The following is a 56,527-nucleotide window of genomic DNA, read 5'->3' as shown; positions in this document are numbered from 1 at the left end:
AAGCAACAAGTCCCCCAATAATGATAGATATCAAATACTTTGGATATCTCGCAACATTAGAGAAAAATTCGCCCATCAGCTCCACAAATAGATTACTTTTTTAGCTAAGTTTTAACAAACATTAAACAGCATGATTACATTATATCAATTTAGGCATAGTGCTTTTTGTTTAAAAACAAGAATGGCTCTTCATGCAAAAAAACTACAATATCGAGTTGAAGAAGTAACACCTGGAATAGGCCAATTTGAAATCTTTAAATTATCAGGTCAAAAACAAGTACCTTTAATAGTCGATAGTAATGATCAAGTTATTAATGACTCTTCAACTATTTGTGAATATATAGATAAAAAAAATAAAAACAATCCACTCTTTCCGGAGGATCCAATATTATTTGCACAATGTAAACTAATTGAAGACTGGGCAGATACTACAATGGCTACAACTTGTAGAAAAGCTTTAATAAAATCTGCAATAGAAAATCCACAGCTAAGAACTGCATTACTTCCAGATGAAATACCTTCTTCAATTAAAAGTATTGTTGATAAATTACCTTTTGAAAATCTTAGTAAAATTTCTAATGTAGTTTTGTCTTCTAAAGATAATTTAGATCTCCAAAAATTACTGGAAGCTTTATCAAAATCCTTGATCAACAAGAAATATTTAGTTGGAGATAGTTTATCAATTGCAGATATTTCAATTGCTGCTCAATTATCCCTGCTTAAATTTCCAAAGTCTGCAGGACCAATTCTTTCAGGAGAGGGGAGCCAAGAATACATAAACAACCCTTATTTAGAAAATCTTTTCATTTGGAGGAACAACTTAGAAGAATATCTTTTTAGTGCTAACTCTCAATAAATTCAAACTTCAATTTATATTTATTTGTTTTTATAGCATGAATATAAGGATCACCAACTTTTGAACCATAAGAAGCAACATATTGAACTCCACAAATTGATGGTTTGATTGAATTATCAACTTCTAATATTTCTTCAGAACATTTTTGAAATTTACTAATGGTCTCTACCTGATTAATCCTTGAAGCACCTGGCCTATGTGCTGTTTGTATAACTAGCTCATCTGCGAAAAAAATATCATCATCTTGGATCTGATTTCTCCCTGTAATTCTTGAAGCGATATAAAAATCATCTTTTAAATAAGTAATTTGATTATTAATAGATTGGGGATCATTCACAATCTTGATTAAGGTTTCACCAAATATTGCTTTTCCAATAGATTCAGAATTTTTTGCACGATTACCAACAATTAAATCTGAATCATTCTTAAAGAAATTTACTTTATAAGTAACTGGCTCTTCTGAATCATTCACTTCATCTTGAGAAGTAACAAGCCAATTCCCCTCGAACCATTTAGGATAAATTAAATCCTTAGAAGTATCCGATAATTTAAAATCTGGCAAATATAATTCTGGCCATTGATTTACACGATTTTCTAAAAACTCTCGTACGTTAGAATCTACTAGAGCAAAAGAACTTTCTAAAAAAATTCCTTGAAAAATCAAGCAAAGAATTAATCCAAGAATAATTTTCATTATGTCAAATCCACTGATAAGAGCATCAGATCATTATGTATTATTAGAGCCAGATTCAAAAGAAAAAATTGTATCAAAGCAAGAAGCAATTTTATGGTTGAAGAATTGGCTTAGTAAGACAGAAACACAAACAATATATCAAAATATAGAAGATCGTGATCAGGAATTTTTTGAAGAATTATTGGAAAGCACTTATGAATTAGAAATAAAATTTGGATACGTTATCAAATGGTTTGCAGTAAGAATTGAACCAGATTAACTAATTATTTCTTTATGAATTGCATTAATTACTTTCATAGCAACTTCTTCAATATTTTCTTTTTTTACTTTAATTCTTAAATCTGCTTGAGAATACAAATTTTCTCTAGATTGAAAAATGCTCATATATAGATCATTTAGATTCTTTCCCTGAAGTAGTGGCCTATTTTCAATTTCATTTTTCAATCTTTCAATTGCTATATCTTTGTCGAGATCTATCCAAGCAATTATTCCCTGTCTTAAGATTCCCCAGTTTTCCGATTTGGTAACTATTCCTCCCCCAGTTGAGATTACTAATGAAGGAATTTTGATAGTTTCTTTAAGGCAGTTTGCTTCTAATTCACGGAAATTATCTTCTCCTTCATCATCAAAAATTTGATTGATAGATTTTTTTGCCAACTTCTCTATTAATAAATCTAAATCAATGTATTTATACTTCAATAATTCAGCCAACTTCAAACCAGTTTGTGACTTACCAGAACCCATCATTCCTATTAAAAATATGCTTCTGCCCTTAATAATATGAAGTGTTTTTTCGATAATGGATTGTTCCATAAAGACAAAAGCGTATTTAAAACCTTAAGATAGTATTATCGCAGACAGGTATGACTTCTACACAATCCAAACCATTACATGGAAAAGGACGTGAATGCGTCATAACTCGACGTGCCTGCTTTAGTTCCAGTCACCGTTATTGGCTTCCTGAGAAAAGCCCAGAAGAAAATTTATCTCTTTTTGGTAAGTGCACTATTGCACCAGGACATGGTCATAATTATGAACTTATTGTTTCAATGGGTGGAGAACTAGACTCTGATGGAATGGTACTTAATCTCTCTGATGTAAAACACTCTATTAAAGATAAGGTTACTGGACAATTAGATTTTCGTTTTTTAAATGATGTCTGGCCTGAATTTAATGTTAACAATCAAGAGGGTATACTTCCCACAACTGAAGCTTTAGTAAAGGTCATTTGGAGTCGTCTAAAGGATGATTTACCTCTTACAAGTCTAAGACTTTATGAAAACCCAAATTTATGGGCAGATTATTTTGGAAAAAACATGGAAGCATTTTTAACAGTACAAACTCATTTTGCAGCCGCTCATAGACTTGCAAAAGAAGAGATATCCTTTGATGAAAATAAAAAAATCTATGGGAAATGTGCCAGAGTTAATGGACATGGTCATAACTATCTTGTCGATATAACTGTAAAAGGAGAAATTGATAAAAGAACAGGAATGGTTTGCGACTTATCTGCCCTCCAAAAGATAATCAACGATTTAGTTGTTGAACAACTAGATCATACTTTTCTTAATAAAGACATAGAATTTTTCCATAATTGTGTTCCAACTGCTGAAAATATAGCTTTATATATTTCTGATATTCTTAAAAAACCAATACATCAACTTGGTGCAAGATTACACAAAATAAGGCTTCAAGAGAGCCCAAATAATGCTGCAGAAATTTATGTTGATCAAAAGTTAACAAATTCATTGAAGTTGAAATTTGAAAATAGTTTAGTCACGCAAACTTGAGTATCCCAAGAGTAATAATTGTTATAGCATCAAGTCTTGATGGGAGAATTGCATTTCCTGAAGGTGGAGAATCGCATCTTGGAAGCGATGAAGATAAAAAAATATTAAATCACACCTTATCAATGGTTGACGCCACCATTTTTGGTTTAGGTACTTTAATAGCTCATCAATCAACTTACCTAGTTAAAAATCTCAATGATAATGACGAAGTAAATATATCAAAAAGCCAACCAATTTCTATAGTTGCTTCAAATAGCAAAAAATTTAACAGACATTGGAAATACTTTCGTCAACCAATTAGAAGATGGCTAATAAGCTCAAGTAAAGTTAATAATTCGTCAAATAATGAATTCGAGAAAGAACTCTTTTTCGAAGATTCATGGGAAAAAACTTTAATTTCACTCAAAAAACAAGGGATAAATAATTTAGCTCTTTTAGGAGGTGCAAAACTTATAAATTCATTTATAAAAGAGGATCTAATAACAGATATAAAAATTACAATAATTCCACGAATTATTGGAGGTAGATATACATGGATCCCTCCAGAACAAACAAATGCGATTTTTAATCTCGAAAGACTATGGGAAATAAAATCAATTAAAAATTTAATGAGTAATGAAATCCATATTCATTACAAAAAAATTTAAAATAGATTCAATAATAAATGAACCAGCCAATACATAAAGTTGAAGTCAAATTGTCAATTAAGGAAATCTCCAAGGAGATATGGAATGAATTAGCAAATGAAATTAATAATCCATTTTATGAATGGAATTGGATTAAAAACCTTGAGACATCAAAAAGTGTTTCAAGAGAAACTGGTTGGCAGCCACTATATTTTGTTGCTTTTAAAAATGAAGAGATCTTAGGAATTGCCCCACTTTTTTTAAAAAATCATAGCTATGGAGAATTCATTTTTGACCAATCATTTGCAAGATTGGCTCAAGAGCTGAATTTAAATTATTACCCTAAATTAATTGGAATGAGTCCTTATAGTCCTGTAAATGGATATCAATTTCTTTATAAAAAAAATAAAGACAAGAAAGAAATTACAAATTTACTTATAAACCAAATCGAAAGCTTTGCGATTACAAACAAAATTCTAAGTTGTAATTTTTTATATATTGATGAAAGCTGGGGCAACCATCTTAAATCTTTGGGATACCATGAATGGATAAATTCCAGCAGTGAATGGAGGAGTAATGGAGAAAAAACATTTGATGATTTTCTTTCTAGATTCAACTCTAATCAGAGAAAAAATATAAAAAAAGAGAGGAAATCAATTACTAAACAAGATATTAAAGTAGAAATTTTTAATGAAGATGATATCAAACAAGAAATCCTCAAAAAAATGCATAATTTTTATGAACAGCATTGTTCGAGGTGGGGAGTTTGGGGAAGTAAATATCTAACATCTACATTTTTCGAGAACCTGGTTGATAATAAAAAAAATCTTTTACTTTTTAGTGCATCAAAACATGATTCAAATGAAATTTTTGCTATGTCGATGTGCGTTAAAAATCAAAACAACTTATGGGGTAGATATTGGGGTAGTCAAGAAGAAATATCTAATTTACATTTTGAATTATGCTATTACCAGCCAATTGAATGGGCAATAAATAATAGTATCCATTTGTTTGATCCTGGAGCGGGTGGTAAACATAAAAGACGGAGGGGTTTTTTTGCAAAAAGCACAGTTAGCATGCATAAGTGGTTTGACAAAAATATGGAAAATATAATTAGTCCTTGGCTAAATGAAGTGAATAAACAAACCGAGATGGAAATTGATTTTGAAAATAAATCTATACCCTTTAAATAAAAAATTATTCAGCTTTACCAAAGATTATATTAGTAATATAGTTTGAAATTAAATTCCCAAAATGGATTCAAGTCAAAGTTTAGATGAAAAAATAAAGATTGATAATAATCTATCCAACCGATTTATAGATTTAGATCCAAACGGTTATTTTATTATCAAGGTAGATTTTGAAGAAAATAAAATAATTTTAGAGCACTTTCTAAATAATATTAATGATGACGGATATGCGCTTGACCCAGAAACAAATGAACCAATTAAATGCGACTCTCAAAATAAAAGAGTCAGTAATGAAGTTTTTAAAGGTATTAGTGCGAAACAAATTGGAATATTGATCACTGAAGAAAGAAATGACTTAATAACCAGATTCGATCATGCTCTATATTTAGGACGGGAACTGCAAAAAGCAGAAGAATGTTTATACAAAAAATCACCATATATCCAAGATTAAGAAATTAAACGAAAAAATTTAATCTTTTCATCTGATGTTAAATTAAATAAAAGTATAAAAATTAATGAACATCATTTTCTATTTTGCATTTATTGGTTTTGGTTTTGGAGCTGCTTACGCATTAGATAAGCTCTTAAGAGCGGTTAAATTAATTTAAAAAACTACAAAATTTTAATAGCCTCTCCATACAAATCATATTCATCCGCAAAAGAAATATTTGCCTCAACAAATTTACCAATATAATTTTTCAAATCAATTTTTTCTTTAACAGATAAAATTACAGTTCCGTCAATTTCAGGCGCGAAATTGTAGGACCGACCTATTAATTGGTTATTATCTGATACTTTATCTACCAAAATCTTCATTTTTGAACCAACATATCTCTGATTTTTAACTTTAGAAATATTTTGTTGAACTGAAATAACGTTATCTTTTCTTGCCTCTGCAACCTCTGCGGATACTTTATTTGGCAAATGAAAAGCTGCAGTTCCTTCCTCAGGAGAAAAAATAAACACTCCCACATGATCAAATTTGTACCTATCCAAAAATGCAAGAAGATGTTCAAAATGTTCTTTTTTTTCTCCCGGGAAACCAACAATGAGACTAGTTCTTAATACAGCAGATGGAATTTCTTCTCTAATTTTCTCCAAAATTGATTCATTCAAAGAAGCCTGCCAAGGTCTATTCATACTCTTCAACACATCTGGATGACTATGCTGAAGTGGTAAATCAAAGTAAGGCACTATATTCTTTGAATCTTTAAAAGCTCTAATAACTTCATTAGTTAAACCCGTTGGATAAGCATAATGTATCCTTATCCAAGGAATTTGAACTTTAGAAAGCTCATTCAAAAGTTTGGCTAATGATGGTTTTCCATAAATATCTTGACCATAATTAGTTGTTATTTGACTAATTAATATGATTTCTTGAATACCCTGTTTTGCAAGACTTTTGGCTTCTGAAACTATAGATTCTATTGTTCTACTTCTTTGCGGACCTCTCAACTTAGGAATAATACAAAAAGCGCAATTATAGTTGCAGCCTTCAGCAATACGAAGATAAGCAACAAATTTGTTTTTATCAACAAAACGAGGTATTTCCTCATCTGCAATGAATTCCGGTATTTTTGAAACTTCATTAACGATTTCACCTTTTTCTACTCTGTCTAAAACCTTTCCTATCTTTTGATAATCTCCTGTTCCAACCAAAGCTTTTATTTCAGGTATTTCTTTAAGAAGTTCATCTTTAAAATGCTGAGCCATACAGCCTGCAACTATTACTTCCTTTCCTTGATTGGTATATTCTAGAATTTTTCTAATAGATTCTTCTCTAGCTGTTTCAATAAAACTGCAAGTATTTACAACAACAACATTTGCATCATTTATATTGCTGTCAACTTCATAACCCTCTTTATCTAATAAGCCTTGCATATGTTCAGTATCAACAAGATTTTTCTCGCAACCAACATGACTGAATGCAATCTTAGATAGTTTTTTTTCTTTTACTTTAAGAGTATTTTGTTTCACAACTTGAAAAATAAGAATTACAAGATTTAAACAGCATTTCGGATATAACTCTCATGCCAAGATAATATTAGGATAGATAATGTAAATAACAAACTTTCATTTTGTATGGCCCTTAAGACTTTAAACAGAATTAATAAAAAGGATTTGAAATGGCCAAAAATCATAATCGCAATTCTTAGCACTATAGGCATAGTTGACACAGGTTCGATTACTTTAAAAAACTGGGGATTATTTACTTCACTTTCATGCCCAGGGATACAAAATGGTTGTGAAACAGTTTTAAATAGTCCTTGGGGTACTTTATTTGAAAACAATCAAGTTAATATACCTCTCTCATTAGCTGGATTTATAACGTATTTATCAATATTAGTTATCACAATAATACTTTCGCTTAATTTAATTTCCCCAAAAGAAAAACTAAATAAGTTTTTATGGTGGTTAGTATTTCTAATTTCATGTGCGTCAACAACATTTAGCTTTTTATTAATAAATATAATGTTTTTTAAGATTCAAGCATATTGTTTTTTTTGTATACTTTCAGCAATTTTATCGTTTTCTATCTTTATAATTTCTATGGTTGGAGCAAAGTTTGAAAGTAGAGAACCTATGATTTTTAGAGGTTTCATAGTAGCCATTAGTGTCCTATTAGGGGGCCTAATTTGGTCAACAAACGTTGACCCCTCTAATGCTGTTAATGTTGAGAACCCCACTGAAAATATGTCACCAGTAATTACCACTTCAAGCTCTCCCCAGAAAGTAAAATTTGCAGAATTTTTAAGTGAAAACAATATTGTTATGTATAGTGCATACTGGTGTCCTCATTGCCATGATCAAAAACAATTATTTGGTAAAGAAGCAGTTAGGAAATTAAAAGTAGTCGAATGTGCTAGAGATGGTAAAGATAATGAGTATGAGCTATGCCAAACGAAAGGAATAAGTGGATTTCCTTCTTGGGAAATAAATGGAGAAATTTTAAGTGGTACAAGAGACTTGAATGAATTAGTTATAAAAACAGGTTATCAAGGAGATTCTAATTTTTAATAAATCTTTTTTTTATTTTTTGATCTAACTGTTGTCTAGTATGGCATTTCCAATTTTTATCTTTAGCCGCAAAATCATCTCTATAATGGCCTCCTCTACTCTCTTCTCTAAATAGACAAGCTTTTAACAAAGTTATAGTGGTTATTTGTCTATTCTTTAAATCAAGTAAAAGATTAAGTGCCCTTCTATTGCGCTCACTAAGTTTAATTTTTTGATGAAATTTTATTTTTTCGAGAGAACTTAGTAAAGCATTTTTTTGTAATTGAGAAATATCATCTTGAATATTATGTAAAAATTTACTCATATTTGCCTTGTTTCGAGATACACCTAAATTTGACCAACATAGTTTTCTCAATTCATCAATTTTTTCAGAAATTTGAGAAATTTGATCTTCTTTTGGGTCTTGAATATCAAATTTTTGGAATGATCTATCACATTTTTCAAATTTAGAAGGGTTATTCAAAACAATTGAAGACATTTTTCTTGCAAAAACAAGACATTCCATCAATGAATTACTTGCCAATCTATTAGCACCATGCACACCAGTAGAAGCAACTTCTCCTACAGCATATAATCCTTTTCGTGTAGAAGAAGCATTTAAATCTGTTTTTACACCTCCCATCCAATAATGAGCTGCAGGAGCTACCGGAATAACCTCATTTAAAGGATTAACCCCATAATCCTGACATCGACTTAGGATAGTGGGAAATCGCTCAACAATTTTTTCTGGATCAATATACCTAAGATCTAAGCCGACATGATCTACATTATTATCATGCATATTTTTCATAATTGCTCTACTTACTTGATCTCTAGTAGCTAAATCACGATTTTTAAGATTTTTAACTGGACTTTCACCATTTTTATCAACTAAGATAGCTCCTTCTCCTCTAAGTGCCTCAGATATTAAAAAGCAAGGTGCACCATAAAATTTTAAAGCGGTTGGATGAAATTGAACAAACTCTAAATCTTCGATAGCTGCACCAGCTTTCCATGCAAGAGCAATCCCCTCTCCAGAAGATTGTGCAGGATTTGTTGTATTAGTAAATAAATGGCCACCCCCGCCTGTAGCTAAAACAACTGCTCTCGATTGAATCCAATATAAATTTGCTCCATCAAGAACCTGAACTCCTTTGCATTCTTCATTTTCTATAAGAAGTTCGGTTACTCTTACACCTCTACAGTGAAGAATATTTTTTTTATTTTCAACATGATCTTCTAAAACTTCAACTAATGCTCTTCCAGTACGATCTTTTACATGCAATACTCTTCTTCGAGAATGGGCAGCTTCTAAAGTTGTAGCTAGTTGATCAGAACTTTGATCAAAAATCATACCTAAATTCTGCAACCTTTCGACACAACCTGGAGCTTCTTTAACCAGCATTTCAACTGCTTGATAATCACATAATCCGTCCCCAGCTTTTAAAGTATCATCAGCATGAAGATCAAATGAATCATCTTGTCTAACAACAGATGCTATTCCTCCTTGTGCCCATCTACTAGAAGATATCTTGCTGGTATTTCTATTTAAAAGAAGGACTTTTAAATTTGCAGGCAATTCAAGACAAGTCATAAGACCTGCAGCTCCAGCACCTATAACGATTACATCCCAATTATTAATAGAAATAGGTTCTTGCGAAAAAGGAAGTCTAAGCATTAAACCAATCCACTAAAAGTTGGTTGCAGAATTGCTAAAACAATAAACATACCATCAACAATTAGTGTCGTTTGAATTACATAACTGGAAACCAAAAGTGCTTTGCCATTAATAGTATTAGTAGTTGCAGAATCAAAAATTTCTTTTGAAATAAACCAAAGCAAAAGTGCAACAAAAACAATAATAGATAATGATTTAATTTGAAGAAGATTCTCTGAGGTTTTTTGAAGAATTAAAGGTGCAGTTTCTGAATCTGCTGAAATTACCTCTCTCCATTCATCCATTATTCCAATTAAAAATATTGTAATGTCAGTAACTGCAGTTCCAAATAAAGAAGAGATATAAAAACTAGAGGCAATTTTCCAATTAGTACCAATTCCAATTAAAGCTAAAGGGAGAACTACCGCTTCAACAGGGATGTGAAGTATAGGAAATGGACTTAGCCATCCCCAGAACAAACATCCACCAAGCCAACTTCCTGACACACCAAGTAATAATGAACTGACTATAAACCATTTATTTGATTGTTTTTTGTATAAAACGAAAACTCCTAAGAGAATTACAAAAGTAAAACAAAGCGCACTAATTGGTTCTAATCTAACCCAAGGAGCTTGAACAAATATAGGTAAAATTACGAAAAAAGAAGACCATAATCTTAAATAAATTGGCCTTGATAAAAAAGTACTTTCATATGGTTCAACTTTTTTATGTAATTCGTAGTTAGATTTATCCTTCACTTCTAAATTTTTTGTAATTAATTCTTTCAATGAATAAAAATTTTATTAGGTTTTTAAGTAATTTAGATCGTGTTTTAAAAAACCGCGAATGCCATATTTTAATAAATTAATGGCCCTTAATTTCACTACTATATTTACTATTTTAAAAGTATTTAATACACTTTGAGACATAAATGAGTTTAGAATAAATATAAAGAAGAATATTTGGAATTTAATTGTGTGGCAAGAACTTAATTATAATCAAGATTCCGATGATCTTTTAGTTCCTAACCTTACCTATAAAGTAAGTCCTGCAGAAATTGAAAGTATTGAAGCTAATTCCATTGCTCAAGAAATAGGATTTGAATCAGGTGATTCAATTATTAGCATTAATGGGAAAAAACCAAGAGATTTAATTGATTATCAAATTCTCATTAGTGAAGAAATTTTAGACATATCAGTTCTAGATAAAAATCAAGAAATTCACAATATAAGTATTGAAAAAGATCAAGACATTAATTTAGGTATTAATTTTAAAGATGCATTATTCGATTCAATCAAGCAATGCAATAATAGATGTCCATTTTGTTTTATAGATCAACAGCCAAGCGGTAAAAGAAAAAGTCTTTATATAAAAGATGATGATTATAGATTAAGTTTCCTCTATGGTTCTTATTTAACCCTTACGAATTTAAAAAAAGAAGACTGGGAAAGAATTGCTACTCAAAAACTATCCCCACTTTTTATTTCAGTTCATGCCACTGATCCTACTACTAGAAAAAAATTATTAAAAAATAAAAAAGCTGGAGTAATTCTTGATCAAATTTCCTGGTTTGAAAAAAATTCTATTCAAATACATGCTCAAATTGTTGTTTGTCCCAATATTAATGACAGGGAGATTCTGGAGAAATCAATTTTTGAGCTTGCTGAATTCTACAAAAAAACTTCCCAAACAGTACTATCAGTTGCAATAGTTCCTGTAGGACTTACAAAATTTAGACCTGAAAATGATGGATTACAATCAATAAGCTCAGAATACGCTTTAAAAACAATTGAACAAGTAGAAAAAATACAAGCTTCATTACAGAGAAATCTTGGAACTCGTTTTTGTTGGCTAGCAGACGAATGGTATTTAATCGCTGGTAGAAATTTGCCTAGTTACAAAACCTACGAAAATATGCCACAAGAATCTAATGGAGTTGGCTCAATTAGAAGCTTTTTAAAAAATATAAATGAGAAGACTAAAAAATTACCCAAAAAAATAAAAAAGCCAAAAAAAGTTAGTTGGATTGTTGGTAAGTTAGTTTATGAAGCGCTAACTCCTTCAGTTAAAAAATTGAACTTAATTGAAGGATTAAAAATTAATCTATATGGTTTACCAAGTATTTATTGGGGACAAGAGCAAGTCGTTACTGGACTCCTAACTGGTGAAGATCTAATTTCAGGTCTACAAAATAAGGATTTAGGAGAAGCTATCTACATACCATCAATAATGTTAAAAGTTAATACTGATTTATTTTTAGATGATAAAAATATCAAAGAAGTAGAAAATCAATTGGGTACTCGTATTCACGTTCTTGATGATTCTAATGATATTATAGATACTCTGATTGGAAAATCTAATAAAACTAATACTTCAAAAAATGCTTAGAAAAGTAATAAGCCCGTTCCTAATTTTGCCTTTTGCACTAAATATCAACCCCTCAAATGTAATTGCGAGAGAAACCAAAAACAATATAGATAAAGTTTTAGAAGAAAAATCAAATAAGCCTTTTATTAGTTATAAAGAAATAGATCTAATTGTCTTAGATAATCAAGAGTTAAAATCACTTGAAAATTTAGTGACTTCTGCAAAATTTAATCTCTCAAGTCAGATTGCTCAAAAATATCCATCTTTGGATTTTCAAGCGAATGGATTACCGAAATATACATCAGGTAAAACATATAACAGTAATTCAGAAACTTTAAAAACATCACAATTTACAGCTAATCCTTCTCTCACTATTAAATGGGACTTAATCGACCCTGTTAGAGGATCGGAAATTGAAATTGCCAATGATAATTACAAAATTGCAGAAAATAATTATGAGATTAAAAAGAAAGATTTAATTCAAGAAGCAAGAAAAAGGTATCACAAATACCAGAAATCATATCAGGATATTCAAAATAAAAAATTTGCACTTGATTTGTCATTTACAAGTTTAGATAACGCTAAGGCAAAGTTAGATTCAGGAGTCGGTACAAAATTTGAAGTTCTTGAGGCAGAAGCTCAATTATCTCGAGATAAACAATCTCTTAATGAAAAGAAAATTGAACATGAAATCAATAAAATTTCCCTCAAAGAGGTTCTTAACTTAGAGGGAGATTTTGAAATTAGTAATGAGCAAAATATAATAGGTTTTTGGAATCATAAATTGAATAAAAACATTAATACAGGCTTAGATCAAAATCTTTCCTTAAAAAACATTCTTCTACAAGAATCTATTAAAAAGAGTCAAGCAAAAAGTTTTTTATCTCAAAATAAGCCAAATATTTATATTAGCAACACACTCTCTAGCACATTTTCTAGGGGTGACTCATTATCTACTAATATTGACTCTGAAAAAACTGGATCTGACTATACAAATACAATAAGTCTCAATTTCGCATGGAGTATATTTAATGGAGGACAGAATAAGAAATCTTATAATTCAAAAATAGCAGATGCAAAATCTGAAAAATATGCCTTTAAAAATCTGAAAAATGTTTTAACTACAAATATTAGTAAAGCCTATTTAAATCTGAAATTGAATGAAGAAAAAATAATTTCATCTCTAAAAGAAATTGAATCTAGTAAAGAGTCTGTAAGGCTTTCTAGACTTAGATATGATGTTGGTATATCAACTCTAAAGGATGTTCTTGTCAGACAAACTGAATTGAGTAACGCGAAATCAAAAAATATTAATGCTCTTTATAATTACAATCTGAATTTAGATGAATTAGAAAGATTAACTTTTCTAGAAATAAGTAATACTTGTTTAGAAAATAATAAAATTAAAAATAATACATCTATTTGCAATATATAAAGATGAATCCATCAAATTTAACTAATAAGCAATTAGGTGAATTAGATTCTTTATTTGAATTAGTTAGTCAGCGCCAGATAAAAGATTTTGGCAATATTAGTGCCAGCAATAAAGCAGACGGATCATTATTAACAAGTTGTGATTTGTGGAGTGACCAAACAATCGTAGATGGGCTAGCTTCAATAGCTCCAGGTGAAGGCGTCCTTAGTGAAGAAGGGCAAAAGTTAATTCCAAACTCAAAGGCTTATTGGGTGGTTGATCCACTAGATGGGACAACAAATTTTGCTGCGGGCATTCCTTACTGGTCTATATCAGTGGCAAGGTTTGTTGATGGCAAACCACAATCTTCTTTTTTAATAATTCCTACATTGAAAAAAAAGTTTGTATCAATTAAAGGTAAAGGGGTTTGGTTAAATAACCAGAAAATAGATCCCAAACAAAATAATCATCAAAGTGAATGTATTTCTTTGTGTAGTAGATCTATAAAAATTTTACAAAAAAAACCAAATTCAGTATTTCCTGGAAAAATCAGACTCTTAGGTGTATCGAGTTTAAATCTAACGAGTGTAGCAATGGGACAAACTTTCGGAGCCATAGAATCAACTCCCAAGATATGGGATATTGCAGCGGCCTGGCTGCTATTAGAAGAACTAAATTGCTCTATAGAGTGGTTAGAAACAAATCCTTTGAATTTAGTTTCAGGAGGAGACTTGAGTGATGTTAATTTTCCATTAATTGCTTGTAGATCTATGGAAAAAGTTGAAATTTTAAAGCCATGGGGGAATTTATTATTGGAAAAATAGTTGCATCATAAATAAATAATTGCTTGAAAAATTTCTTAATCAGATACAATAAAAATTAGTAAATAAATAAAATATTTGAAGAAAATTAATATGCAGAGAAGCTCAACATGGATTCTGAAAAGTTTATGGGGAGCCTGTGAGCGATGGAGCAAATCTGATTGTGTTGATTTAAGCGCTGCATTTGCATACTACACACTTCAATCATTTTTTCCTATTCTTCTGATTTCTCTTTCCATAGCTTCATGGTTCCTAGGAAAACAAGAAGGATTAGATCAACAAATAATTTCTATTGCAGCTCAACTTTTACCTCCTTCAGTAGTTGAGTTAGTAGAAACAACATTATTTAATTTGATAGATCAAGGTTTTGGGGCAGGTATTCTAGGGGCTATGTTTTTGCTTTTTACAGCAGGAAATGCATATCTATCTCTTCAAAGAGGCTCAGATAGGCTTTGGGAAGACGAAATTCCATCTAAAAAAGTTAGTGCTGCTTGGAAAGTACAAGCTTCAAAGTTTCTCAGAAATAGAATTGAAGCCTTTTTAATCGTATTCTTTATTGGTTTTTTAATGGTACTAGACCAGATTAGTGCAAATCTTAGAATGATCCCAAGTAACGTTTTAGAAAATCTTTCACAATCTAATAATCTTGTTTCTGATTTATTAGTAAAGTTGCCGCTATTACAAGTTGGTCAGTTTGCAATACCACTAATTGGATTTTCTTTAATGGCTCTTTTATTACAAGCCCTCTTACCCAGTAGGAAAGTTCCACTAAAACCACTTTTACCAGGATCTTTCCTTATTGGAATTGGTCTTACCACTTTAAACCTTGCAGTAAGTAAAAGTATTCTCTCACTTGGAGTAAGATTTCAAGCATACGGTTTTATTGGAGGTTTTCTTGTACTTACTTTGTGGGTATGGCTATTAGGAGTGATTTTATATTTTGGACAGTGTTGGAGCGTCGTTATTGCTAGTATGACGTTAGTAAATAAAAAAAGAAATTATAGATAAGAATAATCAAGATGAATTATTTTCTTAGAGCTAATAAAAATCTTCTTACCTACTCATTAATCATGCTTTTAGTTATTCCAATTTTTGGATTTAACTTTTTCATTAACTTTGTTGGAAATATCCTGCTTCTTTTGTTCTTAATTCCTTTTCTATTATTAGTTTTAGTGTTTATAGGTTTTAACTCTTACAAATCTAAAATCAATAAATGCAGTACTTGTGGGGCAATATCATTAGGTTTAAGTGAAACCTGCATGACTTGCGGTGCAGATTTAGAGAATATAAATAAGAAAAATCAATTAGATAAAAAGCCTAGTGAAAGTACTATTGAAGTGAAAGCAGAAGAAGTAAAGTAAAATACTAACCTATTCCAATTTGTCTAAGAATACTTTGTCCAGTAATTAGTTCAGTACCAAGACCAATCAAAATACCCATCATTGCCATACGGCCATTCCAAGTTTCTGCAAAATTTACAAAGCCGAATCTTGGTTGATTGTCTTTATTCATAATTAACTAGATCATCTATCAAATTATTTTAACGTTTTAAGGAAGATTTTATGAAAAATAATAAATTATTTATTTAACATGTCTTACACCATCAACAGGTCGATACTCATCTCCAGTTAATTCCTCATATACAATGGCTGGCAATCCTGTATCAAACATTGTTTGCAATGCTTCTTTTAACATGGGATTCCAACCTCCAGTACTAACTTTTCCATGTCTTACTGTCCAGTCCCAAGTCCCTTGAAGATCTCTAGGGAGTCTACCTTCTCTATCTCTTCGCGCGACTAAGTCTAAAGATTCAACTATACCAACAATAACTGGATTTTTACCGTAAGAAGGAGTAAGGCTTAGTTCAAGTCTCACTGGTTCTTCTTTGACCATTTTCAAACGAAACCTTGGCGGCAATTTGAGAGATCTTATAACCGCTGAAACAATTTTTGTTCTTAATTCCAATTTTTTTTCCTAGATGTATTTTGATTAATCAGTTGTTGAACCTTTTTCTTCTAATGTAGAGTCATTATCATTCGAAAACCTTACTGTTAATAACTCTTCTTCTGTTATATTACCTGATTTATCTAAGAGTTCTGGATGTATTGTGTACTTTTTTTGTTGAAAACTGGAAGTACTGAAACGTTTATTTTTATTATCTGATATGCCCCAGCCATTAGACATTACTTTAAAAGCTTTCCACACTAAATAAGTTAAGGCCGCAGAATATATAATCGGAAATAGGATAGTCATTGAACTTATAAATTTGTTGGTTATATGTTTAACATCATAGCCCGAAAAAAAGAAATTTAGCTATTTTAAGTCACTAAATTATTCTCTAGATTCAATTAATTCAATTACTAGTTATATTTAAATTATAATATTCTGATGGACTTAATCTCTCGGAAAACATAAGAAAATAAAATTGAAAAGATACATCCAAAAGCTATTACTAATCGTTTCATTAATTCCAGTAGGCATTACATATCCTGCAAAAGTTATATCCCAACCATTAAGCAAACCAAAAATTAATGAAGATAGTTTATTTTCAAACAAATCTTTTATAACCAAAGCTGTAGAAAGAACCGGTTCAGCTGTGGTGACAATTGATACTCAAAGATATGTTAAAAAAAGAAATTTTCCAAGAAATTCTCAACTATTTATAGACCCATATTTTGAAAGATTTTTTGGATTAGATTTGCCTAATGAAAATCGACCGAGGATAGAGCAAAACCAAGGAAGTGGATTCATATTTGCAGATGGACTTGTAATGACCAATGCTCATGTAGTGAATAGATCAGATAAGGTAATTGTTGGTTTAACCAATGGCAAAAAATTAAACGCTAAACTGATTGGTCAAGACTCTTTTACTGATTTAGCTGTGCTAAAGATTGAAGGGAAAGGGCCTTGGCCAAAAGCAAAATTGGGCGATTCTGCAAAGATTAAAGTTGGTGATTGGGCTATAGCAGTTGGAAATCCATTCGGACTGGAAAACACAGTTACTCTTGGTATTATTAGTAATTTAAATAGAAACGTAACTCAATTAGGAATATATGATAAAAAACTTGAACTGATACAAACAGACGCTGCTATTAATCCTGGCAATTCTGGAGGTCCACTGTTGAATAGAGATGGAGAAGTTATTGGTATTAATACGTTGATAAGATCAGGTCCAGGAGCGGGTTTGAGTTTCGCAATCCCAATTAATAAAGCTAAGGAAATTGCCTATCAACTTTTAAACAATGGAAAAGTAATACATCCTATGATTGGAATTAGCCTAATAGAAGAAAGTATTTCTGAGAGAATAAATAATGTCGTAAAAGTTGGATATGTAGTACCAAATAGTCCCGCTGAAAAAAGTGGAATCAAGGTAGATGATATTTTAATTAAAATAGGCAATAAAGATATTGAATCCGCATCAGACGTAATAGAACAAATTAGTAAAAATGGTATCAAAAAACAAGTAAATATATTATTGAAGCGTAAAAATAAATTTGTTAACTTAAAAGTATTACCAACTGATATTACTAATCTACAAAATAACTAAAAAATTTAATTGTCATTCCGTTTAAGTATTTCCACACATCTAGAAATACATCGACCATCCCTTATATCGCAGGAAGTAATACATTCAAAATAACTTTCAATAGGATCAGAAGTTTGAAAATGTTTTTCCTGGAAATCATAATTTTTCATTTAAATTATTAAAACTTACTTTTGTATTTTTAAGATTAAGCAAGGATAGTAAACAATGTAAAGATAAATGAGTGATCTTACTTAGCCAATTGTAAATTTCATTAAAAGTAATCAAATTTTTTGGCTTTGAGTTTTTTCTAAAAAATATTCGTAATTACCATCATATGAAAATAACTTTGAATCTTTAATTTCAATAATTCTATTTGCAACCTTTGAAATAAAATACCGATCATGAGAAATGATTAATAATGAACCTTTATAATTTTTAATTGCTAATTCTAAGTTTTCCTTAGATTGCAGATCCAAATGATTAGTTGGTTCGTCCAAAAGAAGGAAATTACTAGGATTAATAATCATGAGCGCCAATGCTAATCTTGCTTTTTCTCCCCCACTGAGTTGTTTAATATATTTAAAAACAGTTTCATTTTGAAAGCCAAAACCCCCTAAAAATGTTCTAACTTTTTTTTGGGACCATTCTGGAGACTTATTACATATTAAATCAATAACCCTTTGGTCAAGTGAAAGTGCTTCAGCCTGATTCTGTTCATAATAGCTAGTAATTATATTATGTTTACCAAGATTAATTTCTCCAATTTCAGGAGATATTTTTTTCATAATAATTTTAAGCAATGTAGATTTGCCACAGCCATTAGGTCCTAATATTGCTATTTTCTCCCCAGAAGAAATCTTTAAATTAATATCTAAAAAAAGAATTTTATCCTGGAAACTATGAGATAAATTTTTGATATTTAGAACTAATTTTCCTGAGCGAGGGCAATCTGGAAAATTAAAAACAGGACTTTTTGATTTTGCTATGGGAGCCTCAATTTTAGAAATCTTTTTTAATTGTTTTTCTCTACTCTTTGCTTGAGAACTTCTAGTTGCACTAGCTCTAAATCTATCTATATACCTCTTCTGTAACTCAATTTCTTTTTGTTGTAATTGATATGCCTTATTTTGTGATTCTTCATTCAAAGATTTCTGTTCGACAAAAAAAGAATAGTTCCCATTATATGTTTCAGATATTCCTCTATCTACAAAAATTATTTTTTTACATAATTTATCTAAGAAATATCTATCATGGCTGATTATTATAACTGCAATTTTAAGCGATGATAGATATTCTTCCAGCCAAAAAATAGTTTCTAAATCTAAATGATTGGTTGGTTCATCCAATAGAAGTAAATCAGGTTTTTGTAAGATTATTTTTCCAAGTGCAACTTTCATCTGCCAACCACCTGAGAAATTGCCAACTAATTTATCAGCATCTTCTATAGAAAAACCTAATTTTGGTAATATTTTTTCTACATCAGATTGCATTTTATAACCACCTAAAGCTTCAAATTTTGCTTGATATTTTGCGAGTTGATTTACAAATATTTCAAGTTCATCGGAATTTTTTTTTATATCCAACGATTTCATTTTATTCTCAATTTCTAAAAGTTTAATCGCAACAATTTGTATATCTTTAAAAGAACTTTCTAATTCCTGTCTCACTGAAAAATTCAAATTACAATCAAACTCTTGCTTTAAATGGGCAATTTTAGGATTTCCCTCTTTGATGATCGTTCCACTTGTTTGCTCTTCGTCTCCAATTAAAATCTTAAATTGGGTTGATTTACCTGCGCCATTAGAACCAACTAAGCCAACTTTTTCTCCTTTCTTAATCTCCCAACTAATATTTTTTAAAACAACATCTGTAGAATAAATTTTGCTTACACCTTCAAATCTAATCACTGTATTAAAAATAGAATTTACAAAATCTGTGGCTTATTTACTAAAAAATATTTTGTGGAATAAAATTAAATCATGAAAAGAATAGAACAAATTGTAGTGATTTTCATAGCTGCAGCTCTTGCAATTCCGAGTTATTGGTTTTTTTGGACTTTGGCTGGTGGAGGTGGGTACAACAAAAGAATAAAACCTATTACTAATCCAAATAATAATTATTCGAAACCTTTTCCTAAAGACCTCCTCGAGCCTTGATCAACCACATTTTAGTTGCCTCATCATCAATAGTACTCAAATATTCAATAACCTCTTCTTTGGTCACAGAAATATTTAACTCGTTGCCAATATCGCATATTTTATCTAGGGCTTTTTTGGGATTGGTTAAGGCTGTCATAAACAGACTTTGTTTCTTTTTGGAATCGTTGGCTATTAAACTATAAAGCTTTTCAGCGTTACTGGACATGTTTTTAAAATCTATTTATTAATAGATTATTACTTCAAGCTACATTTTGTTCATTATATTTATTTTTAGATAAATCATTATCCACATCTTTTATCTCTTTTGCAGAGGCATCTGCCATACTTCTTGCGTCTAAACATAAAACTTTTCGTAGTTTCGCAAAGTTAGCTGCGTGAGATTTTCTACCATCTTTTTGGGCATAATACTCAGATTGCTGAAGAATATGATGAAGATGAGTTAACAAATATGGACTAATTACAGCTGATACCAAAACGTCACTATTTTCATTATCGTGAGAATCAGAATTGACTAATCTTTTTTTCGGTTTATCAATTATAGACCTTTTAGGAGAATCAATTTTTCTTGAATTTTTCATAGGACAATAAAAAAATTAATTGATACGGACATAAATTTCCTTACTAATAATATACACAAAGATAGTATCCTTGACTAACTGTGTATACTAATAAGTAACAGTTATCAACTTTGACTCATGGCTACCCGCCAAAACTCAACTAATGGGAAGCCTAAATCTCCCAGAATTCAAGTAGTTCTTCCTGAATTAATATGTGAGCAATTAACTATTTTGGCCGATAATGAATCTAGGACAGTAAGTAATATGGCAAAAGTCTTAATACAAGAGGGTATAAAAAATTATTTCGAAAAAGAAAATAAATCACCTGTTTCAGAAAATAATTTAAATACTGATAAATTTAGAGATGAACTTGAAAAGCAAAGCGTCAGAAGATTAAAAAGAGCTCCTCAAAGGATTAGATACTATAAAAGTTCTGATTAAAAATAATTAATTTTGAGGCAATTTCTGTAAATCTACAGTTTTACCCATGACTACCAAAATATTTCCTCTTTCCAAAATATATTTTGCTGGAGGATTAACTGTTAACTCTTCAGCAGGTCCTGCAGCAAGAACATTTACTAAATAATTTTTCCTTAAATTTAAATCTCTTAAAGATCTTCCAATAAATTCTTCTGGAACAGTTATTTCATCTATACCAGTTTGATTATCTAGTTCCAATCTTTCAATTAGGTTAGGTCTTACTAGTTCTAAACCTAACCTTTCTCCTTGCATCCTAGATGGGAAAACAACTTTATCTGCACCTACTCTTTTTAACATTTTTTCGTGCAAATCACTGGTAGCTCTCGCTATTACTCTTTTCACTTTGCTACCTTCACTATCCTTAGCAATAAGAGTTGTAGTTATACTTGCTTCAATAGGTTCACTAATACCCACTACAACAGTATTCATTTCAAGAATTCCCGATTCCTTCATAGACTCTTCATCAGTACAATCTACAACTCTCGCTTCTATCGAAGGTTCTAATTGCCTTAAATCATCAATAGCTTTTTCCGAGTAATCTGCAGCCAAAACATCAGCACCATTACTAATAAGTTCTCTGCAAACTGCGGTTCCAAATCTTCCAACGCCGACAATTGCAAAAGTAGGTGCTTCATTTTCTCTCTTTTGAGACCACTGCCACCAATCAGCCATAATAAAACTCAGTCAATTCTAAACATATAGATCAGCCCTAGGATAGCCAATTCTCTTTTGTCTATCTATTCTACTCTTATAAAGAGCCTGCCAAAGTGCACTTAAAAGCAAAAGGATCCCAAGTCTGCCCACAAACATACCCACAATAAGAATAAATTGACCAAAATGATTTAATTTTGCGGTTAAACCAATATCAAAACCAACTGTTGCAAATGCAGATACGCAAGTGAACAGAATTTCTAGGAATGTGAATGATTCTTTTTTAACAAAAGTATTAGTTGTACTAAGCAACATTGCCATTAAAAGAACAAAAAGCAAAGATCCAACTGTAATTCCAACTGCCTTTAAAATAACTTTATCTGAAATTAATCTATTACTAATAATTACATCTTTCTGACCTCTTAAAGTTGATCTAGTTGCAGCCATTAAAGCAATAAATGTAGTTGTTTTTATGCCTCCACCAGTACCTCCTGTACTTGCTCCAATAAACATAAGCGTCATTAATAATAAGAGGCCCGTATCTGAGATAGAGTTCAAAGAAATCGGAAAATTTGTAAAGCCTGCAGTTCTCGCACTAACTGTTTCGAAGATAGATGATATTAACCGTTCAAACAAATTTAAATCATTAAAAAATTGACTATTTAGTAAAGATTCAGTGATAAAGAACCCTAATGATCCGAACAATATTAGAGATAAAGTTGTCCTAATAACTAGTCTGGAATGAAGACTTAATTTCTTATAAGAAAGATTTTTTTTATTACTCCAAATATCATCAATAACCCGCCAGCCCAATCCACCCATAACAATGAGAAAAACAAAAACACTATTCACCAAATAATTTGTTCTATAGTCTTGCAGACTATTTGACATTAACGAAAATCCTGCATTGTTATATGCAGAAATGCTGTGAAAAATCGAGGACCATAGTCTTTCCCAATTATTTTGAATATCTACAAATCCAAAAGAATATAAGACAATTGCGCCCAAGGATATGATAATAATCGCAGTAATGGCAATGCTTTGAAAAGTTCGACCAATTCCTCCAACTCCAAATTCATCTAAAGTCTTTCCTTTGTCTAATCTAGTTCTTAGCTTTGTCCCCTTTACAACAAACCCTTGTAAAAATGTTGTAATGGCCATTAATCCTAGACCACCTGATAAAAGCATAAAAGCTAAGAAAACTTGGCCAAAGAAATTTAAATCAACACCAATATCTATTATGGTTAAGCCAGTAACGGTTATTGCAGAAGTAGATGTAAAAAATGCTTCCCACAAACCAACCTTTGAAGATGAACATAATGGAGAGCTCAAAATTAAAGTTCCAAGGCAAATAATAAACAAGCCTGTAACAATAGTAAATTGAGGTACAGATAGCTTTTTGTAAGCATCTTTTAACTTATAAACCTTACTTGTGAATTTCACGATATTACCCGTAATTTAAAATTATCAATGCTGGCACAGTAAATGACATTATAAGTGTTAATCCAGCTCCATATTTTGCGATATCAAAAAATCTATATCTTCCAGGACCATAAACCATTAAATTTGTTTGATAACCCATTGGAGTCAAGAAAGATTGACTTGCACCGAATAAAACAAGCATTATTAAAGCTCTTGGTGAAATTTCTAAAACATTTGAGAATTCAATAGCAACAGGCAAAATCAAAGCAACCGAAGCAGCATTACTTATAAATTGCGTAAGAATAACTGTAGATACAAAAATTACAACTAGTGCAAAATAAAGAGGCATTCCGTTAAGGGCAAAGTTTAAATTAACTGCAATTACATCTGCTAATCCAGTTATCTGCATAGCTACACTAAAACACGATAAGGATCCCAGCAATAAAATCACGTCTAACCTAATTGATTTTTGTATCTCTGCAGGTCTTAAACATCCACAAGCAACCATTGCAATCACTGCCAAAAGAACTGAACCTACTAATGGAATATTAGAAACGGAAGGCAAAACCACCATTCCTATTGCAATTGCAATCGATATAGGTTTTTTTATCAAAAAAGGCAAGTCATCCTCGAATTGATCTAAAATAAGCAAATCATTACTAGCTTGTAAACCTCTTATTGAATCTAGCGGTGCTTGCAATAATAAAACATCTCCAGCCCTTAAAACAGCTTGTCCTAATCTCTCCTGAACAGTTTGTTGACCTCTTCTTAATGCTAAAACTGTTGCATTATGACGCTGCCTAAATCTTAATTCTCTCAAACTTGCACCAGCTAACGTTGAACCAGCTGGTAACAAGGCTTCAAAGGTCTTAGTACCTTCATCATCTGAGAAAACATTAGTCCCATTGAAAGATGTTTTGTTTTCTCCTAATAGAATAGTATGTTCCTGCTGCAGCCTAAATAAGTCTGCCCTTGTAACGCGGATTATTAATCTATCATCCGGTTCAATCTTTCTATCAGCCAATGGAGGAAGAATAACTTTTCCATTTCGTTGTAATTCCAGAACATCAACGTCAAATCGTCTTTGCAATCTACTATTTCTGACAGATTGTCCAACTAATTCTGAAGTAGAGGGAATAGTAACTTCGGTAAAATATATATTCATATCACCATTTTTAATAAACTCCTTATCTCTCCCTCTATCTGGCAAAAGCATGTCAGAAACGAGAATCATATAGGTTGTACCTATAAGCCATACAGGAATTCCTATTGAAGTCAAACTAAATAATTCCAAACCTCCATAACCTAATTGTTGACTAATATCACTTACGAGAAGATTTACTGAACTACCTAATAATGTCAGAGTTCCCCCGAGTAAAGTAGCGAAAGAAAGAGGTAATAAAACTTTTGATGGTGATATATTTCTTCGCGCGCACCAACTTTCAATTAAAGGTAACAAAGATGCTACCACTGGAGTATTAGGTACAATTCCAGATATTGGAGCAATCAAAAAAGCTATTAAAGAAATTAATTTCCTTGGAGTTCGAATACTTTCAGAAGAAATCAATTCTCTTACTCTGTCTAAGGCACCACTTTTAAATAATGCTGAAGAAACTGCAAATAAACCCATAAGGGTAATTAAAGAAGGGCTACCAAATCCAGCTAAAGCTTTTTCAGGAGAAAGAACCCCAGTAGATATAAATATTCCGACACATAACAAACCAGTCAATTCAGGTGCAATAGTATTTCTTATAAACAAAATTATTGACATTATTAAAACAACTACCGTTATAAACGCATCAAAATTATTACTAACTACTGCAATTAAATTCATACAAAACGTATTTAACTCAATATACCCAAAAACAATATTTCAAAAAAGTTTAATTCGAATAATCTTTTTTAAGAAACTTTTTAAAAATAGATTTTTTTTGGAATATCCATGAAGATGCAGATTTTAAGCTTTCTGTAATATCAGGCAACTTGGAAGCATATATAAGTCTTCTTGCCTCAAAAGCCAATTTCCCAGATAAAGTAACCCCAAGCCCAGAAATTGAAGCTTCGCCTATTCCTAAGCTAATCATTTCACCGTTATCTTGAAATTTAAAAGGTAAAGGATCTTTTCCTTGAATTAAAAGTTCTAAATTATTAGCAAGATGATTTCCTTCCTGCATAGCAACCTGGGCAGTTATGGGCAAATCCTCCATTCCTTCAATAACTGAAATATCTCCAATAGCAAAACAGTTTTTATGGTTTTCTATTTGCAAATTGTTATTAACTAAAATTCGTCCACATTTTTTTGTTATTTGATCAGTTTCTAAGTAAGACAAATTAGGTCTAACACCTGCTGTCCAAATAACAATATCTTTATCCAAGGAAGTTATTCCAACCTCACTAGAAATGCTTATCTTAGTTTCTGAGACTTCTTTAACTGTGGAATTCAAAAGAACATTGATTTTTCTCTTTTCTAATGCCTTCTCTGCTTGTTCTCTATTAAAAATTTTGTTTTTATTGAGGATTTCGTTTGATTTTTCTATTACATTAATTTCAAATTTGTCTGTAAATATATCTTTAATTTTGCATGCCAACTCGATGCCAGAAGGACCACCTCCAACTATGAATAACTTTTTATGCAACGCAGTATGTTGTGATTTTTTTAAAAAAGAATTTATTTTATTTAAATCATGAATATCATTAAAAAAATAACAATTTTCATCTACACCTTTTATAAAAAAACTATTTGGAATAGATCCTGTACAGATCACGAGATACTGATAACTTAATTTTAATTCGTCACTAAATTCAAGAATATTTTCTTCGAAGGAAATCTTGGTTAAACAATTTCTTAAAAAAGTTATACCCGCATCAGAAAAAATATTTTCAAATTTTGGGGCTGCTTCCCAACTTCTTATTTCTTTACTTAAAACTTCGTACATTAAAGGTTTAAATATAAAGTTAGTTTCAGAATCAACCACAAGAATCGGTATAGAAGGGTTAAGGTTCTTTAAAGTCAAAGCAAATGTCATACCTGCAAAACCTGCTCCAACTATTACTATTGGTTTTTGTATTGATTTCATTAGAGAAATATTGTTATGCGTAAATGTATTATTAAACTATACGAATAATTTTTAAATTGAGCGAAATAAATTAAACTCATAATCAAACCGAAGAATGATTGAAAAAATCCACAAAGATATTCAAACTTGCTTGAGCAAATATAATCAAGAGCTTGTAGATATGAAACCCCAAGGAATGCTTACATGGGGTTATGAAAAGTTTGATAATCAATTTGCTATTACAACAAGTTTTGGTATACAGTCATCAGTCCTTTTAGATATGGTCAGCAAATTATCTCTACAAAAAAAAATCAAAATATTTTGGATAGATACAGGTTACCTTCCTCCAGAAACATACCATTACGCTGAAAAGCTTATTGATAATTTATCCTTAGAAGTTGAAGTTCTGCAAAGTGAATTATCTCCAGCAAGAATGGAGGCCAAATACGGAAAACTTTGGGAAACAAAAAAAGAGAATGATTTAGATAAGTACCATGAATTGAGAAAGATAAAACCTTTAGAAAATGGTCTAGAAAAAAATGATATTTTCTGCTGGGCAAGCGGTGTTAGATCAAGTCAAACAGAAAATAGAAACAAAATGAAATTCATAGACGTAATTCGTCAAAGACTCTCTTTAAGACCTTTATTAAATTGGACAAATAAAGATATTTTTTATTATATGGAAGAGAATGATTTACCTGCCCATCCACTTTTTGTCAAAGGTTATTCTTCTGTAGGAGATTGGCATTCAAGTAGTCCAGATGGTATTGAAACAAAGGGCAGAGATACAAGATTTGGAGGGATTAAACAAGAATGTGGAATACACACTAATAATTAAATTGATCAAAGAACAATGGTCTCAGATATAAATTTTTTATTAGTTGGCAATAGTAGGCTTCATTGGGCAAAATATTCTAAAAATCAATCTAAATTCTTCCATACCAAAAAAAAGCAAAAAGTTCCCGAAAATATAAATCTTGATCAATTAATTTGGTCTTCTGTAGGAAAACTACCAAATTTTTTGCTTAAAAAAGAAAATGAAATAAAAACTAAAGATATTCAATTATCAAATCTTCCTGATTATTTTGGAGTTGATAGAGCTCTTGCCTGTATTGCCGCTTTAAAAATTATTGAAAACCCTTTCAAAAAAGATTTGCTAATTGCAGATTTTGGAACAATATTATCAATAACAAAATTGAATTCAAATGGATCTATTATTGGAGGTCAACTTCTTCCAGGTTTTCTAACACAATTAAAATCAATGGAACAAAATACAAACAATCTTAGAGTTCCCAAAAAGTATGATATTCCGATCAAAGATTTTTTAATTAATACAGAAGAAGCAATTTTAAAAGGGGTAATCAACTCTCTTACTGGCGTGATTAATAGTTTATTTAATCCCGAAAAGGATATTTTAATAATCTGTGGAGGAGACTCTCAATTAATCACAAAATCTCTAAAGACTCAAAAAGAAAATATTATCAATTCTCCTAATTTAGTTATGGAGGGGATGATTATTCATCACCTATCCGTAAAAAATTAGCTTAACCCAAGGTCAGCAATTATATGATCAGCCATTATTGCTGCTTTTACCTTGAAGTAGATTTTTTCGATGTTACCATCAGTATCGATCAAAAAAGTATTTCTCATCATTCCCATATATTCTTTTCCCATGAATTTCTTAAGTCCATAGCTATCGTAATCAGAAGAAACTTTAAAAGGTTCAGGATCAGTTAAAAGAATAAAAGGTAAATTAAATTTCTCTATAAACTTCTGATGAGAGGATGCATTATCTTTACTAATACCAAGCACCACTATATTATTTTTTTGAAGTAAATCCCAATTCTCTTTAAAATTGCATGCTTCTTTAGTACATCCTGGAGTATTATCTTTTGGATAAAAATATAGTATTATTCTTTTACCTTTAAAATCACTAAGAGAAACTTCTTTCTCTGAAGAATCTTTTAATTTAAATTCTGGTGCTTTGTCGCCAACCTTAAGAGCCATTGAAATTATTAAATAAGTATAGATATAAAATACCAAAAATTTGGTTTTATGAGATTAAAGGTGTGCAAGATGTCGCAACAGCTGAAGAAATTAAAACTGCAAAAAACCTAAAAAGTTCAAGATCAAAGATTTTTTTAGAAACAAGAGCTTATTTGCGACAATCACTTTCAACACTTTTTGATTTAGACCCTCTCAAAATTCCAATAAATGCTCTTCCTGGAGAACCTCCAAGTTTACCTTCAGGGATGGGAAATATCAGTTTAAGTCATTGTAAAGATGCCATTATTATAGGCTGGCATAAAAGCAAACTAGGAATTGATATTGAGAGAACAGATAGAGATTTTAACCATATAAAATTTGCAGAGAAATATTTTTTTCATACCAATAGATCAAACCATAATAATTATTTGACAAAAAATATGATATTAAATCAATGGTGTGCTGTTGAAGCGGCTATAAAATGGGATCATGGAAAATTAGCTAAAGACATTAACCATTGGCAATATTTTGAAAAGCCAAAAGAGTTAATTCATAAGAAGAAAAACATACATTTAAATTATTCACAAATTAACTTCCATAATTGGACTATCGCTTTAGCCTACAAAGAAAAAACTTCTTTTAATCCTGAGATTATTTGTTGTTCGAAAAATTTTTAGTTTTCTTTTCTTCTAAGCAGTTCTTCATATTGAGTTTTTTCCCATCCATTATTATTTGGTTCCCATATTTTTAAACCTTTTAAAAATTTGGGAAGATATTCTTGTGCGACCCAATTACCTGGATAATCATGAGGATTGACATAACTATTAGAATTATTTTTTAAATGAAGTGGAAAATCAAAAGCATTGGTAGATTTTATTATTTCAATTGCTTTGAAAATACTTTTTGTACTATTACTTTTTGGAGACACAGCTAAATATAAAGAAGCCTGCGTTAAAAAATATAATCCTTCTGGGAAACCAACTCTATCAAAAGCATCACAACAGGATTGTACAACTACTATGGCATGAGGATCAGCTATTCCAATATCTTCACTGGCAGATATAAGTAATCTTCTAAAAATAAAATTAGGATCTTCGCCAGCCTCCAGCATATTCGCAAGCCAAAATAAAGTTGCATCTGGGTCAGAACCTCTTATGGACTTGATAAAGGCACTTATTACATCGTAATGATTTTGACCATTTTTATCGTAAACAATATTTTTCTTTTGAATTGCATCCTCTGCTATTGAGAGATTAATGTTGATTTCTTGAGCATCATTTTCAGCAGTTGTTTCTATGGCCATCTCTAGCGCATTGATTAATGTTCTTGCATCGCCGCCAGAAAATTTAATTAAATGACTGATAGCATCTTGAGTTAAATAAACCTTTTTTGAATCTTTTTTTTTAGAATAGTGAGTTATGACTTTCTGTATTATTTTCTGCAAATCATTTTCTGCCAAAGGAAGTAATGTAAAAATACGAGACCTACTAACAAGCGCTTTATTAACTGCAAAGAAGGGGTTTTCAGTTGTAGCACCAATAAAAGTTATAGTTCCATTTTCTATTGAAGGTAATAAAGCATCTTGCTGAACTGATGTAAATCTATGAACCTCATCGATAAATAAAATTGTTTTTCTTTTTGAATTTATTAATCTATCTTTTGCATTAGCGATTTCATTTCTTAATTCTTTAACACTTGATAATACTGCATTTAACTTAATTAATTTTGAACGCGTATTAAAGGAAATAATTTCAATTAGAGTAGTTTTCCCAACACCAGGAGGGCCAGAAAAAATAAAATTACTAATCTTATCGTTTAATATTGCACTTCTTAACAGGGAATTCTCATTCAGGATTGGTTGTTGTCCAAAAAAATCTTCCAAATTCTTTGGTCTTAATTTATCTGCCAAAGGTGCATTATTTTCTATTTGAGAATAATTATTAAATAAATTTTCTGAATGCATATAAATAAAGTCAAAAAATTATTACTTTCAATTCTATGTAATAACTGTAGGAGTTTCCATTTGAGTAAGTTTTGAAATGTTCAATAAAGTATCTAAATCATTTATTAGAGGTTTCAAAGCGATCTGAGGATTTAACGAAAGATTCTGTTGAGGATCGAAAAATTTCTCAAAGTAAAGTCTTAATGTTGCTCCCTTAGTTCCAGTTCCCGAAAGGCGCACAATTACTCGAGAATTATCATCAAGGACCAATCTTAATCCTTGATTTTCACTTATGGAATTATCAACGGGATCTAAATATGAAAAGTTATCTGCAACTTTTACTAAATGACCGGCAAAACTATTTCCTTTTAAATCTTCGAGCATAGAAGATAGATTACCAAAGATTTGATTAGCAATATTTGAGGGAATTGCCTCATAATCATGTCTTGAATAATAATTCCTACCAAATTGTTTCCAATGATTCTGCATCAAATCACTTACGGAACATTTTTTCTCAGCTAAAACTTGTAACCAATACAAAACTGCCCATAATCCATCTTTCTCTCTCACATGATTACTTCCTGTTCCAAAACTTTCTTCTCCACATAAAGTAATTAAATTGGAATCTAAAAGATTCCCAAAAAACTTCCAGCCAGTAGGTGTTTCGAAACAAGGAATATTTAATGCTCGAGCAACATTATCAACCGCTGAGCTGGTTGGCATAGATCGTGCCACGCCTGTAATACCATCTTTGTAACCAGGTACACATGTTGTGTTAGCAGTTATAACTGCAAGGCTATCACTAGGATTTACAAAACATCCACTTCCTAAAATCATATTCCTATCTCCATCTCCATCGCATGCAGCACCAAAACTGTAAGACTTTTTATTTAATAACAAATCAGCCAAGTGGGATGCGTAAGTTAGATTAGGATCAGGATGTAAACCTCCAAAATCTTTTAACGGATTACCATTCATGACAGAATCATGTGCAAGACCCATTTTTTCAACAAAAATATTTTTTGCATATGGACCTGTAACCGCATTCATTGCATCAAAGATTAACGAGAAGTCTTTTTTTAAAAAATCACTAATTTGATCAAAATCAAAAATTTTCTCCATCAAATTTGAATAATCTTTTAATCCATCAATAATTTCTAAGGTAGTTTCACCATAAGAATAAGTTCCATATTCACTAAAGTCAGATAATTGAATTTTACAAATTTTATAACTAGTTAGTAATTGTGAAGCCTTGAAAATCTTATTAGTAATTATCTCAGGAGCTGGGCCACCATTAGAGATATTCAATTTCACTCCAAAGTCGCCATCAATCCCACCAGGGTTATGGCTTGCTGAAAGAATTATTCCACCAATAGCGTTTTCTTTTCTAATTAAATGTGATGTAGCAGGAGTAGATAACAAACCGTATTTTGGAACAATAACCTTTTGAACTTTATGAGCAATACATATTTGGACAATTTTTTCTATTGCTTCAATATTGCCATATCTGCCATCACCACCAACTACTAATGTTGAACCTTTTAAATCTTCCAATGACTGTAAGATTGCTTCAATAAAAATTTCTAAATAATGTTCTTCCTGAAACTTTAAAGTACTTTTTCTTAAACCAGAAGTGCCTGGTTTTTGATCTAGAAAAGGAGAATTGATATTAATTACATTAACTTGAGTCATATTTTTAAAAAACTTCCAAAAATCTAACTAAATTAATGAGGCATTTCGGATGTTCTTAACATAGCGATAAACCATAATGAAGAAATTAATAATGCACAAAGAATTCCATAGTTAACACCAAATTTAGAAATTGTAATTGGAACTATTAGTGGAAACGTTAATGCCCCAAACAATGGAGTAAAAGCTACAATTTTTTTCAGCATTAATTTAATTTATTAAAACCATTCAGTCTCAGCATTATCTTTTTCATTAGTATCGTCAAGTGGTGTAGTTCTATCAAATTTCATTGATATACTTTTTTCTTGCTCACCAGACACATCAACAGCTTTAATATCATATTTTTGAGTCCCATCTCTAAATGGAACTTGAATTCTAAAAGTACCATCTGCAGCAAGGGGTACATCTTCTCCACCTATTGTCAGCTTTGCAGAAGGCTCTGTAGCTCCATAAACAATTAATTCAGCATCAGCAACAAGCCAAAAAGATCTATTTTTAACAATTCCACTTCCAGAATCATTTAAACCTGATGACCATTTACCAGCACCTGAATCTGTGAGATTATCATTAGAGTTTGTTGAATTTACATTTTCCATAAATTCTTCAGAACCAACTTTTCTTCTGAGAGGAATGTTAGTTGCTGCTTGATATAACCTTTCATGCATACCATTTTGTTCTGAAGCAACAGGATTTGAAATATCAGGGATTAACTCAGAGGAAGTAGAATCCAAATTAAAAGGTACAAATTTATCAAGAATTTGCTCAGAAGGATGAGATGCAGGAACGTGACTTGTAGAAGAAAATGCCAATGACATCCAGTTAAAACCATATTTATAACCTAATTCAACTTTGTAATCTCTATCTGCAAGTGGGATTGGCAAATACCACTCAGTACTGTAACTATCAACTGCTATTTCCCTTAGTGTTCCTTGATTCAAATTGCTTCCTTCAGAACCAGATGCATCAAATAATCGTAAGCATAATTTATTAGCTCCCAAAGATTGTGCTTTTTCTCTATCCGCATCAGAAATTTGCCAAAAAACATAAGCCCAATCTGGATCTCGGGGTAGGAAAACTACATTTGTTTTAACTTCTTCATTACTGCTGAAAGAATTGGACTCAAAAGTTTCTTCAGATTTTGACTCGGGAGTTGTAACATATGTTTTTTTGGTAGATTTTTCTTGATATTTAAGTATTAAATCAACTAAAACAGCTTTTGTTTTGCGACTGTATAGCGGAACCGATAATTTACTTGCTTCTTGACGTAATTGTCTGAGGGTTAGTGAGAGTAATTGATCTTTATTAATGATCCCATCAGCCACTTTAAATTCTCCGTTTTTGTTTGGGATCAGTATGTTCTTTTTTTTTAGAAATTGTGTGCCTTTTTGCCCTGTCGTCAGGATCCTCTGACTACTAAAAAATTCTCAAAATTGATATTTCCCTTCAAAACAGTTGGTATCAAAGAAATTTATTAATTTTCAGATCTTTTTGAAATGTAAATTAATTTTCTTTTTTTTTAAATTTTATTACCTGAATTTGTTAACGACTCAACAAAAATATATTTTTTCTTCGGGATCAATTAACAAGAGATTCAGGGTTGTTCAACTAAAAGTACCAAATCATCTATCTCTAAATCCTCAATACGTTTACCTATTTTTTTTGAAAAAGTACTTAATTTTTTCGAAGTTGATTCTAACTGCTCATAAAAAAGATCACTAAATTTTTTATCATCAAATTTTTTGGATTGGTTATCACACCATTCTCTCAGGGGATTTTTATTTTGATATTCAAAACTATTGTCTACATTGATAATTTTTAAAATCTGAAGGCAATGAGCGAGTATTCTTAAATGATGTTTCTGCATTATAGGTAGATCGAGATTATCAATTTCTTGAATAGTTTCTATGTTTAGTGGGTTAGACAAGGGATCAAGATGATTAGACATTAATTTTTAGTTTTAATAAAGGAAAAAAACTCAATATTGGGGGTATCTTTCGTTAGAGTATATAAAGCTAATTGTAATAAGTTATTTTTGATAGCATGGTCAACGAAAATTTAGTTAAAGATGTAGTGAAAGAGCCTTACAAATATGGTTTCGTTACTGATATTGAAACTGAAAAAATAGAAAAGGGATTAAATGAAGATATCATAAAATTAATTTCACAGAAAAAAGAAGAGCCAAAATTCCTTCTTGATTTTAGATTAAAAGCCTTTAAAAAATGGCAAAAAATGAAAGAGCCTGATTGGGCAGCATTAGGATATAAAAAAATTGATTATCAAGATATTATTTACTACTCTGCTCCTAAGCAAAAAGAGAAAATTTCTAGCTTAGATGAAGTTGATCCCAAACTTCTTGAGACTTTTGACAAATTGGGAATACCTCTCACGGAGCAAAAAAAACTCACAAATGTAGCAGTTGATGCTGTCTTTGATAGTGTTTCTATAGCCACAACTTTTAGAGAAGAACTTGCTGAACATGGAGTTATATTTTGCTCAATTAGTGAAGCAGTAAAAAATCACGCGGATTTGATTGAAAAATATTTAGGTACAGTAGTTCCAGCTAGTGATAATTATTTTGCAGCACTAAATTCTGCAGTTTTTAGTGATGGTTCTTTTGTTTATATCCCAAAAGGTGTTTCTTGCCCTATGGATCTATCTTCCTACTTTAGAATTAATAGTGGAGATTCAGGACAATTCGAAAGAACACTAATTATTGCTGAAGAATCAAGTTCTGTAAGTTATCTAGAAGGTTGTACAGCTCCAATGTTTGATACAAATACTCTACATGCAGCAGTTGTAGAGCTTGTAGCATTAGACGACGCCTCAATAAAATATTCAACAGTGCAAAATTGGTATGCTGGTGATGAAGAAGGTATTGGCGGAATTTTTAATTTTGTCACCAAGAGAGGAAAATGTTTAGGTAAGAGAAGTAAAATTAGCTGGTCTCAAGTAGAAACAGGGTCTGCAATTACATGGAAATATCCTAGCTGTCTTCTTTTAGGGGAAGAATCTGTAGGAGAATTTTATTCAGTGGCTCTCACCAATAACCTTCAGCAAGCAGATACCGGCACAAAAATGATCCATATTGGTCCAAAGACCAAATCAACTATTGTTAGCAAAGGTATTAGTGCAGGTAACTCAAAAAATAGCTATAGAGGTCTTGTCAAAATGGGAACAAAAGCTACAGGATCAAGAAATTACAGTCAATGTGATTCAATGTTAATAGGGGATCAAGCTTCTGCAAATACATTCCCTTACATCAAATCTCAACAACCCAATTCTGAAATTGAACATGAAGCAAGCACATGTAGAATCTCAGAAGACCAACTTTTTTATCTCCAAAGCAGAGGTATAGAATTTGAGGAGGCAGTATCTATGATGGTCAGCGGTTTTTGCAGAGATGTATTTAATCAATTACCTATGGAATTTGCTGCTGAAGCAGATAAGTTACTGGCACTTAAATTAGAGGGATCAGTAGGTTAATTAATCAATTTCTAAACTGAAATGCAAAGTAAAATGAAAGAATCAGATCCAATTTTAGAAGTTGAAAATCTCTCTGCGTCTACTGATAATCTTCCAATTTTAAAAGGGGTTTCACTGACTGTCTATCCTGGAGAAATCCATGCCATTATGGGAAGAAATGGATGTGGCAAAAGTACTCTTTCGAAAATCATTGCAGGACATCCCTCGTATAATATTACAAATGGCGACATAAAATTTTTAGGTGAAAAAATCAACTCTCTAGAACCTGAAGAAAGATCTCAATCAGGAATTTTTCTTGGTTTTCAATATCCAATTGAGATTCCAGGTGTAAGTAATCTTGAGTTTCTGAGAGTTTCAACTAATGCTAGAAGGAAATTCCTCAACAAAGAAGAATTAGATACTTTTGATTTTGAAGAATTAGTTAAAGAAAAATTAGAAATTGTGAAAATGGATCACGCATTCCTATCAAGGAGTGTAAATCAAGGCTTTTCCGGAGGTGAAAAAAAAAGAAATGAGATTCTGCAAATGGCTTTACTTGAGCCCAAGATAGCGATATTAGATGAGACCGATTCTGGGCTAGATATCGATGCTTTAAGAATAGTGGCATCAGGAATTAAAAAAATATCTAATGCACAGACTGGAATTATACTTATTACTCACTATCAAAGATTATTAGATGAAATTAAACCAAATTATGTCCATGTTATGTCAGACGGACAAATCATAAAAACTGGTGAAAGTGATCTTGCTCTAGAGCTTGAGGAAAAAGGTTATGAATGGACTGATAACTTTATAAAAAAGACCTAAAAAAATGGAAATTATTGAAAAAATAAAAACTAATAAATCGAATGATAACCAAACAGAAATACAGAAAATCTGTCTTCATAAATTACAATCAAGCCCTCTCCCTAATCCTAAAAGTGAACTATGGAGACTTTCAAATAAATCAAAATTGTCAAACTTTTTAGATTACTCAATTAATGAAAAAGATCCAAAATTTGATATACCATATCCGAAAAATTCTCAAAGTACTATTAGATTAATAATTGGTGAGAATTGCCAAATTAAATTAATAGAAAAAAATTATTCAATAAAGCAATTAAGTGAAGATGAATTACAAAATTATATCAAGGAACAAATATCTTTTTTTAAGCAAAACGAAAATTGGAGTGAACTACTAAATCTGTCTTTAAGTTGTAAAAATAATATTTTGGGATTAAAAATAAATGGATCAAAAATTCCTCCTATTGAAATTTTTAGTCATGCATCAAGTAATTCTCTAAGCGCAAAAACCCTCGTAATATTTTTAGAAAAGAATTGTGATGTTGAATTATTACAAGTAAATCTTGGCAAAGAAAACTCTTCATTATCTCAAACAACTTTCTTTTGCTTGAAAGAAAATAGTTCTGTAAATCATGGTGTTGTTTCTTATGGTGAAAACAGATCCAATCTATTAAATTCTCTCAATGTAATTCAACAAAAAAATAGTACGTACAATTTAGGATCTTTACATTTCAAATTCAATTATGCGAGATTTGAAATCAATATTAAACAATCTGCGGGAAACGCTAAAACAAATATCAAAGGAATGCAAATAACAAAAAAAGATGAGCAAATTTCAACCTATACAAAAATAGAATTTAATGGCCCAAATGGATTTCTAGATCAAATTAATAAATCACTTGCTGATGATAGATCACATGCAATATTTGAAGGTTCGATAATAGTTCCAAAAATTGCCCAGAGAACTGATGCTTCCCAATTAAGCAGAAATTTACTTTTGTCAAATCTCGCACAAATAGATACCAAACCTCAATTAGAAATAATTGCTGATGATGTCAAATGCAAACATGGAGCTACAATTTCGCAACTCAATGAAGAAGAACTTTTTTATATGCGAACAAGAGGAATCACATTAACAGAAGCAAGTAAACTACAATTAAGTTCTTACTTTCAAGAAATAATTTCATTTATTCCCATTTCAAAAGATAGATGGGATTTGCTTGATAAACTTTTAAATGAGAATTAATGGAAACGATTCAAAATTTCCCTGAAATCACGAAGAAAGACTTTCCTCTTTTAAATAAGAACTTAAAAGGTAATGATCAAATTATTTATTTAGACCATGCTGCGACCACACAAAAACCAATACAAGTCTTAAAAAAAATTGATGAATATTACAAAAACTTTAATGCCAATGTACATAGAGGGGCACATCAATTAAGTGCTAAAGCAACAGAAGAATTTGAAAATGCACGATATTTAATTAGCAAATATATAAAAGCGAATTCAGCAAAAGAAATTATTTTCACAAGAAATGCTACTGAGGCAATCAATCTAGTCGCAAGATCATGGGGCGAATATTTATTAAAAGAAAATGATGAAATTCTCTTATCAATAATGGAGCATCATAGCAATATTGTTCCATGGCAAATGGTTGCAGCAAAAAATAAATGCAAATTAAAATTTATAGGTATAGATAAAGATGGGAAATTAGACATAGACGACTTTAAATCAAAACTAACATCTAGAACTAAACTTGTTAGCCTAGTACATGTTAGTAACACTCTAGGTTGCTGTAATCCAATCAAAGAAATAACTAAATTAGCTAAACAAAAAGGTTCTTTAGTGTTAATAGATGCATGCCAAAGTTTGGCTCATCAAAAACTGGATGTGATTGATCTTAATATAGATTTTTTAGCTGGATCAGGACATAAACTATGCGGTCCTACAGGTATTGGCTTCCTCTGGTCAAGAAAAGAAATCCTAGAAAAAATTCCTCCTCTCTTTGGAGGTGGCGAAATGATTCAAGATGTTTTTGAAGAAACAAGTACTTGGGCAGAGCTACCACACAAATTTGAAGCTGGAACTCCAGCCATTGCAGAAGCAATAGGTCTTGCAGAAGCAATTAATTATATTAGTAATATTGGATTAAATGAAATTCATGAATACGAAAAGAATATTACTAAATATTTATTTGAAAAATTAAACCAAATAGAAAATATTGAAATCATAGGTCCATCGCCGGAGATAGATCCACACAGAGCCTCGCTTGCCACCTTTTATATACAAAATATACATTCAAATGATATTGCTGAAATTCTTGATTCAAAAGGAATTTGCATCAGAAGTGGTCACCATTGCTGTCAACCTCTTCACAGATACATTGGAATTAAATCAACAGCTAGAATCAGCATGAATTTCACAACCAATAAGGAAGAAATTGATATGTTTATAGAAAAATTAAAAGATACTATTAATTTTCTAAAAATCAATTCTTAAATATTCAAAGCATTTTTTAAAAATTCCTGAGATTTTTGCATTACCACTTCTTTATTTTCAATATTTCTAAAACCATGCCCTTCATTATCAAAAAGAATAACTTCTGAATATTTATTATTATGAATCAAAATTTCTTTAATTTTTAAAGTTTGTTTATAAGAAATAACTTTATCTTTTTTTCCATGAAACAATAAGATAGGTTTTTTTATTTTGTTTATATGTTTTATCGGTGATCTATTTATATAATCATCATAGTTTTTTTCATAATTTCCAACCAAAGAATTTAAATAATCTTTTTCAAACCTATGAGTGTTGTAATGCATATCATTCAAATCAATAACAGGATATTTACAAATTGCTGCTGTAAAAATAGACCTATATAATAAACAATTCAAGGCAGTTAACCCACCAGCACTATTCCCAAAAATTACTACTTTTTCACTGTCAACTTGATTTGATTTAATCAATTCAAGAGCTAGTGCTTTGCAATCATAAGAATCAACAATGCCCCATTTATAATTCAACCTCTCTCTATATGCTTTGCCAAATCCTGATGATCCTCCATAATTAACTTCAGCAACAAAAAATCCCTTCGTCGTCCAATATTGAACTTCGGAATTATATGATCCATCAAAAAATGAAGTTGGTCCGCTATGAGCTCTAACAAGGAGCGGTGGCTTTCTAAAATTTTCAACAAGCGGCCTATAAAGAAAAGAATGAGTAGATTGATCATCAAAACCTTTAAACCAAAATGATTCGGGTTTTGAACAGTCTTTTATGTGATCAACAAATATCTGCTCAGAAAAATTTGATAAAATTTTTTTTTCAAAATCAATTTCAAATACAATTCCCAAAAAATCAGATCCATAACCTTTTAAAAGAACTTTTTTTCGAAAAACACTGAAATCACTTATTGAAGTAAAAGGAGTAGAAAATTCCTTAACAAATTTAAGATCTTTATATTGTTCCACTATTAAATTATTTTCTTTTTTTGCTAGGCAAAATAAATTTTTTATAGTCCCTGAAAAAAATGTTATTCCAGAGACCCATTGTGGTGCTCCATATTCAAGCAAATTTCTCTCTATTCTTTTCTTAATAAAAATATTCTCAATTTCATTAATATCTAAAAACAACAAATTCCACCATCCAGAACTATCTTCAGAACATACTAAAAGTGTTTCACTTATCCAATAGGGTTGAAAAAAAGAAACGTTTTTTTTCGCATTTATAAGCTTATTTGAGAATTTTTTTATTTTTTGTACCTCTCCATCTAGATCTATTTGAGCAAAAAATAGATCATTTTTGTCCCAGGGCATATATGGAGAATCCCACTCTATCCAAGAAAGTAATCTAGCAGAAGTATTAGAAGATAATTCTCCAGCAAAATTTTTAAATTTTTTAATTCGATGAATATCTTGTTTAGTTTTTTTTAAATTTAAAGAAAATAAATAATCTCTATTATTTATCTCGCAAATTCCATACAAAAAATTTTTTTCAGAAATGACAAATGAAGAATCGAAATTTCCATCAATTGATTTAGATAGTTGTCTAGGTTCTTGAACTGAATCGAGATATATATTTTGACTTCTATAATTTGAAGCTGCCTCTTTAAAAATTTGAAACCATACTGCCCTAGTAATCTGATCTATCCATATTAAATAAAAATTATTTTTAAAATTTATACATTTATATGATTTACCACCATATCCATGAAAATTATTTTTAATGTTATGCTTTTTACTTGTTAATTTCTGAGGAAAAGCCCCTTTATCATTAAATGGTCTTGCAAAAATAGCATTCTCATTTTGACCTTCACCAACAACATCAATCCAAAAAATGGTATCCCTAATAATAGTTAATTCCTTGTAAGCATTTTTTTTAGATTCAGTTTGCCTAACTTTTAACTTATCATCATTACTCATTTAAAAATATAGAGAAAGTAAATTAAAGTGCTAGTATTTTTATAGCTAAACTCTTAATTAAAAACTTTTTAACGTGGCAAACCATTTTTCACAACTTGCAAAAAAGTCAAGAACAAGTGGAAGCTCAGAAAAAATTGCAAAAGAACAAACAGGTAAGCCATCTCTAGACATTTATAAACTTGGTGATGATGTATTGAGAAAAAATTCCAAAAGAATCACTAAAGTTGACGAATCGATTAGAAAACTTGCTAGAGAAATGCTTCAAAGCATGTATGCAGCTAAAGGAATTGGACTTGCCGCACCACAAATTGGCATCAACAAGGAGCTTCTTGTGATAGATGTAAATTTTGAAGATTCAGCAGCAGAACCTTTAATATTAATCAATCCAGAAATTACAGACTTTGGAACAACTCTTAATTCATACGAAGAAGGCTGTTTGAGTATACCTGGAGTCTATTTGAATGTAGTGAGACCATCAACTATTAAATTAAAATTTAGGGATGAAATGGGTAGACCACGTAAAATGAAAGCCGATGGACTTCTAGCGAGGTGTATTCAACATGAAATGGATCATTTAAACGGAATACTATTTGTTGATAGAGTTACATCAAAAGATGATTTAAACAAAGAACTTATAAAGGAAGGGTTTAACGAAGAAGATGTAATTTCTATTAATTAATCTAATGACTGAAACTACAATATTTCAAAAAATAATTAATGAAGAAATACCCTGCGATAAGCTTTATGAAGATGAGTTTTGTATTGCTTTTAACGATATCCAAGCGCAAGCACCAGTTCATTTTTTAGTGATTCCAAAAAAGCCAATCATCAGCCTATTAGATTGTATTAAAGAGGATGCAAATTTGTTAGGGCATTTACTTTTTGTTGGTAGCAAAATAGCTAAATCAAAAAATTTAACTAATTGGAGAACAGTAATTAATACTGGAGCAGAATCGGGACAAACAGTTTTTCATTTACATATTCATTTTTTATCTGGAAGAAAAATGAATTGGCCCCCAGGTTAAAACTCTCGAAAGAAAAGTTTATGGGTTATAAATAAGTAAAAACATAATGAATACACCAGATTCCTTAAATACAAAATCCAAAAATTTATTCAATTTAGTCTCAAAAAATTGGGAAGATCTAGACGATTCTCTCAAAACTAAATTAATAAAAATATGGAAGGTTTTAACTTATAAATGGCAATTACAAATTTTATTTAATCTACCTTTTCTCTTATGGTGGGTATTAGATAAATGTTTTCCAAAAGTTCATCAATTTGATACAACAATCTTAAATTACTTAAATTTACCTGACTGGGCACTTTCATTTATTGGCTTTGGTCAATAGACTGCTAAAAGTTATAATTTATTCTATAAAACTAGTCGAGTAATGAATAAAGCAGTTAATAATAAATCAAAAATTTTATACCAATTACAAAAATTAAGGAAGCTATCTCAGCCATTTTTTCTTCCAATAGATCAATGCAATGGACTTCAATTCATATGGCTTTTGATTTCTCTTTTATTTTGTGTTGGTGGAGTAGTACTTGTTGGTCTTACAGGCATAATAAGTTTTTTTGAAAACCTTCAACCAATATTTCTTGAAAAGTATTTTGGAGGTGTGGTAAGTACTGTCAATTCGATTTGGGCTGGTAGCTGGGGATTGCTTTTCTCTGCCTTATTTCTAATTGGATCAGGCAGCTTTTTTAGCTTGAGACGTCAATTAAAAAACCGAAGATGGTTACATTGGTTATTCCTTGCGATAATTGTATTAATGCTTTTAGCTGTAAACGGAATAAACGCAGGTATTGGGTTCATAGCAAGAGATTTAACAAATGCTTTAGTAGAAAAACAAGAAGATGGTTTTTATCGGATATTAGGGATTTACGCTTGTTGTTTCGCTGTGGCTCTACCTATACGTGTTTCCCAAATATTTTTTACATATAAATTAGGAATAATTTGGAGAGAATGGCTTTCAAAAAGTTTAGTCAAAGATTATATGACTAATAAAGCCTATTACCAATTAAATCCCAATGATGAAGAACAAACCGATGTAGATAATCCTGATCAAAGAATCACAGATGATACTCGAGCTTTTACCGGACAAAGTCTTTCTTTCACATTAGGTATTTTTGATGCACTACTAACATTTTCACTTAATATTCTTATTTTATGGAGTATTAGTACAACACTTACTTTTTCTTTATTCGGTTACGCTGCATTTGCAACTTCTATCCTTTTAATTGCAGGAAAAAATCTTGTAAAGATTGACTTTGATCAACTCAGATATGAAGCAGATTTTCGATATGGCTTAGTTCATATTCGAGATAATGCTGAATCAATAGCCTTTTACTCTGGGGAGAATCCTGAGCGAAGTGAAACTGAAAGGCGATTAGGAGAAGTTGTGAGAAACTTTAATTTACTGATTATATGGAGAGTAATAATAGACGTCATGAGAAGATCCATTAATTATGCAGGAAATTTCTTTCCATATCTAATAATGGCAATCCCTTACTTTAGAGGTGATATTGATTATGGACGCTTTATTCAGGCAAGCTTTGCATTTGGAATGGTTGAAGGTTCGTTGTTTTTTATTGTTAATCAAATCGAAGAACTCGCAAAATTTACTGCTGGCATTGGCAGATTAGAAGGATTCCAATCAAAAGTTGAATCCATTAGTCAAACCAACCCAACAAGCAATCAAAACGTTATTTCAGATTACCCCTCAATTCTTATTAATAATGCTGACCTTTGCCCACCAGGATCCAATAAAACAATCATTAAAAATTTAAATTTAAGCATCGACAATAATCAATCACTTTTGGTTGTAGGACCATCTGGGTGCGGAAAAACATCTTTATTAAGAATGATTAGTGGTTTATGGGAACCCGATCAAGGAGTAATTAAAAAACCAAAAATTGGGGAATTATTATTCATACCTCAAAAACCATATATGTTACTTGGTTCTTTAAGAGAACAATTATGTTATCCCACAGAAGTTAAGAAATTTAGTGATGAACATCTTACTTCTGTACTACATGAAGTAAATTTAAAAAACTTAGTTGATCGGTATCCTAATCTTGATATAAAACAAGATTGGCCACGAATTCTTTCCCTAGGCGAACAACAAAGATTAGCTTTTGCAAGACTGTTACTAAATTCTCCAAGATTTGCAGTACTTGATGAAGCAACAAGTGCTTTAGATATTAACACTGAAAAAAAACTATATAGTTTACTAAAGGAACGAGAACTTTCTCTAATAAGTGTTGGACATAGACCTAGCTTAAAAGATTTTCACGAAAATATTTTAGAATTAAATGGACAAGGAGACTGGAAATTATTGACTTCTGATAAGTATAATTTTAAGGATTAACAAAAAAAATGAATTCTAAAGAAGAACAAACTAACTCAGAAGTCACTAATTTAGAGAATGAGAGTTTTATAGAAGAGCAAAAAGATCCGAATCAGATCAATGAACAAATTGAAGTCAATAAATTAGATGAAAAAACTATAGAAATTAAAGATGAATATAAATTTGGATGGAGTAGTTATTCTGAAATAACTAATGGAAGATTTGCAATGATTGGCTTCCTTGCAATAGTATTGATTGAATTATTTAGTAAACAATCGTTTTTAAAATGGGCAGGAATCTTATAATTAATCATCAAATCTAGAACTGTTATCTCTTGGTTTCTTATTATTTGTTCCAACGTTATATCTACTATTTTGATTTTTTGAACTTGATCTAACTGAAGAGCTCACTCTCCGAGTCTCACGTGGTTTTTTGGCTTGATTAGCATCTTTAAATGAAGCATCTTCTACTTGAGTTGTTGAAGTTTGCTGCCTAATAGATGATCTAGAAGGTTTCTTTCTTAATGGAGAAGAATTACTAGGAGCAGAGATATTATCTTGTTTAGAAACTGTACGATTCATTCTGGGTCTAGACCCTGTTTTAACTTCATCGCGAGATAAATTTCTTCTTTCACCAAAGTTATTTGTTTCTGGTTGTTTACTATTTCTATCTTCAGAAGTCTGTCTTCTTCTCCTTCTTATAGGTTCGTCATTTTCAAACTGACTTATTTCTCTTGTAGATGGCCTACTTCTACTTGCTGCAGCAGAGGGTATCGCTCTAGAAACATTCCTCCTACGAGATCTCCCCTCCATATAGTCTTCTTCAAATTCATCTTCTTGAGGTTTAAATCTTCTGGAAGGTCTTTCAGATTCTTCAAACCTATCATAATCGTCATTAAATCGGCCTCTAGAATTTCTGGGACCATCAGAAATAGGATCATCATCAAAATAAGATGATCTTCTAGCTTGATCAGTAGCAACTCCCCTCAATCGCACACTTTCATATGCGAAAAAAACTGTAGTTCCTGCAAGTAAAAACTGACCAAACTGAAGGATAGGATCTAACCTCCAGCCTTGAAAAAATAATATTCCTCCACACAAAAGTCCAATTGCTGCGAAGAAAACATCATAATCCCTTGCCAAGGCAGGCTTAAAGGACCTCAAGAAATAAAGGCCTCCTCCACATACTGCGAGAACTATACCAACAATACTGGCCCAATTGAGACTAGCATTGACCACATTCTTTCTCCAAAAATTTATTTTTTAAAGGGTTACTTATATCCCTTATATATATAGTGTACTTAAAACTTCTACAAAAACTAGCGTCTTCCGGTAGAAGTACGATCGAGAGAATCTTTCTGGCTAACAAAAATCAAAAATGCAGTGGCTGGAATAACGATAAGTAAGGCAGCCGCAATAAAACTACCTATCATTCCAACTGCTGAATTATTTGCAACTTCAGCAGAAAAATCTGCGGCTAGTAATAAATTTGAGATTTGAAACACTTTTTAAATATTAAATTCTCAATTTATAATACGAATTAAATACGTTTCAATGGGTTATTTATTAAGATGAGTTAAATAATTGTGATTTCTTGCTTGTAAACTCTCTTCAAATTTTAGATATTAGTTTAGGAATTTCTCTTTCATATCTAACTATAGTTTTTCTAATAAGATTAATACTTACTTGGTACCCAAAAATTGATTTAAATAAAGGTTTATGGTTATTAATTTCAATACCATCAAGCTCTATTCTTAATTTAACAAGAAAACTAATTCCTCCTATTGGAGGTGTTGATGTTGGACCCGTAATTTGGATAGGATTTATAAGCTTTTTAAGAGAAATTTTAGTCGGTCAGCAAGGGCTTATAAAACTTGCATTACATACACATATTTCATAGAAATAAGTAATTATTTCTCAGTAATTTGGCAATAATTCTTCTTCTACATATTTAGTATGAATCTTACCCTGCTTAAATTTAGATTTATTCAGTAAAGTTAGATGAAAGTTAATTGTTGTAGGAATACCAGTGACCGCACATTCATTTAAAGCCCTATTCATACGTTTAATTGCAGTATTACGATCTTTTCCCCAGACTATTAATTTACCAATTAATGAGTCATAGAAAGGAGGTATTTCATAGCCTGTATACACATGACTATCCACCCTTACACCAGGGCCACCTGGAGGGAGCCACCCAGTTATTTTTCCAGGTGATGGTCGGAAATTGTGAGAAGGATCTTCAGCATTGATTCTACATTCAATGGCATGACCGTTTAAATGGATATCATCCTGATTAAATTCCAAGTTTGCTCCGCTTGCGATTTTAATTTGCTCAGCTATTAAATCTACTCCTGTAACCATTTCAGTAACAGGATGTTCAACTTGAATCCTAGTATTCATTTCCATAAAATAAAAATTATCATCATCATCAACTAAAAATTCAACTGTCCCCGCTCCTTCGTAGCCGATACTTTTTGCAGCAGCAATAGCTGCGTTCCCCATTTTTTTTCTTAGCTCAGGGTTAATTGCAGGACTGGGAGACTCTTCTAGTAACTTCTGATGTCTTCTTTGAACTGAACAATCTCGCTCTCCTAAGTGAACAACATTACCCGACCTGTCAGCCAAAATTTGAATTTCTACATGTCTTGGCTTCTTTATAAATTTCTCCATATATAAACCATCATTACCAAAAGCTGCTTCTGCTTCGCCTTGAGCTGCTTTAAACATTTTTTCGAGATTATTAGAGTTTTCAACCAACCTCATACCTCTTCCACCTCCTCCAGCAGTCGCTTTAATAATTACCGGATAGCCAATATCATCTGCCAATTTATAAGCCTCATCAACATTTGATAACAAGCCTTTACTGCCAGGTACTGTGGGAACTCCAACTGCTTCCATAGTTTCTTTAGCTGTAGATTTATCTCCCATAGATCTAATAGCTTTAGGAGATGGACCAATAAAAACTATGCCGTGATCGTTACACATCTCAGCAAATTTATCATTTTCCGCAAGAAATCCATAACCAGGATGAATAGCATCAACTCCTCTTGATGTAGCAGCAGCAAGTATATTTGGAATATTTAAATAACTCTTATTACTTAATGAATCTCCTACGCAAACCGCCTCATCAGCAAGCTGAACATGCAATGCTTTTTTATCTACAGTGCTAAAAACTGCAACTGTTGCAATGCCTAGTTCTCTACAACTTCTGACAATTCGTAAAGCTATTTCTCCACGATTAGCAATTAAAACTTTTTCAACCATTGTGAAAATAAAATTGAAGAAATGAAATGACTTAAAATAAAAAATTATTTGCCAAAGTATTCAACAAATTTTTTTAGTGATCAGAGGACATTTTTTACAATACAACCTAAAACGTTATATATGTATAAATATTTGTTTTATGCAATAGAAAAATTATTCATGATATTCAAAAATACTCTTTTCGAACTAGATCCTTATTTCAGTCAATAATGTATGATATTTTTAAGGTTTAGGTATCCCACGGTTGCTGAAAACCCTTTGCGGACGTGGCGGAATTGGTAGACGCGCACGTCTAAGGAGCGTGTGGCTTCGGCCTTGCGAGTTCAAGTCTCGCCGTCCGCATTTAATGTATTCTGGTTTGACTGCAATGAAAAAAAAATCAGTTGCAGTAGTTATAATTTCCAATGGTCCTGGTGAATTAACCACATGGGTAAATCCTGTAATAGATGAGCTTAACAAAGTAAATAAATCACTACGTGATGACGATAAACAAGAATTCACTCTTAGGTTAGTCCTTGTTCCTTGCCCAAATGCCACTGGTAAAGAATTTTCAGTTGCAAATTCATGGAATAAATTCGAATTAATTACAAAATCCAAAAGTTTTTGGAAATTATTAATAAAGCCACATTCTTTTGCATATTGGCCAAAAAAAGGGGTAGTTATTTTCCTTGGTGGGGATCAATTTTGGAGCATTTTATTAGCTAAAAGATTAGGTTATTTAAATATCACATATGCTGAATGGGTTTCACGATGGCCTAAATGGACCAACGCAATAGCTGCTATGAATGTAAAAGTAAAAGAGTCAATACCTAAAAGATATAAATATAAATGTAAGGTCATTGGCGATTTGATGGCAGATATCAAACTTAATAGCGAAATATCATTAAGAAATAAAGAAAAACATCATATTGCATTGTTGCCTGGTTCTAAGAAAGCAAAGCTTTCTGTAGGAATTCCTTTCTTCTTAGAAGTTGCAGATCATATCGCTGAAGAAAATCAAAATATAAATTTTATAATTCCCATTGCCCCAACCACTGATAAAAGTGAATATTTATTTTTTCAAAGCAATAAAAATCCAATTGCTAAATATTACTCATCAAAAATCAAAACAATTAAAAACTTCAAAGACTCTCGTTTTGATTATGTAATTGAAACGTCAAAAAATACAAAGATTTATCTAATCAAGAAACATCCTTGCTATGAAATATTAAAAGAATGTGATCTTGCAATTACAACTGTTGGAGCAAATACTGCAGAATTAGCAGCAATTAGTCTTCCAATGTTAGTAGTTCTGCCAACTCAACATTTAAATATGATGAATGCTTGGGATGGTATTTTTGGAGTGATTGGAAAAATTTCATTCATAAATAGATTCCTAACTTTTATAATCAAAAATTTCTATTTTAAAAAAAAGAAATTTTTTGCTTGGCCAAATATTAAAGCTAAAAGAATGATTGTCCCTGAAAGGATAGGTAATATTTCACCAATAAAAATTGCAAGAGAAGTATTATTTCTTATTAAAAATAGAGATCAATTAAAAAGTATTAGGAATAATCTACACAAAGAAAGAGGCGATAAAGGGGCTGCAAAAAAACTTGCTTCTATAATTCTTAATTCAATAAAAAAACTTTAACAATTACCAGGGGTCATCAATTTCAAACTTTTCTGATTTTTTATTATCTTGAACAAAATTTTGTTCATCTAGTGGTTCAATATCTAAAGTTTCAGTTGCATTTTGAATTGGTCTTTTCGAAGTTAAATTAGTAGTTGATTGTTTCTTTTGCTTAAAATCAATATTGTTTTTTTCATCTATTTGATTCTCAATCTGATCAGAATAATCATTATCCATATATAGCTTTTTTCTGTTATTTGTTTCCTCTGAAGAACTCTTTATTTCAACATATTCAAGTTCATCTTCATAATCGTCTTCATAATCATCTTCATAATCATCTTGTTCAACAACTTCTTCATTTTCCTCGACCAAATTGTTTTGCTGTTCTGATTCAGAACCTGAAAGTAACTGATTCTCAACAGGTACAAGATTTGCTGTGTATCCATTTGCTTCCCTTTCATCCCATGAAGAGCCCCCGACTCCAAGTTTCTCAAGTAGTCCACTACTTAGTTGATTTAATTTCTCTTCAGCACCTTCATAAACAATAATCCTATCGGTACCACTACTTACAATTTCCTCAACAGGTATTTCCCAAGTACTTAAAACTCCCTCACCTAAAAGCGGAACACCAACTGCACCCATAACAAGAGATATCAAATCCCCAGTCTCAATATCAAAAGAAAAACCAAGAACTCTTCCTAAAAGTTGTCCAGATTCTGTGATCACCTGACAATTAATTACCTTCCCATATCTTTCTGGAGAAAAACTCTCACTCAAAGAATCAAGGGAGTCAACTAATATGACGTCTCCAACTTGCTTTATACTTTCTAAAGGCATCCATTTTGGCAATCCTGGTAGAAATCTTGTAAGTGGATTATCTCTTAGTCCCAAAGCGACCACCTCTCTTCTATCGATATCAACAACAACTTCGCCAACTACGCCTAGCCGCCTCCCAGTATCAGTAGTTATAACTTGTGTTCCCATTAATTCTGACCTTAACCATAAACGTTCGCTTGGAACCGAGTTAGGGAGATTCTTATTAGCAGATGTGTTAGACAAGCTCATAAATTTCTTTTTATCATTCTGACGTATAAATTTAAAAAAGTGTGTTTATGCAGCATTTGGTAACCCAAGAACTTGAGTATTAGCCCCTCTTGCTTGCGCAACCCCAATTGTTCGTTCAGACGCACTAATCATAGGCCTTCTATGACTGACGACTATAAATTGAGCATTTGATGACTGATTCGATATTAGTTTTGACAACCTTTCAACATTAATACCATCTAAAAAACTATCAACCTCATCTAATGCATAAAAAGGTGAAGGTTTATACTTTTGCAAAGCAAATAAAAAACTTAAAGCGGTTAACGATTTTTCACCACCTGACATAGATGCTAATCTTCGGACATTTTTTCCCTTAGGATGAGCCACTAAAGTTAATCCTCCTTCTAAAGGAGAATTAGGATTTTCAAGTTGAAGGAATCCATCTCCATCAGATAAATTTGCAAAAATTTCTCTAAAATGTTTATCAACTTCTGTAAATGCTTGCATAAAAGCCTCCTGACGCATCGTAGATACGGTTTCTATTCTCAGCAATAATTCAGATCTTTCATTAGATAGAATTTCTAATTTTTCTCGCAAACCATTTAATCTCTCAATTAATTCTTCTAGTTCATCAAGAGCCAACATATTAACAGGTTCTAAGCTTTCTAGTTTTGCATTTATGATCGAAATTTCTGATTGCAGAGATTCAAGACTCTTCCCTTCATATTCTCCAAACTGCGGGGATGGATTAGGTAGATCTTTTTTATAAATTTCTAATTTTATTTTCTCGCTCCTCATTTCTTCAGTAAGAGAATGCATATCCCTCTCAAGATATTCAAGCTTCAAAAGATAGTTATTATATTCTTGCCTTTTATTTGAAATTGAAGAGTTTAATTCATCTCTTTTCCTTCTCAATAATCCTAAATCCCTCTCTAGAGAATTTTTTTGATTATCGAGATCTAAAAGCTCTTTTTTAAATTCATCTCTTTTTTCTATCCATTCACTGTGAGCAGTTGCAAGTTGTTTAATAGATTCCTGCAAGTTTTTTTCTTGTAGTAAAGTAATTTTTAATGAATTATTGATACGCTCTTTATCTAAAGCAAATTGATTCTTTTTATCTAGTAATGTATTTCTCTCCTTAGTAAGTAATTCAAGTTTTTTATCAAGATTATTAAAATCGTCATTAAAAGCTATTAATGATGATTTTTGATTTTTTTCATAATTTGCCTTTTGAATGGTTTGTAGTTGATAAAACTTATCGTGATAAGGCTTCAATTCATTTTTTAAATGACCTAACTCGTTAACTAATAAATTATTAGCAGTATCAAGTTTATCTAATCTCGATTTACAATCCTCAATTCTTTGCGAGACAACTTTAAGAGAATCTTGATTTACTTCAATTTCTTTATTATACGAGGCACAATCCTCAATAATTTGACTGCGGTTAGAATTTAATTTACTAAGTCTATTATTTTTTATTATCAAATCATTATTTGACTCTTTTAAAGCTTCTTCGATAATTAATAATCTTTCTTTTATAGGACTAGAATCATCAATATCATTATTAATTCCAAACTTATAAGCCAAATCTTTATTTAACTTGCTACCTCCTGTAATAGCTCCACTTGCTTCTAATAATTCACCACTTAAGGTAACCAACCTATTTTTTTGTGTAGATAACCTAGCTGAGGATAAGTCTGAAAAAACCAAAGTATCGCCAAAAACATATCGAAAAACATCTGAATAGACTTCATCAAAAGTAATTAGATTAATAGCTTTATCAATAAATCCATTCTCCCTGTTATTTTCAAATCTTGAAATTGCATAATTCTTTTTTTGACTTTTAATTCTATTTAAAGGTAGAAAAGTTAATCTTCCTGCTTTCTTCTTTTTAAGAATTTCAATTGCTTTAGCAGCAATATGATCATTATCAACAACAATTTGTCCTAACCTATTTCCAGCAGCAATTTCTAATGCATATCTATTTTTCTCACTGACCTCTCCAAGTTGAGCTACATAACCATGTATACCCTCTAACCCTGCCTCTAAGAGAATTCTGAGGGCATATGAACCTCTAGATTCGTTTAAAGCTTCCTTCCTGCTTTCGAATCTAGATAAATCCTTTTCAAGCCTTAATTGCTCGTTATTTAGCCTTGATTTAGTTTTAATTAATAAATCGATTTCATTTTCTAAAGAATTAATTTCTGCGCTGTTACTTGCCAAGTTTTTATTCTGTGTATCGGATGTCTCTTTTTTGCTTTGATTTCCCTGAAAAAGTTTCTGCTTTTCTAAGTCTAAGCATTCGATCTGTGACAATATCTCATCTTTTTGTATATTATTTTGGATAGTTTCTTCTTCAATTTTCCTTTTTTTTATTTCCAAAGGATTAATTTGATTTTTTATACTTTCAAGCTCAGTATTTAATTTGATACTTTGTTTTGAGAATTCTCCAGATTCTCCTGCCGCATCAGAAAGTTTTTTTCTGGATAGTTTGTGTTTTGAAGTGAGATCATCAATTTGCAAGTTCAATTGATTTAAAAAATTATCATCAAAATTTTCTTTTCTCATCTTTTCTGACTCAATATTTCTTTTAGAAATTGCAATTTCATCTCTCTGCTTTTGTAATTTAATACCTTCTTCTTTATTCAGACTTGATATCCTATCAAGTTCTCTCAACCTAGAATTAATACTTCCAATATCAGAATTCACTTTAATCAATTTATCCTCGCCTTTCTCCTTAAGCTCGTCAACAAGTATTTTCAAAGCATCTTCTAAGACTAATATTTCTTTACTAGTAGATTCTTTTTGTTTATTAAATAAAATTTTATTTTTTTCAATTTCACTTTCTTTTCTTTCTAAAGATTCAACATGTTTAACTTGTTTTTCAAAAATAAGAACTTTCTCTAATTCCGTTATTTGTAATAGTTTTGCCTTGAACTCTTTATATCGCTTTGCTTTTTCACATTCTTTTTCAAGCTTATTTTTACTAGATTGCAATTCATTTTCTAAAATTTCACATCTTTCTTGTCTTTCGAAAACGTCATTTAATTTTGCATTAGTTTGTTCTATTCTTGTGTCAAAAAGTGCGACTCCTGCTAATTCATCAATAAGATTTCTCCTCTCCTTATTATTCATTGATACTATTCTTGTTACATCGCCCTGCATAACAACATTGCTGCCCTCAGGATCAACACTAATATCTCTTAATATTCTCTGTATTTGTTGCAAGGTACATTGTTTGCCATCAGAAGTATAAGTAGAAGCATAAGAACCACCTGGCATAAGCCTTAATTTTCTAGAAACTACCCATTCTTTTTGACCTTTATTAAGGGAAATTTCTTCTTCTTCTAGTTCCAAAGGCGGAAGATCCTCTCTGGGAGACCAATCTTGAATATTAAATTTTACTGATACAGATGTTTCTGATGACTTACCCTCTTTAACTTTGGAGTTATTTATTAGATCTGGTAATCTTTCAGCCCTCATCCCTCTACTATTAGCTAGACCTAAACAGAATAAAATTCCATCTAAAATATTACTTTTCCCAGAGCCGTTAGGGCCTGTAACCACCGTGAAACCTTCTTCAAGAGGAATTTTTACATTTCCCCCAAAAGATTTAAAATTTTCAAACTCGACCTGATTGATATGTACCAATCTCAAGTCTCAATAGCTAAATAAGAATAACTAATTTGCAAAAATTCTCAATAGAAATATTACGTTTATTTATAAATGAATATTAATAATTTTTGCTCAATCTACAAGAATTACCCGAAATTTCAAACAAACCAGAAAGAAGTTCACCATCCAAAATGAATCGATAATATTCAGAGTCCAATTTATCAGAAACATTTTTAAATATTCCATGATCAATTCTTTTTACAAACCCTCTATTATCAGAAAGTTCATGTTCTATCCTGGACAGCCATAAAAGTCTATGATTTGGCTGCTTAGAAATTTCTATAGAAGCTTGATTTAATAAAGGTAGTTTTAAAAATTTCCAAGTTAAACAATCTATCCCATTTTCAACAAGAAAATCATAATGAATATCTATAGCTTTAGCAGAATAAACTTTATGTTCAAGCAAAACCCATTTATTCATTATCTAGTTGATAAATAAAACGAATCTATTTTCAAAACAAAGTTGAGTAAAGATATATTTTCTAAGAGATGTTTCCTATTATTTAATTACTTGCATCAGGAACAAATCTTAAAGCAATAAATAACAAACTTCCAGCCCCAGCGATAGCTGCAGCTACTAATCCAAAATCTGTAGGGATTGTGCGAGATGCAAAAATTAATGATGCAAATGTAATATCCATGATGAAATTTAAACTCATTTAATAAATTCAGTAATAGCTTAACAAAACCTTCTTACAGAACAGAGTAGATGAATAAAATGTAAATAAACTTTTATATGTTTTTATTCTATATAAATCGCACAATTCTTTAGATAAGGGTTTCAAATTAAGAAAATAGGGTCTAATCTTAAAATAAATAAGTTTGAATAATGGAGACTTACCATCCTCCCAAAGAAGTAGAAGAAAAAGAAGATAAATCTGATCTTCCTGAAAAAGAAGTTATCTTGGAAAAATGGTTACTTGAAAAAATTGACAGTTTAATACCTTTAATAAAAGAAAAATGGCCTAACATTGCACAACAAACCCTTGAAGCCACAAAAGGGAGTATTGATGATTTAGTTGAAGTAATAGCTAGCCATAGTGGAACCTCAGCAATTGGAATAAAAAGCCAATTATTTGAAATCATTGATTCAATAAGAGAAAAAAATTGGGAAATATCAGAAAAAATTGAGCCTATTGAAAGTCAATTAGAAGAATTATTAGAAGAGCTTAACAATACACTTAGACCAAAAATAGAAAGTCCAATAAGAAAAAAACCACTATTATCTATTGCTATTGCAGCTGGTATTGGTTTACTAATAGGAAGTCTCCTAAACAGTGGCAGAAAATAATATGGAAAAACCAAAAAATAAAAACTTTGCAAATACAGCCTCCAGAATTTCAGCCATCGCAAGTTCAGTGATGGATTTGCATGTCAGAATAGCTCTTCAAGAAGTAGATAGAGAAAAAAGAAGATTAATTAGTGGTGGAATATTTTTAGCAATTGGCAGCATATTATTATTATTAGTACTAATTTTCATCCATATTATTTTTTATCTTTTTCTAGCGAAATATAATAACTGGATTATTGAATATAATTTATTACTCATAATATTTATCGATTTATTTCTTGCAGGCCTAAGTTTGAAGCTTGGAGGAAAATTAGCCAAAGGACCATATCTTCCTCAAACATTAGAAGGTTTAGGCAAGACAACAAAGGCCGTTTTAGGCAAAAAATAATTTACCTAATTAAATACTTTATCCATCTACAATCTATCCCGCCATTACTAACAGGAATTTTCAATGAAGATTTCATTTTCAAATATTTTGTTAGTTTTGGATTTCCACTTAGGAGCCAAAATTCCCAAGCTGAAAAATTGTTCTTTAGAAAGATTCCCATTTGTTCATATAAACTAATCAATTCATTTTCATCGCCTAATTTTTTGCCGTAAGGAGGATTACATATGATGATCCCAGGTGTGCAACTTAATTGGAGTTCTAAAAAATCTTTATTGATAAGCTCAATATAATTCTCGAGTCCAGCTAAGGATATGTTTAGATTCGCCTGCTCAAAGACCTTTTTATTAATTTCACACCCTATTATTGTTGGCAATTTTTCATAATTTATAATTTTATTTTTTGCCTTATTTTTTTCATTAAGATAAATATCTTGCCTAAAGTCTAACCAATTTTCAAAAAGATATACCTGATCAATATTTATGGGAACTCCAAGGAATTGGTTGACTGCCTCAATTAAAAAAGTACCCGAACCACACATAAAATCTATTAATGGAACTTTGCCATTCCATTGAGTCATATTTATCAATCCAGAAGCTAAATTTTCTTTTAATGGAGCATTTCCAATTGCGGGTCTATAGCCTCTTTTGTGTAAGCTTTCTACGCTGCTTTGAAGACTGAGAATTGCTTTATTATTATTTAAATGCAGATGAATTATCAAATCAGGATTATCTAGAGAAATATTTGATCTTTTATTCCAAACTGCCTGTTGCAAATCAGTGATAGAATTTTTTACTTCAAGAGCTGTGAAATGAGTATGACTTAAAGAAGATGTTCTCCCAGTTACTTGAACATTAAACGTTTTATCAAAGTGCAACCAATTTAACCAATCAAATGAATCTCTTACCCCCGCATATAAAGATTGCTTGTCATAGCAATTAAAACTTGCAATTTCTCTATAAAAACGAAAAGCTAATCTGGAATAGAAATGAACTCTATAAAAAGTTTCAAAATCACATTCAAAATTAATAAATCTTTTATAAGTATTAATATTAAAGCCGCCTAAATTTGAAATTTCTTCTGCTAAAGATTTCTCTAGTCCCTCCGGAGATGATGCCACTACATTCATATAAGATAAAACTTAGTAAAAAAACTATTCAATAACCATTTTGCCTGTCAGAATATAAATGTCCAATTGGACTAGGTGATCTCAACCGATGTTTCGGACAGCGGTTCGATTCCGCTCAACTCCACTATTTGGGGTTGTAATGGTTTCGACGGGGCATAAGGAAGGTGACTGAAGCCGGCTCGGTTAGAGCAAAAACACAAATGC

At 31.1% G+C, this 56,527-nt stretch carries 64 protein-coding genes and 1 tRNA gene (1 of these 65 running past the window's edge); 33 read left to right on the top strand and 32 right to left on the bottom strand.

The features are described 5' to 3' along the window. Positions 1–76 carry the beginning of a DUF751 family protein gene (locus HA148_RS00600; protein ID WP_209129289.1) on the bottom strand. Its footprint begins 128 nt before the window's first position, so the window shows 76 of its 204 coding nt (coding positions 1–76); the start codon lies at positions 74–76; the stop codon falls past the left edge of the window. 54 nt (positions 77–130) lie between these two features. Here HA148_RS00600 and HA148_RS00595 point away from each other — a divergent pair, with 54 nt between their 5' ends. After that, positions 131–856: a glutathione S-transferase family protein gene (locus HA148_RS00595; RefSeq protein WP_209129287.1), complete on the top strand. Its 726-nt coding sequence runs from the start codon at positions 131–133 to the stop codon at positions 854–856. Here the strand turns inward: HA148_RS00595 and HA148_RS00590 are convergent. Further along, a complete protein-coding gene (locus HA148_RS00590; RefSeq protein ID WP_209129286.1) occupies positions 843–1,550 on the bottom strand; it encodes a DUF6816 family protein in 708 nt (235 codons plus the stop codon). The genes HA148_RS00595 and HA148_RS00590 overlap by 14 nt on opposite strands. A gap of 1 nt (position 1,551) precedes the next feature. Here HA148_RS00590 and HA148_RS00585 point away from each other — a divergent pair, with 1 nt between their 5' ends. Then, complete coding sequence (locus tag HA148_RS00585; protein WP_209129283.1) at positions 1,552–1,809, top strand: chlororespiratory reduction protein 7; 258 nt, start codon at positions 1,552–1,554, stop codon at positions 1,807–1,809. Here the strand turns inward: HA148_RS00585 and HA148_RS00580 are convergent. Continuing rightward, positions 1,806–2,363 carry a shikimate kinase gene (locus HA148_RS00580; RefSeq protein ID WP_209129281.1) on the bottom strand — a complete coding sequence of 186 codons (558 nt, stop codon included), beginning with the start codon at positions 2,361–2,363 and terminating at the stop codon, positions 1,806–1,808. The genes HA148_RS00585 and HA148_RS00580 overlap by 4 nt on opposite strands. Positions 2,364–2,413: 50 nt before the next feature. Between HA148_RS00580 and HA148_RS00575 the strand changes: the two genes are divergently transcribed. The 5 genes from HA148_RS00575 to petL all read left to right on the top strand — a co-directional run bounded on the left by HA148_RS00575 (position 2,414) and on the right by petL (position 5,764). Continuing rightward, a complete protein-coding gene (locus tag HA148_RS00575; RefSeq protein WP_209129279.1) occupies positions 2,414–3,340 on the top strand; it encodes a 6-pyruvoyl trahydropterin synthase family protein in 927 nt (308 codons plus the stop codon). After that, positions 3,337–3,987, top strand: coding sequence for a RibD family protein (locus HA148_RS00570; protein ID WP_209129277.1), 651 nt, complete (start codon positions 3,337–3,339; stop codon positions 3,985–3,987). The genes HA148_RS00575 and HA148_RS00570 overlap by 4 nt, the downstream gene beginning before the upstream one ends. A 17-nt stretch (positions 3,988–4,004) precedes the next feature. Beyond that, positions 4,005–5,159, top strand: a complete 1,155-nt coding sequence (locus HA148_RS00565) for a GNAT family N-acetyltransferase (protein ID WP_209129275.1) — start codon at positions 4,005–4,007, stop codon at positions 5,157–5,159. Positions 5,160–5,220: 61 nt separating this feature from the next. Beyond that, the gene (locus tag HA148_RS00560; protein ID WP_209129273.1) at positions 5,221–5,607 is read left to right on the top strand and encodes a DUF4346 domain-containing protein; all 387 of its coding nucleotides are present in this window, start codon (positions 5,221–5,223) and stop codon (positions 5,605–5,607) included. A gap of 64 nt (positions 5,608–5,671) precedes the next feature. Beyond that, positions 5,672–5,764 (top strand): cytochrome b6-f complex subunit PetL, encoded by a 93-nt coding sequence (gene petL, locus HA148_RS00555; protein WP_025944325.1) that lies wholly within the window; start codon positions 5,672–5,674, stop codon positions 5,762–5,764. A 4-nt stretch (positions 5,765–5,768) separates the two neighbouring features. Here petL and rimO read toward each other — a convergent pair whose 3' ends face one another. Next, positions 5,769–7,133, bottom strand: a complete 1,365-nt coding sequence (gene rimO / locus HA148_RS00550) for a 30S ribosomal protein S12 methylthiotransferase RimO (protein ID WP_209129270.1) — start codon at positions 7,131–7,133, stop codon at positions 5,769–5,771. 105 nt (positions 7,134–7,238) lie between these two features. On the opposite strand from rimO, the gene HA148_RS00545 reads away from it, so the two are divergent. Continuing rightward, positions 7,239–8,174, top strand: a complete 936-nt coding sequence (locus HA148_RS00545) for a vitamin K epoxide reductase family protein (protein WP_209129268.1) — start codon at positions 7,239–7,241, stop codon at positions 8,172–8,174. Here HA148_RS00545 and nadB read toward each other — a convergent pair. Further along, positions 8,164–9,831: an L-aspartate oxidase gene (gene nadB / locus HA148_RS00540; RefSeq protein ID WP_209129266.1), complete on the bottom strand. Its 1,668-nt coding sequence runs from the start codon at positions 9,829–9,831 to the stop codon at positions 8,164–8,166. The genes HA148_RS00545 and nadB overlap by 11 nt on opposite strands. Then, positions 9,831–10,598 carry a DUF3120 domain-containing protein gene (locus HA148_RS00535; RefSeq protein WP_209129264.1) on the bottom strand — a complete coding sequence of 256 codons (768 nt, stop codon included), beginning with the start codon at positions 10,596–10,598 and terminating at the stop codon, positions 9,831–9,833. The genes nadB and HA148_RS00535 overlap by 1 nt, the downstream gene beginning before the upstream one ends. A gap of 187 nt (positions 10,599–10,785) precedes the next feature. On the opposite strand from HA148_RS00535, the gene HA148_RS00530 reads away from it, so the two are divergent. From HA148_RS00530 to HA148_RS00510, 5 genes are all read left to right on the top strand, one after another. Further along, complete coding sequence (locus HA148_RS00530) at positions 10,786–12,198, top strand: TIGR03279 family radical SAM protein (RefSeq protein WP_209129261.1); 1,413 nt, start codon at positions 10,786–10,788, stop codon at positions 12,196–12,198. Beyond that, complete coding sequence (locus HA148_RS00525; protein WP_209129259.1) at positions 12,191–13,612, top strand: TolC family protein; 1,422 nt, start codon at positions 12,191–12,193, stop codon at positions 13,610–13,612. Before HA148_RS00530 ends, HA148_RS00525 begins: the two co-directional genes overlap by 8 nt. 2 nt (positions 13,613–13,614) lie before the next feature. Further along, on the top strand, positions 13,615–14,415 hold the full coding sequence (locus HA148_RS00520; protein ID WP_209129257.1) for an inositol monophosphatase family protein: 801 nt from the start codon (positions 13,615–13,617) through the stop codon (positions 14,413–14,415). Between the two features lie 90 nt (positions 14,416–14,505). Further along, entirely contained in the window at positions 14,506–15,420 is a 915-nt protein-coding gene (locus HA148_RS00515) for a YihY/virulence factor BrkB family protein (protein WP_209129255.1), read from the top strand. 11 nt (positions 15,421–15,431) lie between these two features. Continuing rightward, positions 15,432–15,773: a hypothetical protein gene (locus HA148_RS00510; RefSeq protein ID WP_209129253.1), complete on the top strand. Its 342-nt coding sequence runs from the start codon at positions 15,432–15,434 to the stop codon at positions 15,771–15,773. 4 nt (positions 15,774–15,777) lie between these two features. Here the strand turns inward: HA148_RS00510 and HA148_RS00505 are convergent, their stop codons facing one another. From HA148_RS00505 to HA148_RS00495, 3 genes are all read right to left on the bottom strand, one after another. Continuing rightward, positions 15,778–15,924 carry a high light inducible protein gene (locus tag HA148_RS00505; RefSeq protein WP_011862136.1) on the bottom strand — a complete coding sequence of 49 codons (147 nt, stop codon included), beginning with the start codon at positions 15,922–15,924 and terminating at the stop codon, positions 15,778–15,780. Positions 15,925–15,993: 69 nt separating this feature from the next. Beyond that, entirely contained in the window at positions 15,994–16,377 is a 384-nt protein-coding gene (locus HA148_RS00500) for a hypothetical protein (protein WP_209129251.1), read from the bottom strand. Positions 16,378–16,401: 24 nt separating this feature from the next. After that, the gene (locus HA148_RS00495) at positions 16,402–16,665 is read right to left on the bottom strand and encodes a DUF2973 domain-containing protein (RefSeq protein ID WP_209129249.1); all 264 of its coding nucleotides are present in this window, start codon (positions 16,663–16,665) and stop codon (positions 16,402–16,404) included. Positions 16,666–16,837: 172 nt separating this feature from the next. On the opposite strand from HA148_RS00495, the gene HA148_RS00490 reads away from it, so the two are divergent. Then, positions 16,838–17,959, top strand: coding sequence for a trypsin-like peptidase domain-containing protein (locus HA148_RS00490; RefSeq protein WP_209129247.1), 1,122 nt, complete (start codon positions 16,838–16,840; stop codon positions 17,957–17,959). A 5-nt stretch (positions 17,960–17,964) separates the two neighbouring features. Here HA148_RS00490 and HA148_RS00485 read toward each other — a convergent pair whose 3' ends face one another. Further along, positions 17,965–18,108 carry a hypothetical protein gene (locus HA148_RS00485; protein ID WP_209129245.1) on the bottom strand — a complete coding sequence of 48 codons (144 nt, stop codon included), beginning with the start codon at positions 18,106–18,108 and terminating at the stop codon, positions 17,965–17,967. A gap of 111 nt (positions 18,109–18,219) precedes the next feature. Next, positions 18,220–19,845, bottom strand: a complete 1,626-nt coding sequence (locus HA148_RS00480) for an ABC-F family ATP-binding cassette domain-containing protein (RefSeq protein WP_209129243.1) — start codon at positions 19,843–19,845, stop codon at positions 18,220–18,222. A gap of 72 nt (positions 19,846–19,917) precedes the next feature. Here HA148_RS00480 and HA148_RS00475 point away from each other — a divergent pair, with 72 nt between their 5' ends. Next, positions 19,918–20,094 (top strand): hypothetical protein, encoded by a 177-nt coding sequence (locus HA148_RS00475; RefSeq protein ID WP_179852430.1) that lies wholly within the window; start codon positions 19,918–19,920, stop codon positions 20,092–20,094. Here the strand turns inward: HA148_RS00475 and HA148_RS00470 are convergent. Then, positions 20,072–20,302, bottom strand: coding sequence for a hypothetical protein (locus tag HA148_RS00470; protein WP_209129241.1), 231 nt, complete (start codon positions 20,300–20,302; stop codon positions 20,072–20,074). The genes HA148_RS00475 and HA148_RS00470 overlap by 23 nt on opposite strands. A gap of 34 nt (positions 20,303–20,336) precedes the next feature. Then, positions 20,337–20,675: a hypothetical protein gene (locus HA148_RS00465; protein WP_209129239.1), complete on the bottom strand. Its 339-nt coding sequence runs from the start codon at positions 20,673–20,675 to the stop codon at positions 20,337–20,339. Positions 20,676–20,792: 117 nt separating this feature from the next. On the opposite strand from HA148_RS00465, the gene HA148_RS00460 reads away from it, so the two are divergent. Then, positions 20,793–21,095 carry a ribbon-helix-helix domain-containing protein gene (locus HA148_RS00460; protein ID WP_209129237.1) on the top strand — a complete coding sequence of 101 codons (303 nt, stop codon included), beginning with the start codon at positions 20,793–20,795 and terminating at the stop codon, positions 21,093–21,095. A 6-nt stretch (positions 21,096–21,101) separates the two neighbouring features. Here the strand turns inward: HA148_RS00460 and HA148_RS00455 are convergent, their stop codons facing one another. From HA148_RS00455 to HA148_RS00440, 4 genes are read right to left on the bottom strand one after another with little or no spacing between them, the layout of a single operon-like run. Further along, on the bottom strand, positions 21,102–21,806 hold the full coding sequence (locus HA148_RS00455) for a potassium channel family protein (RefSeq protein ID WP_209129235.1): 705 nt from the start codon (positions 21,804–21,806) through the stop codon (positions 21,102–21,104). A gap of 18 nt (positions 21,807–21,824) precedes the next feature. Further along, positions 21,825–23,228: a potassium transporter TrkG gene (locus tag HA148_RS00450; protein ID WP_209129233.1), complete on the bottom strand. Its 1,404-nt coding sequence runs from the start codon at positions 23,226–23,228 to the stop codon at positions 21,825–21,827. Between the two features lie 4 nt (positions 23,229–23,232). Continuing rightward, positions 23,233–25,041: an SLC13 family permease gene (locus tag HA148_RS00445; RefSeq protein WP_209129231.1), complete on the bottom strand. Its 1,809-nt coding sequence runs from the start codon at positions 25,039–25,041 to the stop codon at positions 23,233–23,235. Positions 25,042–25,090: 49 nt separating this feature from the next. Continuing rightward, complete coding sequence (locus HA148_RS00440) at positions 25,091–26,284, bottom strand: NAD(P)/FAD-dependent oxidoreductase (RefSeq protein ID WP_209129229.1); 1,194 nt, start codon at positions 26,282–26,284, stop codon at positions 25,091–25,093. Between the two features lie 94 nt (positions 26,285–26,378). Between HA148_RS00440 and HA148_RS00435 the strand changes: the two genes are divergently transcribed. Beyond that, positions 26,379–27,101 (top strand): phosphoadenylyl-sulfate reductase, encoded by a 723-nt coding sequence (locus tag HA148_RS00435; protein WP_209129227.1) that lies wholly within the window; start codon positions 26,379–26,381, stop codon positions 27,099–27,101. A gap of 15 nt (positions 27,102–27,116) precedes the next feature. Then, entirely contained in the window at positions 27,117–27,806 is a 690-nt protein-coding gene (locus HA148_RS00430; protein ID WP_209129225.1) for a type III pantothenate kinase, read from the top strand. On the opposite strand, the gene bcp is transcribed toward HA148_RS00430, so the two are convergent. Next, positions 27,803–28,270, bottom strand: coding sequence for a thioredoxin-dependent thiol peroxidase (gene bcp, locus HA148_RS00425; RefSeq protein WP_209129223.1), 468 nt, complete (start codon positions 28,268–28,270; stop codon positions 27,803–27,805). The genes HA148_RS00430 and bcp overlap by 4 nt on opposite strands. Between bcp and HA148_RS00420 the strand changes: the two genes are divergently transcribed. Next, positions 28,270–28,926 (top strand): 4'-phosphopantetheinyl transferase family protein, encoded by a 657-nt coding sequence (locus tag HA148_RS00420; protein ID WP_209129221.1) that lies wholly within the window; start codon positions 28,270–28,272, stop codon positions 28,924–28,926. The genes bcp and HA148_RS00420 overlap by 1 nt on opposite strands. Here HA148_RS00420 and HA148_RS00415 read toward each other — a convergent pair. The 5 genes from HA148_RS00415 to HA148_RS00395 all read right to left on the bottom strand — a co-directional run bounded on the left by HA148_RS00415 (position 28,923) and on the right by HA148_RS00395 (position 33,825). After that, positions 28,923–30,212: an AAA family ATPase gene (locus HA148_RS00415; protein ID WP_209129219.1), complete on the bottom strand. Its 1,290-nt coding sequence runs from the start codon at positions 30,210–30,212 to the stop codon at positions 28,923–28,925. The genes HA148_RS00420 and HA148_RS00415 overlap by 4 nt on opposite strands. A gap of 33 nt (positions 30,213–30,245) precedes the next feature. Next, positions 30,246–31,883, bottom strand: coding sequence for an alpha-D-glucose phosphate-specific phosphoglucomutase (locus HA148_RS00410; RefSeq protein WP_209129217.1), 1,638 nt, complete (start codon positions 31,881–31,883; stop codon positions 30,246–30,248). 32 nt (positions 31,884–31,915) lie between these two features. Further along, the gene (locus HA148_RS00405) at positions 31,916–32,086 is read right to left on the bottom strand and encodes a hypothetical protein (RefSeq protein ID WP_209129215.1); all 171 of its coding nucleotides are present in this window, start codon (positions 32,084–32,086) and stop codon (positions 31,916–31,918) included. A gap of 12 nt (positions 32,087–32,098) precedes the next feature. Further along, on the bottom strand, positions 32,099–33,202 hold the full coding sequence (locus HA148_RS00400) for a DUF4912 domain-containing protein (protein WP_209129213.1): 1,104 nt from the start codon (positions 33,200–33,202) through the stop codon (positions 32,099–32,101). 269 nt (positions 33,203–33,471) lie between these two features. Continuing rightward, positions 33,472–33,825, bottom strand: coding sequence for a hypothetical protein (locus tag HA148_RS00395; protein ID WP_209129211.1), 354 nt, complete (start codon positions 33,823–33,825; stop codon positions 33,472–33,474). Positions 33,826–33,920: 95 nt separating this feature from the next. On the opposite strand from HA148_RS00395, the gene sufB reads away from it, so the two are divergent. From sufB to HA148_RS00375, 4 genes are read left to right on the top strand one after another with little or no spacing between them, the layout of a single operon-like run. Beyond that, entirely contained in the window at positions 33,921–35,363 is a 1,443-nt protein-coding gene (gene sufB, locus HA148_RS00390) for a Fe-S cluster assembly protein SufB (RefSeq protein ID WP_209129209.1), read from the top strand. Positions 35,364–35,384: 21 nt separating this feature from the next. After that, positions 35,385–36,170, top strand: a complete 786-nt coding sequence (sufC, locus tag HA148_RS00385) for a Fe-S cluster assembly ATPase SufC (RefSeq protein WP_209129207.1) — start codon at positions 35,385–35,387, stop codon at positions 36,168–36,170. 4 nt (positions 36,171–36,174) lie between these two features. Then, positions 36,175–37,392: a SufD family Fe-S cluster assembly protein gene (locus HA148_RS00380; RefSeq protein WP_209129205.1), complete on the top strand. Its 1,218-nt coding sequence runs from the start codon at positions 36,175–36,177 to the stop codon at positions 37,390–37,392. Continuing rightward, positions 37,392–38,645: a SufS family cysteine desulfurase gene (locus tag HA148_RS00375; RefSeq protein WP_209129203.1), complete on the top strand. Its 1,254-nt coding sequence runs from the start codon at positions 37,392–37,394 to the stop codon at positions 38,643–38,645. The genes HA148_RS00380 and HA148_RS00375 overlap by 1 nt, the downstream gene beginning before the upstream one ends. On the opposite strand, the gene HA148_RS00370 is transcribed toward HA148_RS00375, so the two are convergent. Continuing rightward, positions 38,642–40,567, bottom strand: coding sequence for an alpha/beta hydrolase family protein (locus HA148_RS00370; RefSeq protein ID WP_209129201.1), 1,926 nt, complete (start codon positions 40,565–40,567; stop codon positions 38,642–38,644). The two genes, HA148_RS00375 and HA148_RS00370, sit on opposite strands and share 4 nt — an antisense overlap. 73 nt (positions 40,568–40,640) lie before the next feature. Between HA148_RS00370 and def the strand changes: the two genes are divergently transcribed. Genes def through HA148_RS00345 form a run of 5 tightly spaced genes read left to right on the top strand, consistent with a single transcriptional unit; the run spans position 40,641 to position 44,226 of the window. Continuing rightward, positions 40,641–41,246 carry a peptide deformylase gene (gene def / locus HA148_RS00365; RefSeq protein WP_032523851.1) on the top strand — a complete coding sequence of 202 codons (606 nt, stop codon included), beginning with the start codon at positions 40,641–40,643 and terminating at the stop codon, positions 41,244–41,246. A gap of 4 nt (positions 41,247–41,250) precedes the next feature. Next, positions 41,251–41,592, top strand: a complete 342-nt coding sequence (locus HA148_RS00360; RefSeq protein ID WP_209129199.1) for a histidine triad nucleotide-binding protein — start codon at positions 41,251–41,253, stop codon at positions 41,590–41,592. A 46-nt stretch (positions 41,593–41,638) separates the two neighbouring features. Next, positions 41,639–41,917 (top strand): hypothetical protein, encoded by a 279-nt coding sequence (locus tag HA148_RS00355; protein ID WP_209129197.1) that lies wholly within the window; start codon positions 41,639–41,641, stop codon positions 41,915–41,917. A gap of 42 nt (positions 41,918–41,959) precedes the next feature. Next, positions 41,960–43,942 carry an ABC transporter ATP-binding protein/permease gene (locus HA148_RS00350; RefSeq protein WP_209129194.1) on the top strand — a complete coding sequence of 661 codons (1,983 nt, stop codon included), beginning with the start codon at positions 41,960–41,962 and terminating at the stop codon, positions 43,940–43,942. Positions 43,943–43,950: 8 nt separating this feature from the next. Next, positions 43,951–44,226: a chlorophyll a/b-binding protein gene (locus HA148_RS00345; RefSeq protein WP_209129192.1), complete on the top strand. Its 276-nt coding sequence runs from the start codon at positions 43,951–43,953 to the stop codon at positions 44,224–44,226. On the opposite strand, the gene HA148_RS00340 is transcribed toward HA148_RS00345, so the two are convergent. Together HA148_RS00340 and psbX are read right to left on the bottom strand one after the other, a co-directional pair. Next, positions 44,227–45,159: a Ycf66 family protein gene (locus HA148_RS00340; RefSeq protein ID WP_209129190.1), complete on the bottom strand. Its 933-nt coding sequence runs from the start codon at positions 45,157–45,159 to the stop codon at positions 44,227–44,229. It lies immediately after the preceding gene. Between the two features lie 80 nt (positions 45,160–45,239). After that, positions 45,240–45,425: a photosystem II reaction center X protein gene (gene psbX / locus HA148_RS00335; protein ID WP_025905805.1), complete on the bottom strand. Its 186-nt coding sequence runs from the start codon at positions 45,423–45,425 to the stop codon at positions 45,240–45,242. A gap of 89 nt (positions 45,426–45,514) precedes the next feature. Here psbX and HA148_RS00330 point away from each other — a divergent pair, with 89 nt between their 5' ends. Beyond that, positions 45,515–45,820: a YggT family protein gene (locus HA148_RS00330; protein ID WP_209129188.1), complete on the top strand. Its 306-nt coding sequence runs from the start codon at positions 45,515–45,517 to the stop codon at positions 45,818–45,820. Positions 45,821–45,837: 17 nt separating this feature from the next. Here the strand turns inward: HA148_RS00330 and accC are convergent, their stop codons facing one another. Continuing rightward, a complete protein-coding gene (gene accC, locus HA148_RS00325; RefSeq protein ID WP_025923813.1) occupies positions 45,838–47,187 on the bottom strand; it encodes an acetyl-CoA carboxylase biotin carboxylase subunit in 1,350 nt (449 codons plus the stop codon). 260 nt (positions 47,188–47,447) lie between these two features. On the opposite strand from accC, the gene HA148_RS00320 reads away from it, so the two are divergent. Together HA148_RS00320 and HA148_RS00315 are read left to right on the top strand one after the other, a co-directional pair. Beyond that, positions 47,448–47,529 (top strand) — tRNA-Leu (locus tag HA148_RS00320). Positions 47,530–47,533: 4 nt separating this feature from the next. Further along, a complete protein-coding gene (locus HA148_RS00315) occupies positions 47,534–48,820 on the top strand; it encodes a glycosyl transferase (protein WP_209129185.1) in 1,287 nt (428 codons plus the stop codon). Positions 48,821–48,823: 3 nt separating this feature from the next. Here the strand turns inward: HA148_RS00315 and HA148_RS00310 are convergent, their stop codons facing one another. From HA148_RS00310 to HA148_RS00295, 4 genes are all read right to left on the bottom strand, one after another. Then, positions 48,824–49,864, bottom strand: coding sequence for a PRC-barrel domain-containing protein (locus HA148_RS00310; protein ID WP_209129183.1), 1,041 nt, complete (start codon positions 49,862–49,864; stop codon positions 48,824–48,826). Between the two features lie 45 nt (positions 49,865–49,909). After that, a complete protein-coding gene (smc, locus tag HA148_RS00305) occupies positions 49,910–53,500 on the bottom strand; it encodes a chromosome segregation protein SMC (protein ID WP_209129181.1) in 3,591 nt (1,196 codons plus the stop codon). Positions 53,501–53,576: 76 nt separating this feature from the next. After that, entirely contained in the window at positions 53,577–53,939 is a 363-nt protein-coding gene (locus HA148_RS00300) for a hypothetical protein (RefSeq protein WP_209129179.1), read from the bottom strand. Between the two features lie 82 nt (positions 53,940–54,021). Further along, complete coding sequence (locus tag HA148_RS00295) at positions 54,022–54,159, bottom strand: hypothetical protein (protein ID WP_002806908.1); 138 nt, start codon at positions 54,157–54,159, stop codon at positions 54,022–54,024. 188 nt (positions 54,160–54,347) lie between these two features. Here HA148_RS00295 and HA148_RS00290 point away from each other — a divergent pair, with 188 nt between their 5' ends. Together HA148_RS00290 and HA148_RS00285 are read left to right on the top strand one after the other, a co-directional pair. Next, positions 54,348–54,809: a DUF883 C-terminal domain-containing protein gene (locus HA148_RS00290; RefSeq protein ID WP_209129176.1), complete on the top strand. Its 462-nt coding sequence runs from the start codon at positions 54,348–54,350 to the stop codon at positions 54,807–54,809. A gap of 1 nt (position 54,810) precedes the next feature. Then, a complete protein-coding gene (locus HA148_RS00285; RefSeq protein ID WP_209130219.1) occupies positions 54,811–55,197 on the top strand; it encodes a phage holin family protein in 387 nt (128 codons plus the stop codon). 1 nt (position 55,198) lies between these two features. Here the strand turns inward: HA148_RS00285 and HA148_RS00280 are convergent, their stop codons facing one another. After that, positions 55,199–56,323: a THUMP domain-containing class I SAM-dependent RNA methyltransferase gene (locus tag HA148_RS00280; RefSeq protein WP_209129173.1), complete on the bottom strand. Its 1,125-nt coding sequence runs from the start codon at positions 56,321–56,323 to the stop codon at positions 55,199–55,201. Positions 56,324–56,527: the final 204 nt, after the last annotated feature.

Source organism: Prochlorococcus marinus XMU1405, from assembly GCF_017696275.1.
In the GTDB taxonomy this organism is placed as follows: domain Bacteria; phylum Cyanobacteriota; class Cyanobacteriia; order PCC-6307; family Cyanobiaceae; genus Prochlorococcus_A; species Prochlorococcus_A marinus_AB.
Note: the sequence above shows the minus strand (reverse complement) of the source record. Positions and strands in the feature narration are given on the sequence as shown.

Excerpts from the sequence above, each read along its gene's own strand:
- HA148_RS00315 (WP_209129185.1), top strand. The coding sequence starts at position 47,534 with ATGTATTCTGGTTTGACTGCAATGAAAAAAAAATCAGTTGCAGTAGTT.
- HA148_RS00415 (WP_209129219.1), bottom strand. The coding sequence starts at position 30,212 with ATGCATTCAGAAAATTTATTTAATAATTATTCTCAAATAGAAAATAAT.
- HA148_RS00545 (WP_209129268.1), top strand. The coding sequence starts at position 7,239 with ATGGCCCTTAAGACTTTAAACAGAATTAATAAAAAGGATTTGAAATGG.
- HA148_RS00290 (WP_209129176.1), top strand. The coding sequence starts at position 54,348 with ATGGAGACTTACCATCCTCCCAAAGAAGTAGAAGAAAAAGAAGATAAA.
- HA148_RS00435 (WP_209129227.1), top strand. The coding sequence starts at position 26,379 with ATGATTGAAAAAATCCACAAAGATATTCAAACTTGCTTGAGCAAATAT.
- HA148_RS00410 (WP_209129217.1), bottom strand. The coding sequence starts at position 31,883 with ATGACTCAAGTTAATGTAATTAATATCAATTCTCCTTTTCTAGATCAA.
- HA148_RS00505 (WP_011862136.1), bottom strand. The coding sequence starts at position 15,924 with ATGAATAAAGACAATCAACCAAGATTCGGCTTTGTAAATTTTGCAGAA.
- HA148_RS00470 (WP_209129241.1), bottom strand. The coding sequence starts at position 20,302 with ATGTCCAGTAACGCTGAAAAGCTTTATAGTTTAATAGCCAACGATTCC.
- HA148_RS00595 (WP_209129287.1), top strand. The coding sequence starts at position 131 with ATGATTACATTATATCAATTTAGGCATAGTGCTTTTTGTTTAAAAACA.
- HA148_RS00520 (WP_209129257.1), top strand. The coding sequence starts at position 13,615 with ATGAATCCATCAAATTTAACTAATAAGCAATTAGGTGAATTAGATTCT.
- HA148_RS00395 (WP_209129211.1), bottom strand. The coding sequence starts at position 33,825 with ATGTCTAATCATCTTGATCCCTTGTCTAACCCACTAAACATAGAAACT.
- HA148_RS00455 (WP_209129235.1), bottom strand. The coding sequence starts at position 21,806 with ATGGCTGATTGGTGGCAGTGGTCTCAAAAGAGAGAAAATGAAGCACCT.
- HA148_RS00575 (WP_209129279.1), top strand. The coding sequence starts at position 2,414 with ATGACTTCTACACAATCCAAACCATTACATGGAAAAGGACGTGAATGC.
- HA148_RS00525 (WP_209129259.1), top strand. The coding sequence starts at position 12,191 with ATGCTTAGAAAAGTAATAAGCCCGTTCCTAATTTTGCCTTTTGCACTA.
- HA148_RS00510 (WP_209129253.1), top strand. The coding sequence starts at position 15,432 with ATGAATTATTTTCTTAGAGCTAATAAAAATCTTCTTACCTACTCATTA.
- HA148_RS00280 (WP_209129173.1), bottom strand. The coding sequence starts at position 56,323 with ATGAATGTAGTGGCATCATCTCCGGAGGGACTAGAGAAATCTTTAGCA.
- HA148_RS00485 (WP_209129245.1), bottom strand. The coding sequence starts at position 18,108 with ATGAAAAATTATGATTTCCAGGAAAAACATTTTCAAACTTCTGATCCT.
- HA148_RS00580 (WP_209129281.1), bottom strand. The coding sequence starts at position 2,363 with ATGGAACAATCCATTATCGAAAAAACACTTCATATTATTAAGGGCAGA.
- HA148_RS00370 (WP_209129201.1), bottom strand. The coding sequence starts at position 40,567 with ATGAGTAATGATGATAAGTTAAAAGTTAGGCAAACTGAATCTAAAAAA.
- HA148_RS00285 (WP_209130219.1), top strand. The coding sequence starts at position 54,811 with ATGGAAAAACCAAAAAATAAAAACTTTGCAAATACAGCCTCCAGAATT.
- HA148_RS00360 (WP_209129199.1), top strand. The coding sequence starts at position 41,251 with ATGACTGAAACTACAATATTTCAAAAAATAATTAATGAAGAAATACCC.
- HA148_RS00585 (WP_209129283.1), top strand. The coding sequence starts at position 1,552 with ATGTCAAATCCACTGATAAGAGCATCAGATCATTATGTATTATTAGAG.
- HA148_RS00380 (WP_209129205.1), top strand. The coding sequence starts at position 36,175 with ATGGAAATTATTGAAAAAATAAAAACTAATAAATCGAATGATAACCAA.
- HA148_RS00590 (WP_209129286.1), bottom strand. The coding sequence starts at position 1,550 with ATGAAAATTATTCTTGGATTAATTCTTTGCTTGATTTTTCAAGGAATT.
- HA148_RS00350 (WP_209129194.1), top strand. The coding sequence starts at position 41,960 with ATGAATAAAGCAGTTAATAATAAATCAAAAATTTTATACCAATTACAA.
- HA148_RS00445 (WP_209129231.1), bottom strand. The coding sequence starts at position 25,041 with ATGAATTTAATTGCAGTAGTTAGTAATAATTTTGATGCGTTTATAACG.
- HA148_RS00310 (WP_209129183.1), bottom strand. The coding sequence starts at position 49,864 with ATGAGCTTGTCTAACACATCTGCTAATAAGAATCTCCCTAACTCGGTT.
- petL (WP_025944325.1), top strand. The coding sequence starts at position 5,672 with ATGAACATCATTTTCTATTTTGCATTTATTGGTTTTGGTTTTGGAGCT.
- HA148_RS00565 (WP_209129275.1), top strand. The coding sequence starts at position 4,005 with ATGAACCAGCCAATACATAAAGTTGAAGTCAAATTGTCAATTAAGGAA.
- HA148_RS00560 (WP_209129273.1), top strand. The coding sequence starts at position 5,221 with ATGGATTCAAGTCAAAGTTTAGATGAAAAAATAAAGATTGATAATAAT.
- HA148_RS00295 (WP_002806908.1), bottom strand. The coding sequence starts at position 54,159 with ATGGATATTACATTTGCATCATTAATTTTTGCATCTCGCACAATCCCT.
- HA148_RS00430 (WP_209129225.1), top strand. The coding sequence starts at position 27,117 with ATGGTCTCAGATATAAATTTTTTATTAGTTGGCAATAGTAGGCTTCAT.
- sufB (WP_209129209.1), top strand. The coding sequence starts at position 33,921 with ATGGTCAACGAAAATTTAGTTAAAGATGTAGTGAAAGAGCCTTACAAA.
- HA148_RS00300 (WP_209129179.1), bottom strand. The coding sequence starts at position 53,939 with ATGAATAAATGGGTTTTGCTTGAACATAAAGTTTATTCTGCTAAAGCT.
- HA148_RS00440 (WP_209129229.1), bottom strand. The coding sequence starts at position 26,284 with ATGAAATCAATACAAAAACCAATAGTAATAGTTGGAGCAGGTTTTGCA.
- bcp (WP_209129223.1), bottom strand. The coding sequence starts at position 28,270 with ATGGCTCTTAAGGTTGGCGACAAAGCACCAGAATTTAAATTAAAAGAT.
- HA148_RS00375 (WP_209129203.1), top strand. The coding sequence starts at position 37,392 with ATGGAAACGATTCAAAATTTCCCTGAAATCACGAAGAAAGACTTTCCT.
- HA148_RS00475 (WP_179852430.1), top strand. The coding sequence starts at position 19,918 with ATGAAAAGAATAGAACAAATTGTAGTGATTTTCATAGCTGCAGCTCTT.
- sufC (WP_209129207.1), top strand. The coding sequence starts at position 35,385 with ATGCAAAGTAAAATGAAAGAATCAGATCCAATTTTAGAAGTTGAAAAT.
- HA148_RS00465 (WP_209129239.1), bottom strand. The coding sequence starts at position 20,675 with ATGAAAAATTCAAGAAAAATTGATTCTCCTAAAAGGTCTATAATTGAT.
- HA148_RS00460 (WP_209129237.1), top strand. The coding sequence starts at position 20,793 with ATGGCTACCCGCCAAAACTCAACTAATGGGAAGCCTAAATCTCCCAGA.
- HA148_RS00355 (WP_209129197.1), top strand. The coding sequence starts at position 41,639 with ATGAATACACCAGATTCCTTAAATACAAAATCCAAAAATTTATTCAAT.
- accC (WP_025923813.1), bottom strand. The coding sequence starts at position 47,187 with ATGGTTGAAAAAGTTTTAATTGCTAATCGTGGAGAAATAGCTTTACGA.
- HA148_RS00405 (WP_209129215.1), bottom strand. The coding sequence starts at position 32,086 with ATGCTGAAAAAAATTGTAGCTTTTACTCCATTGTTTGGGGCATTAACG.
- HA148_RS00345 (WP_209129192.1), top strand. The coding sequence starts at position 43,951 with ATGAATTCTAAAGAAGAACAAACTAACTCAGAAGTCACTAATTTAGAG.
- HA148_RS00495 (WP_209129249.1), bottom strand. The coding sequence starts at position 16,665 with ATGACTATCCTATTTCCGATTATATATTCTGCGGCCTTAACTTATTTA.
- nadB (WP_209129266.1), bottom strand. The coding sequence starts at position 9,831 with ATGCTTAGACTTCCTTTTTCGCAAGAACCTATTTCTATTAATAATTGG.
- HA148_RS00515 (WP_209129255.1), top strand. The coding sequence starts at position 14,506 with ATGCAGAGAAGCTCAACATGGATTCTGAAAAGTTTATGGGGAGCCTGT.